At 34.1% G+C, this 56471-nt stretch carries 62 protein-coding genes, 1 tRNA gene and 1 other RNA gene (2 of these 64 only partly in view); 32 read left to right on the top strand and 32 right to left on the bottom strand.

Features of this window, described 5'->3' with window-relative positions:
* The 5 genes in view from hypE to CAV_RS05220 are tightly spaced (at most 13 nt apart) and all read left to right on the top strand, a layout consistent with a single transcriptional unit that may run on beyond the window.
* Positions 1–428, top strand: the 3' end of a protein-coding gene (gene hypE, locus CAV_RS05235; RefSeq protein ID WP_094325445.1) for a hydrogenase expression/formation protein HypE. It extends 547 nt beyond the left edge of the window; the window shows 428 of its 975 coding nt (coding positions 548–975); its start codon lies off the left edge, out of view; it ends in the stop codon at positions 426–428.
* Positions 428–769 carry a hydrogenase maturation nickel metallochaperone HypA/HybF gene (locus CAV_RS05230; RefSeq protein WP_094325444.1) on the top strand — a complete coding sequence of 114 codons (342 nt, stop codon included), beginning with the start codon at positions 428–430 and terminating at the stop codon, positions 767–769. Before hypE ends, CAV_RS05230 begins: the two co-directional genes overlap by 1 nt.
* A gap of 13 nt (positions 770–782) precedes the next feature.
* Positions 783–1799, top strand: coding sequence for a peptide MFS transporter (locus CAV_RS05225; protein WP_245807385.1), 1017 nt, complete (start codon positions 783–785; stop codon positions 1797–1799).
* A complete protein-coding gene (locus tag CAV_RS09085; protein ID WP_245807384.1) occupies positions 1682–2308 on the top strand; it encodes an oligopeptide:H+ symporter in 627 nt (208 codons plus the stop codon). Before CAV_RS05225 ends, CAV_RS09085 begins: the two co-directional genes overlap by 118 nt.
* Positions 2309–2318: 10 nt before the next feature.
* Positions 2319–4103, top strand: coding sequence for an aminopeptidase P family protein (locus tag CAV_RS05220; protein WP_094325442.1), 1785 nt, complete (start codon positions 2319–2321; stop codon positions 4101–4103).
* Between the two features lie 89 nt (positions 4104–4192).
* Here the strand turns inward: CAV_RS05220 and CAV_RS05215 are convergent, their stop codons facing one another.
* Positions 4193–4414 (bottom strand): hypothetical protein, encoded by a 222-nt coding sequence (locus tag CAV_RS05215; protein ID WP_094325441.1) that lies wholly within the window; start codon positions 4412–4414, stop codon positions 4193–4195.
* A gap of 191 nt (positions 4415–4605) precedes the next feature.
* Between CAV_RS05215 and CAV_RS05210 the strand changes: the two genes are divergently transcribed.
* From CAV_RS05210 to CAV_RS05200, 3 genes are all read left to right on the top strand, one after another.
* On the top strand, positions 4606–5205 hold the full coding sequence (locus CAV_RS05210) for a DUF4879 domain-containing protein (RefSeq protein WP_094325440.1): 600 nt from the start codon (positions 4606–4608) through the stop codon (positions 5203–5205).
* A gap of 4 nt (positions 5206–5209) precedes the next feature.
* Complete coding sequence (locus CAV_RS05205) at positions 5210–5626, top strand: hypothetical protein (RefSeq protein WP_094325439.1); 417 nt, start codon at positions 5210–5212, stop codon at positions 5624–5626.
* Positions 5627–5736: 110 nt separating this feature from the next.
* Positions 5737–6447, top strand: a complete 711-nt coding sequence (locus CAV_RS05200) for a M24 family metallopeptidase (protein WP_245807383.1) — start codon at positions 5737–5739, stop codon at positions 6445–6447.
* A gap of 125 nt (positions 6448–6572) precedes the next feature.
* On the opposite strand, the gene CAV_RS05195 is transcribed toward CAV_RS05200, so the two are convergent.
* Together CAV_RS05195 and CAV_RS05190 are read right to left on the bottom strand one after the other, a co-directional pair.
* Positions 6573–8210 (bottom strand): lipoprotein N-acyltransferase Lnb domain-containing protein, encoded by a 1638-nt coding sequence (locus CAV_RS05195; RefSeq protein ID WP_169711636.1) that lies wholly within the window; start codon positions 8208–8210, stop codon positions 6573–6575.
* Between the two features lie 7 nt (positions 8211–8217).
* Positions 8218–8613, bottom strand: coding sequence for a hypothetical protein (locus CAV_RS05190; protein WP_094325436.1), 396 nt, complete (start codon positions 8611–8613; stop codon positions 8218–8220).
* A 214-nt stretch (positions 8614–8827) separates the two neighbouring features.
* Between CAV_RS05190 and CAV_RS05185 the strand changes: the two genes are divergently transcribed.
* Positions 8828–9700, top strand: a complete 873-nt coding sequence (locus CAV_RS05185; protein ID WP_094325435.1) for a helix-turn-helix domain-containing protein — start codon at positions 8828–8830, stop codon at positions 9698–9700.
* A gap of 64 nt (positions 9701–9764) precedes the next feature.
* Positions 9765–10616, top strand: a complete 852-nt coding sequence (locus CAV_RS05180; protein WP_094325434.1) for an SMP-30/gluconolactonase/LRE family protein — start codon at positions 9765–9767, stop codon at positions 10614–10616.
* Positions 10617–10801: 185 nt separating this feature from the next.
* Here CAV_RS05180 and metK read toward each other — a convergent pair whose 3' ends face one another.
* The gene (gene metK, locus CAV_RS05175) at positions 10802–11998 is read right to left on the bottom strand and encodes a methionine adenosyltransferase (RefSeq protein ID WP_094325433.1); all 1197 of its coding nucleotides are present in this window, start codon (positions 11996–11998) and stop codon (positions 10802–10804) included.
* A gap of 117 nt (positions 11999–12115) precedes the next feature.
* Between metK and CAV_RS05170 the strand changes: the two genes are divergently transcribed.
* Complete coding sequence (locus tag CAV_RS05170; RefSeq protein WP_094325432.1) at positions 12116–12454, top strand: DUF2147 domain-containing protein; 339 nt, start codon at positions 12116–12118, stop codon at positions 12452–12454.
* Between the two features lie 127 nt (positions 12455–12581).
* Here the strand turns inward: CAV_RS05170 and CAV_RS05165 are convergent, their stop codons facing one another.
* The 10 genes from CAV_RS05165 to efp are packed head-to-tail and all read right to left on the bottom strand — an operon-like array spanning position 12582 to position 20475.
* Positions 12582–13019, bottom strand: coding sequence for a hypothetical protein (locus CAV_RS05165; protein WP_094325431.1), 438 nt, complete (start codon positions 13017–13019; stop codon positions 12582–12584).
* Positions 13019–13330, bottom strand: a complete 312-nt coding sequence (locus tag CAV_RS05160) for a rhodanese-like domain-containing protein (protein ID WP_094325430.1) — start codon at positions 13328–13330, stop codon at positions 13019–13021. The genes CAV_RS05165 and CAV_RS05160 overlap by 1 nt, the downstream gene beginning before the upstream one ends.
* Positions 13330–15153, bottom strand: coding sequence for a molecular chaperone HtpG (gene htpG / locus CAV_RS05155; protein WP_094325429.1), 1824 nt, complete (start codon positions 15151–15153; stop codon positions 13330–13332). The genes CAV_RS05160 and htpG overlap by 1 nt, the downstream gene beginning before the upstream one ends.
* Positions 15143–15844, bottom strand: coding sequence for a lysophospholipid acyltransferase family protein (locus tag CAV_RS05150; protein WP_094325428.1), 702 nt, complete (start codon positions 15842–15844; stop codon positions 15143–15145). Before CAV_RS05150 ends, htpG begins: the two co-directional genes overlap by 11 nt.
* The gene (locus tag CAV_RS05145) at positions 15819–16982 is read right to left on the bottom strand and encodes a hypothetical protein (RefSeq protein ID WP_094325427.1); all 1164 of its coding nucleotides are present in this window, start codon (positions 16980–16982) and stop codon (positions 15819–15821) included. The genes CAV_RS05150 and CAV_RS05145 overlap by 26 nt, the downstream gene beginning before the upstream one ends.
* Positions 16979–17623, bottom strand: coding sequence for a phosphoribosylformylglycinamidine synthase subunit PurQ (gene purQ / locus CAV_RS05140; RefSeq protein WP_094325426.1), 645 nt, complete (start codon positions 17621–17623; stop codon positions 16979–16981). Before purQ ends, CAV_RS05145 begins: the two co-directional genes overlap by 4 nt.
* A complete protein-coding gene (purS, locus tag CAV_RS05135) occupies positions 17620–17856 on the bottom strand; it encodes a phosphoribosylformylglycinamidine synthase subunit PurS (protein WP_094325425.1) in 237 nt (78 codons plus the stop codon). The genes purQ and purS overlap by 4 nt, the downstream gene beginning before the upstream one ends.
* Positions 17853–18572 carry a phosphoribosylaminoimidazolesuccinocarboxamide synthase gene (purC, locus tag CAV_RS05130; protein ID WP_094325553.1) on the bottom strand — a complete coding sequence of 240 codons (720 nt, stop codon included), beginning with the start codon at positions 18570–18572 and terminating at the stop codon, positions 17853–17855. The genes purS and purC overlap by 4 nt, the downstream gene beginning before the upstream one ends.
* On the bottom strand, positions 18572–19888 hold the full coding sequence (locus CAV_RS05125) for a S41 family peptidase (protein ID WP_390088771.1): 1317 nt from the start codon (positions 19886–19888) through the stop codon (positions 18572–18574). The genes purC and CAV_RS05125 overlap by 1 nt, the downstream gene beginning before the upstream one ends.
* Before the next feature lie 17 nt (positions 19889–19905).
* Positions 19906–20475 (bottom strand): elongation factor P, encoded by a 570-nt coding sequence (gene efp, locus CAV_RS05120; RefSeq protein ID WP_094325423.1) that lies wholly within the window; start codon positions 20473–20475, stop codon positions 19906–19908.
* A gap of 181 nt (positions 20476–20656) precedes the next feature.
* Between efp and rnpB the strand changes: the two genes are divergently transcribed.
* An RNA gene (rnpB, locus tag CAV_RS05115) (RNase P RNA component class A) lies at positions 20657–20977 on the top strand.
* Here rnpB and murG read toward each other — a convergent pair.
* Together murG and ftsW are read right to left on the bottom strand one after the other, a co-directional pair.
* The gene (murG, locus tag CAV_RS05110; protein ID WP_094752828.1) at positions 20965–21984 is read right to left on the bottom strand and encodes an undecaprenyldiphospho-muramoylpentapeptide beta-N-acetylglucosaminyltransferase; all 1020 of its coding nucleotides are present in this window, start codon (positions 21982–21984) and stop codon (positions 20965–20967) included. The genes rnpB and murG overlap by 13 nt on opposite strands.
* A complete protein-coding gene (gene ftsW / locus CAV_RS05105) occupies positions 21981–23144 on the bottom strand; it encodes a putative lipid II flippase FtsW (RefSeq protein ID WP_094752827.1) in 1164 nt (387 codons plus the stop codon). The genes murG and ftsW overlap by 4 nt, the downstream gene beginning before the upstream one ends.
* Before the next feature lie 142 nt (positions 23145–23286).
* Here ftsW and CAV_RS05100 point away from each other — a divergent pair, with 142 nt between their 5' ends.
* The 6 genes from CAV_RS05100 to CAV_RS05080 all read left to right on the top strand — a co-directional run bounded on the left by CAV_RS05100 (position 23287) and on the right by CAV_RS05080 (position 28205).
* On the top strand, positions 23287–24726 hold the full coding sequence (locus CAV_RS05100; protein ID WP_094325420.1) for an acetyl-CoA carboxylase subunit A: 1440 nt from the start codon (positions 23287–23289) through the stop codon (positions 24724–24726).
* Entirely contained in the window at positions 24726–24875 is a 150-nt protein-coding gene (locus CAV_RS08880; protein WP_157676326.1) for a hypothetical protein, read from the top strand. Before CAV_RS05100 ends, CAV_RS08880 begins: the two co-directional genes overlap by 1 nt.
* Position 24876: 1 nt before the next feature.
* The gene (locus CAV_RS05095) at positions 24877–25635 is read left to right on the top strand and encodes an arginyltransferase (RefSeq protein ID WP_094325419.1); all 759 of its coding nucleotides are present in this window, start codon (positions 24877–24879) and stop codon (positions 25633–25635) included.
* On the top strand, positions 25598–26404 hold the full coding sequence (locus tag CAV_RS05090) for an adenylosuccinate lyase (protein WP_094325552.1): 807 nt from the start codon (positions 25598–25600) through the stop codon (positions 26402–26404). The genes CAV_RS05095 and CAV_RS05090 overlap by 38 nt, the downstream gene beginning before the upstream one ends.
* A gap of 181 nt (positions 26405–26585) precedes the next feature.
* Entirely contained in the window at positions 26586–27140 is a 555-nt protein-coding gene (locus CAV_RS05085) for an outer membrane beta-barrel protein (RefSeq protein WP_094325418.1), read from the top strand.
* 15 nt (positions 27141–27155) lie between these two features.
* Positions 27156–28205 carry a CapA family protein gene (locus CAV_RS05080; protein WP_094325417.1) on the top strand — a complete coding sequence of 350 codons (1050 nt, stop codon included), beginning with the start codon at positions 27156–27158 and terminating at the stop codon, positions 28203–28205.
* 138 nt (positions 28206–28343) lie between these two features.
* Here the strand turns inward: CAV_RS05080 and CAV_RS05075 are convergent, their stop codons facing one another.
* The 6 genes from CAV_RS05075 to aspS form a co-directional block, all read right to left on the bottom strand.
* Positions 28344–29351, bottom strand: a complete 1008-nt coding sequence (locus tag CAV_RS05075) for a sugar phosphate isomerase/epimerase family protein (RefSeq protein ID WP_094325416.1) — start codon at positions 29349–29351, stop codon at positions 28344–28346.
* A gap of 9 nt (positions 29352–29360) precedes the next feature.
* Complete coding sequence (locus CAV_RS05070; RefSeq protein ID WP_094325415.1) at positions 29361–30626, bottom strand: MFS transporter; 1266 nt, start codon at positions 30624–30626, stop codon at positions 29361–29363.
* A gap of 194 nt (positions 30627–30820) precedes the next feature.
* Positions 30821–31813: a glycosyltransferase family 9 protein gene (locus CAV_RS05065; protein ID WP_094325414.1), complete on the bottom strand. Its 993-nt coding sequence runs from the start codon at positions 31811–31813 to the stop codon at positions 30821–30823.
* A gap of 46 nt (positions 31814–31859) precedes the next feature.
* Positions 31860–32381, bottom strand: a complete 522-nt coding sequence (ppa, locus tag CAV_RS05060) for an inorganic diphosphatase (RefSeq protein WP_094325413.1) — start codon at positions 32379–32381, stop codon at positions 31860–31862.
* Positions 32382–32390: 9 nt separating this feature from the next.
* Positions 32391–32972, bottom strand: coding sequence for an adenylate kinase (locus CAV_RS05055; RefSeq protein ID WP_094325412.1), 582 nt, complete (start codon positions 32970–32972; stop codon positions 32391–32393).
* Positions 32969–34720 (bottom strand): aspartate--tRNA ligase, encoded by a 1752-nt coding sequence (aspS, locus tag CAV_RS05050; protein ID WP_094325411.1) that lies wholly within the window; start codon positions 34718–34720, stop codon positions 32969–32971. The genes CAV_RS05055 and aspS overlap by 4 nt, the downstream gene beginning before the upstream one ends.
* A gap of 83 nt (positions 34721–34803) precedes the next feature.
* Here aspS and CAV_RS05045 point away from each other — a divergent pair, with 83 nt between their 5' ends.
* From CAV_RS05045 to CAV_RS05000, 10 genes are all read left to right on the top strand, one after another.
* On the top strand, positions 34804–35646 hold the full coding sequence (locus tag CAV_RS05045; RefSeq protein WP_094325410.1) for an NAD(+) kinase: 843 nt from the start codon (positions 34804–34806) through the stop codon (positions 35644–35646).
* Positions 35646–37166, top strand: coding sequence for an AAA family ATPase (locus CAV_RS05040; RefSeq protein WP_094325409.1), 1521 nt, complete (start codon positions 35646–35648; stop codon positions 37164–37166). The genes CAV_RS05045 and CAV_RS05040 overlap by 1 nt, the downstream gene beginning before the upstream one ends.
* Positions 37167–37233: 67 nt before the next feature.
* The gene (gene cbrR, locus CAV_RS05035; RefSeq protein ID WP_094325408.1) at positions 37234–38475 is read left to right on the top strand and encodes a bile resistance response regulator CbrR; all 1242 of its coding nucleotides are present in this window, start codon (positions 37234–37236) and stop codon (positions 38473–38475) included.
* Positions 38466–39269 carry a TatD family hydrolase gene (locus CAV_RS05030; RefSeq protein ID WP_094325407.1) on the top strand — a complete coding sequence of 268 codons (804 nt, stop codon included), beginning with the start codon at positions 38466–38468 and terminating at the stop codon, positions 39267–39269. Before cbrR ends, CAV_RS05030 begins: the two co-directional genes overlap by 10 nt.
* Positions 39266–40393, top strand: coding sequence for a lytic transglycosylase domain-containing protein (locus CAV_RS05025; RefSeq protein WP_094325406.1), 1128 nt, complete (start codon positions 39266–39268; stop codon positions 40391–40393). The genes CAV_RS05030 and CAV_RS05025 overlap by 4 nt, the downstream gene beginning before the upstream one ends.
* On the top strand, positions 40347–41165 hold the full coding sequence (locus tag CAV_RS05020; RefSeq protein WP_094325405.1) for a septal ring lytic transglycosylase RlpA family protein: 819 nt from the start codon (positions 40347–40349) through the stop codon (positions 41163–41165). The genes CAV_RS05025 and CAV_RS05020 overlap by 47 nt, the downstream gene beginning before the upstream one ends.
* A 1-nt stretch (position 41166) precedes the next feature.
* The gene (locus CAV_RS05015) at positions 41167–41655 is read left to right on the top strand and encodes an HAD-IIIA family hydrolase (RefSeq protein ID WP_094325404.1); all 489 of its coding nucleotides are present in this window, start codon (positions 41167–41169) and stop codon (positions 41653–41655) included.
* Positions 41646–42146, top strand: a complete 501-nt coding sequence (lptC, locus tag CAV_RS05010) for an LPS export ABC transporter periplasmic protein LptC (protein ID WP_094325403.1) — start codon at positions 41646–41648, stop codon at positions 42144–42146. The genes CAV_RS05015 and lptC overlap by 10 nt, the downstream gene beginning before the upstream one ends.
* Entirely contained in the window at positions 42134–42604 is a 471-nt protein-coding gene (gene lptA / locus CAV_RS05005; RefSeq protein WP_094325402.1) for a lipopolysaccharide transport periplasmic protein LptA, read from the top strand. The genes lptC and lptA overlap by 13 nt, the downstream gene beginning before the upstream one ends.
* Positions 42604–43512: a glycosyltransferase family 2 protein gene (locus CAV_RS05000; RefSeq protein ID WP_094325401.1), complete on the top strand. Its 909-nt coding sequence runs from the start codon at positions 42604–42606 to the stop codon at positions 43510–43512. The genes lptA and CAV_RS05000 overlap by 1 nt, the downstream gene beginning before the upstream one ends.
* Positions 43513–43637: 125 nt before the next feature.
* Here the strand turns inward: CAV_RS05000 and CAV_RS04995 are convergent.
* The 5 genes from CAV_RS04995 to nrfH form a co-directional block, all read right to left on the bottom strand.
* Positions 43638–43727: transfer RNA gene (locus CAV_RS04995), tRNA-Ser, on the bottom strand.
* 72 nt (positions 43728–43799) lie between these two features.
* Positions 43800–44585, bottom strand: coding sequence for an outer membrane protein (locus CAV_RS04990; RefSeq protein ID WP_094325400.1), 786 nt, complete (start codon positions 44583–44585; stop codon positions 43800–43802).
* A 192-nt stretch (positions 44586–44777) separates the two neighbouring features.
* The gene (locus CAV_RS04985) at positions 44778–45326 is read right to left on the bottom strand and encodes a hypothetical protein (protein WP_094325399.1); all 549 of its coding nucleotides are present in this window, start codon (positions 45324–45326) and stop codon (positions 44778–44780) included.
* A 268-nt stretch (positions 45327–45594) separates the two neighbouring features.
* Entirely contained in the window at positions 45595–47415 is a 1821-nt protein-coding gene (locus CAV_RS04980) for an ammonia-forming cytochrome c nitrite reductase subunit c552 (RefSeq protein ID WP_094325398.1), read from the bottom strand.
* Between the two features lie 18 nt (positions 47416–47433).
* Positions 47434–47937, bottom strand: a complete 504-nt coding sequence (gene nrfH, locus CAV_RS04975; protein ID WP_094325397.1) for a cytochrome c nitrite reductase small subunit — start codon at positions 47935–47937, stop codon at positions 47434–47436.
* A gap of 295 nt (positions 47938–48232) precedes the next feature.
* On the opposite strand from nrfH, the gene CAV_RS04970 reads away from it, so the two are divergent.
* The gene (locus CAV_RS04970) at positions 48233–48829 is read left to right on the top strand and encodes a peroxiredoxin (RefSeq protein WP_094325396.1); all 597 of its coding nucleotides are present in this window, start codon (positions 48233–48235) and stop codon (positions 48827–48829) included.
* Positions 48830–48891: 62 nt separating this feature from the next.
* Here CAV_RS04970 and CAV_RS04965 read toward each other — a convergent pair whose 3' ends face one another.
* Both CAV_RS04965 and CAV_RS04960 read right to left on the bottom strand, forming a co-directional pair.
* Entirely contained in the window at positions 48892–50760 is a 1869-nt protein-coding gene (locus CAV_RS04965; protein WP_094325395.1) for a flagellar assembly protein A, read from the bottom strand.
* Complete coding sequence (locus CAV_RS04960; protein ID WP_094325394.1) at positions 50757–51458, bottom strand: hemerythrin domain-containing protein; 702 nt, start codon at positions 51456–51458, stop codon at positions 50757–50759. Before CAV_RS04960 ends, CAV_RS04965 begins: the two co-directional genes overlap by 4 nt.
* A gap of 223 nt (positions 51459–51681) precedes the next feature.
* On the opposite strand from CAV_RS04960, the gene panB reads away from it, so the two are divergent.
* Genes panB through panD form a run of 3 tightly spaced genes read left to right on the top strand, consistent with a single transcriptional unit; the run spans position 51682 to position 53737 of the window.
* Positions 51682–52503, top strand: a complete 822-nt coding sequence (panB, locus tag CAV_RS04955) for a 3-methyl-2-oxobutanoate hydroxymethyltransferase (protein ID WP_094325393.1) — start codon at positions 51682–51684, stop codon at positions 52501–52503.
* 8 nt (positions 52504–52511) lie between these two features.
* Positions 52512–53360, top strand: coding sequence for a pantoate--beta-alanine ligase (gene panC, locus CAV_RS04950; RefSeq protein ID WP_094325392.1), 849 nt, complete (start codon positions 52512–52514; stop codon positions 53358–53360).
* The gene (gene panD / locus CAV_RS04945; RefSeq protein WP_094325391.1) at positions 53357–53737 is read left to right on the top strand and encodes an aspartate 1-decarboxylase; all 381 of its coding nucleotides are present in this window, start codon (positions 53357–53359) and stop codon (positions 53735–53737) included. The genes panC and panD overlap by 4 nt, the downstream gene beginning before the upstream one ends.
* A gap of 57 nt (positions 53738–53794) precedes the next feature.
* Here panD and motB read toward each other — a convergent pair whose 3' ends face one another.
* The 3 genes in view from motB to polA are tightly spaced (at most 18 nt apart) and all read right to left on the bottom strand, a layout consistent with a single transcriptional unit that may run on beyond the window.
* Positions 53795–54529 carry a flagellar motor protein MotB gene (gene motB / locus CAV_RS04940; RefSeq protein ID WP_094325390.1) on the bottom strand — a complete coding sequence of 245 codons (735 nt, stop codon included), beginning with the start codon at positions 54527–54529 and terminating at the stop codon, positions 53795–53797.
* Positions 54530–54537: 8 nt separating this feature from the next.
* The gene (gene motA, locus CAV_RS04935) at positions 54538–55311 is read right to left on the bottom strand and encodes a flagellar motor stator protein MotA (RefSeq protein ID WP_094752826.1); all 774 of its coding nucleotides are present in this window, start codon (positions 55309–55311) and stop codon (positions 54538–54540) included.
* An 18-nt stretch (positions 55312–55329) separates the two neighbouring features.
* Positions 55330–56471 carry the end of a DNA polymerase I gene (polA, locus tag CAV_RS04930; protein WP_094325388.1) on the bottom strand. 1492 nt of this gene lie beyond the right edge of the window, so only the last 1142 of its 2634 coding nucleotides appear in the window; its start codon lies beyond the right edge, outside the window; its stop codon occupies positions 55330–55332.

Genomic DNA, 56471 nt, shown 5'->3' with positions numbered 1-56471 from the left:
TTAAGAGTGATTGTAAGTGTTTAAAAGATGAGGTTTTTGCACTTTTAGAAGCAAATTTAGGCATTGTTTGTATGAGGGATGCCACAAGAGGAGGGCTTAGTGCTGTGCTTAATGAATGGAGCTTACAAAGTGGCTTTGATATACTAATAAAAGAAGAAAATATAGCCATAAAAGATGAGGTAGCAGGACTTTGTGAGCTTTTTGGCTATGAGCCTTATGAACTTGCAAACGAGGGTAGATTTTTGCTTTGTATAGAAAAAAAAGATGAGCAAAAGGCCTTAGAGATACTTAAAAAATTTAATGAAAATGCAAATATTATAGGAGAAATTTTGCCAAGCAAGGAAGCTAGGGTAATAGTGCAAAATGCTTACGGGGCAAAAAGATACCTAGAGGTTCCAAAGGGCGAGCTTTTGCCAAGGATTTGCTAATGCACGAGTTATCCATAGTTGAGGCTTTGCTAAATCAATGCGAACAAGAGGCTAGAAAAAATAAGGCTAAAAAAGTTGATGAGCTTTATGTAAAGATAGGTCGCTTAAGCGGGGTTGAGGTGGATTTGTTTGTAAATACTTTTGAAACCTTTAAGAAAACTTCCTCCTTTTGCGAAAATGCTAAGCTTTTCGTTGAGATAGCCGAGTTAAGTATCTCTTGTGAGTGCGGTTTTGAAGGCATTTTAGAAAAAAATGTATTTTTCTGCCCTCTTTGCAAGGGCAAAAATTTAAAGGTAATAGACGGAGAGGAACTTTACTTAATGAGACTTTGTATGAGCTAAAGAAAGGATGATAATGAAAAATTCAAATTTAGACAGGGCATTTTTAGGGCATCCAAAGCCCTTAAGCTCACTTTTTAGCTTAGAAATTTGGGAAAGATTTTCTTACTATGGCATTAGAGCCTTGTTAGTTTTTTTTATGACTGCTTCCGTGCTTGATGGAGGGCTTGGACTTAGCAGAGAGTATGCAAGTGCTGTTGTTGGAGTGTTTGCGGGTGCTTTATATCTTGCTACCTTGCCCGGAGGCTACATAGCTGATAATTATCTAGGTCAAAAAAGAGCAGTTTTTATGGGAGCTGTTGTTGTGGCTTTGGGGCATTTAAGCATAGCATTTTCTTATTTTTACAGCTTTATGTTTTATATAGGGCTTGTGCTTATAGTGATTGGCACTGGCTTTTTTAAGCCTTGTTCTTCTGTTATGGTTGGTATGCTTTATAAAAAAGAGGATACTAGAAGGGACGCTGGTTTTACTCTTTTTTATATGGGTATAAACATAGGTGCTTTGATAGCTCCTATAATTTGTGGCTTTTTTTCTGATAAATATGGCTATCACATAGGACTTGGCATAGGCGGACTTGGTATGTTAATAGCCTTAGCGGTGTTTTATTTTAAAACCATACCTGCCTTTGAGGACTTTGAAAAAGAGGTCGGCTTAAATGGCTCTTGGAAAGAACCTGTGCAAAAAAAAGGCTTTGTAAAATACTTATTTATAGGCTTTATCCTCATAGTAGCCATTGTTACAGCTCTTTGTGCTATAGGTATTATAAGTCTTAATCCAGTCTTAATAGCTACTTATATGACCATCATCATAGCCCTTGCTTCTTTAGCTTATTTCATCTTTTTGCTTTTTTTACCAAGCATAAGCTTAGATGAGAAAAAAAGCTTAATTCCTTTTGTCGTGCTTTTTGTGGCTTCTTGCTTTTTTGGTCTGTTTTTGAGCAACAACCAACAACTTATAATCTTTTCGCAAAAGACTTTATGGATAGAAGTGTTTTTGGTTTTGAAATTCCAGCGGCTTGGTTTCAGTCTTTAAATTCACTTTTTATACTTATCATAGCACCTCTTTTAAGCTTTTTGTGGCTTTTTTTAGCAAACAAGAAAAAAGATCCTGATTCTATGTCTAAATTTATACTAGGTCTTGTTTTTGCGGGACTTTCCTTTTTGATAATGTATTTTGCAGCCTCTTATGTAACAGCAAGTGAGGATTCAAGCGGAAATTTTGCTAAGGTTTCTTCCTTGTGGATGGTTGCTTCTTTTTTTTGCCTAACTGTAGGAGAGCTTTGCTTAAGCCCTGTTGGTATGTCTGTGATGACAAAGATAGCTCCTAAAATTTTGCAAAATCAAGTTATGGGATTATTTTTCGTAAGCATATCCTTAGGAAATTTAGTAGCTGGGCTAATAGGCGGTGGTGTTAATTTAGAAAATATCAAAAATCTTCCGGATATATTTATGGACTGCGTTATAATGCTTTTTATAGTAGCCCTTGTTGTTTTGCTTATCAAAAAGCCAATTTATATGCTTTTAAAAACAGATAAAATTTAAAGGATAAAAGATGAGTATTTACGCCCAAAGAGTTAAGAAAATACAAGATCTTATGAAAAAAAACTCCATTGACCTTTTTATAGTTCCCTCCTTTGATATACACTTAAGCGAGTATCCGGCTAAGTGCTTTTTAGAAAGAGAATTTATAAGCGGCTTTAAAGGCTCGGCTGGAACGCTTTTAATCTTTGCAAAAGAAGCCTTTTTAGTAAGCGATGGTCGCTATGAGCTTCAAATGAAAAAAGAGCTTGAGGGAAGCTTTATACAGCCTGTAGTAAGTTCTGATTTTACGCAAGTTTTAAGAGAAAAGATAAAAAATTCTATGCTAGTTGGAGTAGATTATAAAAAGCTTTCTGTGTCCTTAGCTAAGTTACTTAAAGGAATTTTAAAAAAGAAAAAGGCTAGGTTAAAAGATGTAAATTTAGTAACTGAGCTTTGGCTTGATAAGCCTAGCTTACCAAGTGAGAAAATTTTTGAGCAAAGGGCTTCATTTGTGGGCGAAAGCAGAGAAGAAAAGCTAAAAAAGATAAGGGGAATTTTAAAAGAAAAAAAGGCAAATGCACACTTTATCTCAAGTCTTGATGATATAGCTTATATAACGAATTTAAGAGGGCTTGATGTGAATTATAATCCCGTGTTTTTATCCTTTTTATACATAGATGAAAATGAAGCCTTTTTGTTTGTGGATAGCAAAAAGCTTGATATTAAGACAAGGCAAAGGCTGCAAAGGGATAAAATTTTCATAAAAGAGTATGAGGAGTGCTTTTCATTTATAGCTTCTAAAAAGGGTTTAAAAGTCCTAATTGACCCTAACAAAAGCACTTTTTTCATAGCAAGACTTTTTAAAAAGGCAAAAAACAAGCTTATACAAGATGCAAATCCTAGCACGAGATTAAAAGCTTGTAAAAACTCAAAAGAACTTTCAAATTTAAAAAATGCTATGTTAAATGACGGCGTGGCACTTTGTAAGTTTTTTATATGGTTTGAAAAGGAGCTAAAAAAGAAGAGTGTCTTAAGTGAGCTTGATATAGATGAGAAACTAAAAGAATTTAGGGCTAAAAACGAGCTTTATCTTTGCGATAGCTTTGCTACCATAGCAGGTTTTAACGAAAACGCAGCCCTGCCTCACTACCGCGCAAAAAAAGATAGCTTTTCATATATCAAAGCAGACGGACTTTTACTAATTGATTCAGGAGCACAGTATCAAAATGGCACCACAGATATAACAAGGGTTTTAGCACTAGGCAAGATAAGCAAAGAGCATAAAAAAGACTATACAACGGTTTTAAAATCTTTAATAGCAATGAGCGAGGCAGTTTTTCCAAAGGATGTAAATTTAGCACTAATAGATAGCATAGCAAGGGCTAAGATGTGGGAAGAAGGCTTTGAGTATAAGCACGGCACAGGACACGGAGTAGGGTATTTTTTAAATGTGCATGAAGCTCCTATAGTGCTTTCATACTATACAAAGATCAATGAGGATAATAAGGCTAAAATCGGTGTTTTAAACTCCATAGAACCGGGAATTTACAGAGAGGGAAAATGGGGCATTAGGCTTGAAAATTTAGTTTATATAGATGAGAAGCCTTCCTTAAAAGATAGCGAATTTGGAGAATTTTATCATTTTAAAACCTTAACTCTTTGTCCCTTTGAAAAAAAGCTCATAGATAAAAGCCTTTTAGATGAAAAGGAGCTTAAGTGGCTTAATGCTTATCATAATCTAGTCTTTAAAAAGATAGCTCCCTATCTTAATACAAGAGAAAAAAAGTGGCTTGAGGCTAAAACCTCTGCTTTGTAAGCTTGATACTAACTTTGTCTTTGAAAAGAAAGCTTGTTTTTTGAGTAAGCTTTCTTTTTAAGGCTGGAATTTGACTAAGAGCCAAATTCTTAAGCCCAGTCTAAAAAGATATTTTTCGCCCCTGCTTTTTCTAGCTTTTCTTTTAGAGTATTTATCTTTTGCTTAGGATTATCAAAGAATCTTTCGTGAGTTTCAGCAAAGATAAAATCAATCTTTTTAAAAAGCTTTTCATCTAAAAGCTTATCTGAAATTTCAAATCTAGCTCCCTCTATATCAAGTTTTAAGACAGCTTTATTTGTATCATAAAACATAGGTTTTTGATTTTTTATTACACAGTGTCTTTTGAAAAATATGAAATTTTCATTATTCTCATATTTTTCTTTATTTTAAAGTTGAATTTTATTGTTTTTTAGATATAATAATTTGGTATCAGTTTGTTGGATATAAACACAGCTTTTGTGATATACTATGCGTTATGAAAGAAAAAAATTAAGGAGAAAAAATGACGATCAAATATTTAGTTAATGTTGTTGCCGTTGTTGGCTTTTTAAATTGTAGTGTTGTTTTTGCTTATGATAATGCCTCAATGGAGGGAAAAGAGAAAATTACTCGTAACGGTATTAATATTTTTTTAGAGCCAAATTCTCCAAACAAACAAGATTATCTTAATGGAAAATTTGATAAATCCTTAGAAGCTATGAAAAGAGCTTATAAAGCTAACAAAAACAATAAAGCAACAAGAGCTTCAGCTCCTCCGGTAACAGAAGTCCAAATATTAGAAGTTGTTTCTACTAAAGGAGGATATGAGTATGTTTTTGGAAAATCAATAACTGACAAGGATCATGGAGGCGAACTTTTTCAAGTTTCAACTGGTGTAACAGGTTATGGTGGTCTTCAATATGATAGAGCTAAGTTTGCAGGTAATGAAGCGGTGCAATTAAGCTCAGTTGGAGTAGATTTAACTGGTGATAGTGTTGTTGATGGTTGGCTAGATATTTGGGATATTTCTAAACCTGCTAATAAAAGTGGACAGTTTGAATTTACTTCTCAATCTATTAATCCTCCTGGCAATTCAATGAGCACAAGTATCCAGATTAGGTAGTTATATGAAAATTACAAATAACACCTATTTTAATCTGCATAAGATTAATTCTGCCAATAAGCTAAGTATAAGTGATTATGAGGATTTTAGAAATAAAATTAACTCAGATATGGAGGCTAAGAATTATACTGAAGAACAAAGATTAGCAGTTAATACTTTTCTTTCAGCCTCCATGATAGTAGCTAATGCTAGAGAAAATCATAGTAAAAATATAAGTTATTGGGATACAAGAAAAAGACAAGAATATTTTGAAAATGCTCCAAAATACTTAAAGGCACAAATGCTAGAAGAACAAATTTCTATAATCAAAGAGCCTTTTACCATTCAAGAAGGATACCATATAGGAAAATTGAGCTTTCGAGATAGAAAACAACAAACGATTGATTACTTAAAAGATTTGTTGCAAGAAATAAAGGTTTAATCTATTTATCTCTTATGTTTGTGTGTGATGAGTGTAGTAGATCCTTTGCTTAATTGTTTTATTAAACACAAAAACAAAAAAGGGAAAAGAATTATAGCATATTATATACTTTGTCCCCAGCAAGCTGTAACGAAAACGCAGCCCTGCCTCACTACCGCGCAAAAAAAGATAGCTTTTCATATATCAAAGCAGACGGACTTTTACTAATTGATTCAGGAGCACAGTATCAAAACGGCACCACAGATATAACAAGGGTTTTAGCACTAGGCAAGATAAGCAAAGAGCATAAAAAAGACTATACAACGGTTTTAAAATCTTTAATAGCAATGAGTGAGGCTTCTTTTCCAAAGGATGTGAATTTAGCACTAATAGATAGCATAGCAAGGGCTAAGATGTGGGAAGAAGGCTTTGAGTATAAGCACGGCACAGGACACGGAGTAGGGTATTTTTTAAATGTGCATGAAGCTCCTATAGTGCTTTCATACTATACAAAGATCAATGAGGATAATAAGGCTAAAATCGGTGTTTTAAACTCCATAGAACCGGGAATTTACAGAGAGGGAAAATGGGGCATTAGGCTTGAAAATTTAGTTTATATAGATGAGAAGCCTTCCTTAAAAGATAGCGAATTTGGAGAATTTTATCATTTTAAAACCTTAACTCTTTGTCCCTTTGAAAAAAAGCTCATAGATAAAAGCCTTTTAGATGAAAAGGAGCTTAAGTGGCTTAATGCTTATCATAATCTAGTCTTTAAAAAGATAGCTCCCTATCTTAATACAAGAGAAAAAAAGTGGCTTGAGGCTAAAACCTCTGCTTTGTAAGCTTGATACTAACTTTGTCTTTGAAAAGAAAGCTTGTTTTTTGAGTAAGCTTTCTTTTTAAGGCTGGAATTTGACTAAGAGCCAAATTCTTAAGCCCAGTCTAAAAAGATATTTTTCGCCATATATTAAAATTTAAAGTCAAAACCAAAAGATAGCTCATTTAAACTTTTTCTTTTGTAGATGCTTGTATTTTCATTGCTATAAAGATTATATCTTAGAAAAAAATCTGTGTTTTTTAAAATATTAAAAGATAAGGAATTTTCAACTCCAAAATCATAACCTCTGTTATTTACCTTTAAATCAAAGTATTTGTTTAATTCACTTTGAATTCTAGCCTTAGCAAAGCTAAGCACAAAACCAGCCTTTAGACCAAAGGAAGCATTGTTTATATTATCATATCTATATGAGAGCATAGGAAAGAGATAAAGTCCCAAATTTTTATAGTATTTCCCAAGTCCATAACCAAATTCTACTTGAGGATTAAATCTTGTATCGTTGTTTAGGTAATTGGTATATTCATTTTTAACTCTTTTATACAAATTCTCTTTTAAAGAAATGTCTAAAAATTTTGAAAAAGACTGTGTATCTTTTATATCATTTATGGAAAATAAATGCACTAGTTCAAGATTTTTGATAAATATATTTTTTTCATCAAAACCCAACTTCAAAGACATAAGTCTTGATTCACTTAGTTCTTTATAAGCGTAATTACTGTTTTTTATATCAGAATATATAGGTGAAAAATACACATAAACTTGCTTTTGGCTCGAAAAAGCAGTCGCAAAAGTTGAGCTAGGAGCTGTTTTAAATATATCATTATAGCCTTGTTGTTGATAAAATTCTATCTTTTCTTCAGGACTTACAATTTGCAAATTTTCTATTAAATTTTTACTATTTAATTCTTTTATGTATTCATTTGGTGTGATAAAAGGCTTGTTTTTACTGGCTTCATACTTTTCATCAAGCACAGATAAAATTCTAGAAATTCCGTCTGTGCAGTTATTTGTAACGAAAGAATAATGCACATTTATATCTTTTAATTCAAACAAATGCAATCTAAAAAGTTGTTTTTGCTCTTCATTTATATTTAGTTTAAGTTTATATATATTTCTTTTTTCTTGTTTGAGATATAAAAATTCGCTTTCTTCGTATAAATTTAAGGCATAATACCCGCTTAAATTTCCACTTAAAGCCTTTAAATATCCAAGCGGATCTATATCTCCTACTATCGCGTGATAAGAAAGTGCATAAGAGCGAATATCTCCTTTTTTAAATTCTACTTTTTGCCCCAAGGATGTTTTGTTGAAATCCTCTTTTGCTTTGCCTTTTATATGTAGATAAAGATGTCCCATAGTAGAGGCTATATAATTAGTGCTTTCAGCTGCAAAATCAAGATATAATTCATCTAAGACAACTATTTTTAGATAATCTTGCAGTTCTTCGCATTTGCTCAATGCTTGTATTAAAAAATCACTATTTATCTTTTTTGCTATGAAAAAAGTTCGTGCTGGATATTTGCAAAGCACGGTTTTATCATCTATATTTGTGTAGGATAAAAGACCTTGTATTGTCGCTTTAAATTCATTTTTGGGATTTTTGTATCCATCTTTTGCTAGAAAAAATGAGGATTTGCCTTGTATGACAGATTTTTTACCCTCAAAATGAAGTAAATTTAACCAGATTTTATCCTCATAAAATTTCAAGTCTTTTTGTGTGGCATGTAATAAATTAAACAGCAAAAGAAACAAAAAGACTTTTTTCAAACTAAGCTTATTTTCTAATAGGCACTGTATAGCTTTGCTGAGAATAAGACCACATAGACCCAGTTACTCCATCAGTTGTAGAACCTAGAGTTCCGCCTGTTATGATATTTCCTAAAAACCACGGATTAAAAGTTTCTCTACCAGGTATCACAAGTTCACTGTTTTGAATGCCCGGGTTATCACTTGATAAAACAGTGATGGTTGCACCGCTATTTCTATTTATCCTTACCTTGCCTGGTAAAGTTACCTTTGAAGCACCTATGATTGCAATAACTCTTTCACCTGTTGAAGTGTTTATTTGCACCTCTTGTTCGGTAACTTGCCCCTTACTTGCATTTGTTACGGTTGCACAAGCACTAAAAGCTAAGGCTAGCAAAGTAGCCATACACAGATGTTTAAACATTAAAAACTCCTTAAATTAAAATAGGCTTTTGATTTTACAAAAAAAAACTAAATGTAAATTAAGAAATTTTATCTTTAAAAACTGTGAGTTCAAAGCCAAGCATTAGGATATATCTTAGTATTTTCATCAGAGTAAAATTTATCTTTTCAAATAGTTTTATTTTAATTAATCAAAAAACTTGTATAATTCATAAATTTTTTTTAAGGAACTTTATATGACCTTGCTTTTTCCAGATGATTTGAAAAATGTAAAAAATATAGAGCTTTTTAAGGGTTCGCACTTTGTTTTTGCTAATTATATACAAAATAGTTCGAGTTTTAATCAAGCAGTAGCTGTTAATATGAACTGCTTAGTCTTGGTAAAAAAGGGTTTTAAGATAGTTCATACAAAGTATAAGGATTACCGTTTAGAAGAAGGGGAGGCGTTGTTTTTAAAGGCCGATAATCATATATTTTCCAACATAAAGGTAGAAAATGAAGCTTATGAAGCCGTGCTGCTATTTTTTGACAATGAAATTTTACTAGATTTTGCTAATAAGCATAAAGAAAAGCTTTATTTGAACGAAAATTTTGAGAATTTTGAAATCTTTGCACTCAAAAACTCATCTTTTTTAAGCTCGATTTTAAATAGCTTTGAGGAGTATTTAAGGCATTTTAATAAAGATAGCTTGTTAAAGCACAAACTAGAGGAGTTATTTTTATATATCTTGCTTGAAAACAAAGTCGTATTTACTGCGTTTTTAAGGGCTTTGATGCAGGAATTTGAGCTTGATTTATCCACTATCTTTTCATACTATGATAAGACTTATTTAACTGTTGCTGATATGGCAAATTCTGTCAATATGGACAATGCTTCTTTTACTAGGAAATTTAAAACTGTTTTTAAAAAGGCGCCAAAGCAGTATTTGGACGATAAAAGGTTTGAAAGAGCTGTATTTTTACTTGAATACTCTTCCAAAAATATAAGTGAAATTTGCTTAGAATGCGGATTTTCCTCGCTTTCTTGGTTTATTGAGAGATTTAAAAAGAAATTTAATCTCACTCCAAAACAGTATCAAAAATCAAAAAACTTGTATTTTTCTGCATAAAAATTATAGAAAAATATCCAAGAAAAGACTAAAATACCTCATAAAATTTTATGAAAGGTACAAAATGAGTAAGAAAATTTTACTAAGCGCTGTTTTGACAGCTTCGTTGTTCTCTTTTGCAAATGCAAAAGACATAAGCGGTTTTTCACACCCTGAAGGCTCTCTTATAACAAAAGACGCCGTTTATATAAGCAATCTTGGAGCAAAGCTAGACCCTATGGCTAAGGATAAGGACGGCTTCATATCCAAGCTTGATAAAAACGGAAAGCTTGTAGAGGCTAAATTCATAAGCTCAAATTTAAACGCCCCAAAAGGCATGGCAAATGTTGGTGATACCTTGATAGTGCTTGATATAGATAGGATACTTGCCTTTGATTTAAAAAGCAAAAAAGAGCTTTTTGTGGTGGATGTAAAGGGCGGAATTTTTCTAAACGATATAGCCCTGCTTGATGATAATACTGCTTTTATAAGCGACACAGGCACAGGCATAGTGCATAAATTCGACATCAAGTCTAAAAAGCTTGAAAATTTCGTAAGCTTAAACAAAGAATTCATGGGACCAAACGGACTTTTGCTAAGCAAGGATAAAAAAACACTTTACACAGTTACTTACGATGCGGCAGGGAAAGAAAAGGGAAGATTAGTAAGCATAAATTTGGCTGATAAATCTCAAAAATCCTTAACAGAGCCCATAGGTGCACTTGATGGCATAGTTTATGCGAAAAACGGCGATATACTTTTTTCATCTTGGGAGGACGGCAAAAATGGCACTCTTTATAGATATGATAGCAAGGGCAAGATTAGCAAGGAAAAGCCTTCAAATATGGGCGGTCCAGCTGATATGAGCACAGACGGAAAAACCCTTTACATACCTAAGATGATAGAATCAAAGGTTCTTAAGATAAAACTACCTTAAATCAAACTATCCCTAAGGGATAGTTTTAATCACAAAGTTAAGCAAAAAATTTATATCACCTAAAGCAGCACCGACTTTTTTACAACACAACTAAATAATAGAAAATTTTATAACAAAGAGAAAGATATTAAATTTAATTTTGCTATACATTTTAAAAGCCTTAAGTTATTAGCTTAAGGCTTATTTTATTTCAAACTTTCAAAATCCTTTACAGCATCAAGCCTTTCCCAAGGATAGTCCTTTTGTCCCACTTGCCCTCTTGCAGCCACATCAGCGTATAAGAAGCTATCTTTGCTAGGCTTATCAAGGGCAAATTTGTTTTTAATCCAATTTGGAGTTAAAGGGTAGTTTTTCATAACAAAATCACTTAAAACATTATCATCCACGCCCTCATTTGTCCCCATACAATCCACACTCACAGAGGTAGGCTCTGCAACGCCTATGGCGTAGCTTAGTTGAACTACACATTTTTTTGCTAGTTTTGCTGCTACTATATTTTTAGCAAGCCATCTAGCCGCATAAAGTCCGCTTCTATCAACTTTTGTATAGTCTTTGCTAGATTGTGCACCTCCTCCGATAGGAGAATAACCACCAAAACTATCGACTATAAGCTTTCTACCCGTTAAGCCACTATCGTGTAGGGAGCTGTGATTTACATATTTTCCTGTAGGATTTATTAAAATTCTAGTTTTTTCTGGGTGAAAAAGCTCTTTTGGCAAGTCACTTTCTAGTATAAGCTTCATAACAAGTTCTCTAAGCTCTTTTATATCCATACTTTCTACGCAAGGTGCGGATACTACTATGGTGTGTATGCTTTGAGGTTTGCATTCTTCAAAATTCTTTTTATTTGTGTAATCAATCGTAACTTGAGTTTTTATATCAACGCCTAATTTATCAGGATTTTTCCTTGCATATTCATAAACCTTATCACAAAGCTTTCTAGCGTAAGAAATAGCCGCTGGCATATACTCATCAGCCTCGCAGCTTGCAAAACCAAACATTATACCTTGATCTCCTGCTCCTATTTCTCCACTTTCTTGATCTACTCCTTGATTTATATCAGGGCTTTGCTCATTTAAAAAGACAAGCACTTCTACATCATCAGGGTGCAAGCATTGCTTATGCGTAAAGGCTGATTTTCCATCATATCCTATCTTTGCAAGTGCATTTTTAACAAGCTCATCATAATCTTTTTTGCTAAGTTTGTGCTTAGACTTTACTTCGCCTCCAATGACAACTTTATTTCCTGCGACAAAGACTTCACTCGCCACCCTTGAGTCTTTGTCATTGCTCAAGAGTATATCCACTATTGTATCAGCGATAATGTCAGCACACTTATCAGGGTGTCCCGGACTAACAACTTCAGAAGTGAATAGATACATATTTTTCCTTTCAAATAAATTGAACAAACATTGTAGTGTATAAGTCTTGCGAAATAGTAAAAAATTATTAATATGCTTAGTTATAATTGCTATCTATTTTTTTTGTAAGGGTAGGCTATGTTTAGGCTTTTTGTAATATTTATTTTTTGTATATCTTTTATGAATGCGAATTTTGAGGGCGTTTATGTGGCTGAGGATAAGGGCAAGAAAAATTTAGTAGAAATTTACAAGGTGGATGGTGTTTTTTACGGAGTTGGTTTTGCTAGTCTTGATGGGACTGTAAGCAAGGAGCTAGATAGCAAAAATCCTAATAAAGAGCTTAGAACTCGCACCATGACAGGAAGCGCCTTTTTATCAATAAGGTGCGTAGATGAAAAGACTTGCAAGGGTAGAATTTATAATTTTTATAGTGGGAAAAGCTATCCTATAAAGCAAGGCTTAACAGTGATGTCTTAGAACTTAAGGTTGATATAATCTTTGCTCCTACCTTGCGTTGGGAAAAATTAAGCGGTGCTAAGCTTGAGCAAATCAAGCAGCTAAGAATTGATATAAAGGATGTGGATTTGCGTATGAGCGAATGAATTTAAGCGCTTTGCAATCTTTGAAATTCATTCATTAAAAACTCTCTAAGTTCTTCGCTTTCTTTTTGCCCCTCTTCTAAAAAGTTGAGTAAGAGCTCATCTAATTTACTTAGAAAGTCAAATAATTCCTTTTGCCAAAGGCCATCGTCTTTTTTGCTTAAATTCATTGTCTGTATAAAGGTAAGTTCTCTGCTTAAATCACTTAGCTTTTCTAAAAACTCATCTTTTTTATCCTCATCTTTTACTTTCAATTTATCATCTTTAAGCAAGCTTTTAAATTCTCTTATTTTCTCATCTATAATGTCACAAAATTTAGGATAAACATCCGCCTTTATAGGCTCTAAAAGTGCGTTTTCATCTGCTTTTATAGTGAATTTTTGTATGGCAAAATAAAGCGCTAAAAAGGCTAGTGCGGCGATTAAAAGATAAAAACCAAGCATTAAAACTCGCCTTTGTATGAGGACATCCCGCCGTCTAAATTTACGCTATCAAGCCCAAGTGCTTCTTCTATCATATTTGCAGCCATAAAGCTTCTTTGTCCGGCTTTGCAAACAAAGGCTAGTTCTTTTCCGTCTTTGATTTTTGCCTTTACTTCATCTACAAAATTTGAATTTAAAAAGCCTCTATTATCATAAAGAGCCACTTTTTCAGCACCTGCTAACACGCCTTCTTCCCACTCAAAAGGACAGCGTACATCAAAAATTTGATACTTACTTAAATCAGCTTCGTTTATATGGATGTTTTTTATCATCACAAAGCCTTCGTTATGAATTTATTTAGTATCTCATTAAATTCTTTGGCATTTTTTACGCCAAGTCCTTCATTTAACTTCGCCATGTTTAAAAGAAGTATGGCCACATCGTGCGTATAGCTTTCATTTTCTTTTAGTTTTTGCAAAATTTCGTGCTTTAAATTTAGCTCTAAGATAGGCTTTATATCGCTATCTTGTCCCATTTGTTTTAAAAGTTGCTGCATGGCAAAATCAGGCTTGTCCTTGTCATAAACTATACAACAAGGGCTATCGTAAAGCCTTGAGCTAGCAAGCACATCGCTTACTTCATCTTTTAGAATTTCTTTAAATTTGGCTATAAGGCTTGCAAAGTCTTTTTGCTCCTCCTCACTTATTTTATTTTCCTCGTTTGCTTTATTAATGGCGCTAAATTTCAAGCCCTCAAATTCAGGTAGCATAGGCGCTATGATAGAATCTATCTCATCATCAAGGATTAAAACATCGATATTTTTGTGTTTGTAGCTTTCAAGCAGCGGCGAGTTCTTAAGTAAAGCCTCGTTTGTGCCCGTTATGTAAAAAATCTCTTTTTGCTCCTCTTTAATCTTTTCTTTATACTCTTTTAAGGAGATAAGTTTATTTTCATTTAAGCTTTTAAAAAGCATTAAATTTAAAAGTTTATCCCTTTCGGCAGAAAAGCCGTAAAGCCCTTCTTTTAATACCTTGCCAAAGATTACAAAAAAGTTTTCGTATTTTTCTTTATCTTTATTCATCAGTTTTTCAAGTTCATTTAATATCTTTTTTACGCTGGCTTCTTCTACGCTTTTTAAGATGATATTTTCTTGTAAAATTTCCCTGCTAACATTTAGTGGCAAATCCTCAACATCAACTATGCCTCTTACAAAGCGAAGATAAGTAGGAAGTAAATTTTTATCATCATCGCTTATAAAAACTCTTTTTACATAAAGCTTTAAATGGCTTTGATAATCTGTTCTATAAAGATCAAACGGAGCTACGCTTGGTATGTAAAAAAGTGTGTTATACTCTATCTTACCCTCTGATTTCGTGTGTATGCTAAGTAGGGGTTTGTTTGAATCGTGGAAATTTTGCTCATAAAATTTATCATAATCATCTTGTTTTAAAGAGGCTTTGTTTTGTCTCCAAAGGGCCTTTGCAGTGTTGATTTGCACTATCTTAAGTTCACTTTTGCTTTCTTTGCCGTCCTCGGCTGGCAGGTATTCTTCTTTTTCCATAAAGATAGGAAACTGTATGTGGTTAGAATACTTCGTAACTATGCTTTCTATGCGGTATGGATTTAAAAACTCCTCATCTTTTAAATGCAAAGTGATAGTCGTGCCAAAATCATCTTTTTGTGCTTCTTTTATATCATAACTTGAAGCGTCAGAACTCCATAAAAAAGCCTTTTCATCAAGCACTTTTTTGCTTAGAACCTCTACCTTATCAGCCACCATAAAAGCGGAGTAAAAGCCTACGCCAAACTGGCCTATGAGCTGAGAATCTTTTTTCATATCCCCGCTTAAACTTTGCAAAAAGCTTTTTGTGCCCGATTTTGCTATGGTGCCAAGATTATTGTTTAAATCCTCCTCATTCATGCCTATGCCATTGTCGCTAATGCTTAAAATTTTATTTTTAGCGTCAAATTTTATTTCTATGCGAGGCTCAAATTTTATCTTTTTATACGCATCATCACTAACTGTGAGTAAATTTAGCTTATCTAGCGCATCACTAGCATTTGATATAAGCTCTCTTAAAAAAATCTCTTTGTTTGAGTATAAAGAGTGTATCATAAGTTGTAAGAGTTGATTTACCTCTGTTTTAAATTCCATTATTCATCCTTTCTTTATCAAGTATTTCTTGCATTTTTTTTCTTGTGTTTTCTAGCCATTGTTCATCGCTAGTATCTATCAAATCAAGGCAGATGATTTTTAATGTGCCAGAGCCAAGCTCAAAAGATTTGCTATCTAAAATTTTAGAAGAATCAACTATAAGCAAGGCTTGAACCTTTAAATTTAGTTTATCAGCTATAATCTTAGCTCCGCTTTGAAATTTTAAAAGCTTAGAGCCTCTAGCCCTCGTTCCTTCTGGAAATATCGCTAAAACCCTGCCTTCATCTAGCCTTTCTTTGGCTTCTTTTAAAATCCTTACTATGTCTCTTGGGTTTTTTCTATCTACACAGATAAGTTTTGGCTTTGTCGTGCAAATCTTAAAGATAGGAATTTGGGATAATTCCTTTTTTGCTACCCAAACTATGTTTTTTGGGTAAATTTTTTCAAGGGCTATGATATCAAGCATGCTTTGATGGTTCATAACAATCATTTGTGCTTCTTGATTTATCTCACCCACAAGCTCTACTTCAAATGGTATTATCTTACTTTGAAGCTTCGCCCAAGCCTTTCTAATACGCCAAATTCTATCCTGAGAATTTGTAAAAGAAAAAAGTATAAAGATAGCAAAGGCATTAAAAATTATAAAGATAAAATAAAATAAAGCCTTAATTTTTCTGCAAATCTTTCTCATCAACCCAACCTATCTTGCCGTTTTTAAACAAGACTTTTTTGTAATTTTGCCTGCTAGTTAAGACATCTACCTCTTCTTCTTGCGAGCTTGTGTAAAAATAAGTAGAATTTTCGGTAGGAAGCAGCTTGGCACTTGTATTGGCCTTTATGGTGGCTTTGTAAGATGAGCTCACAACGAAAAAGCTTAGTATAAAAACTATAAGTGCTATAGCTAAAAATACATAGCTTCTTTTGAAAATATAAACGAAAGCACACACAGCAGCGATAATCCACAGGGCAAGTTGCTTGTAAAAGTCCATGGCATTTACTGTTGGATTTAAATCACTTTGTGTATTTACCGTTTCGTTAGAGCTTAGCTCAACGGCTAAATTTATCTCTTCAAGCTTGTTGCTTTGGGTGTTAAAATAGCTAAAAGAAAGCTCGTTTTTGCTCGGCGCAAAGATAGCAGAGTAAAAGGCTGAGGATGAGTTAAAGTCCCCATTTACATTGTCTATTCTTTGTTTGACTAAGGTTGTGTCGTTTGCTATGTTAAAATTATTTAAATTTGCATTTTTTGCGCTAAGTTCTACAATCATAACCAAATTTTTATCATCAAAACGGTTCGTTCTAAATTTCTTTACCTTTAGTTCGCTGGCTACTAAATTTGCGTAGTTTTTATCGGCATTTACTCTTTTAAATCTTATATTCTCTATGTTTAAAGTAGTATCTTGAAATGGAACCTTATTTCTAGTTAAGGAAATTGTGATGTTATTTAGCTTTGCGTTTGTGCTTTTTGCTTCAAACCACAAAGAGGCCTTGTATTCGCCTTGCACTTTTTCCCATTTTACATCCTTGTTTAAGAATGCCAAATCATTATTTTTATCCAAATCAACCCTAAAGCCAAATTCGGAACTTTCATCTGTCTTTGCGTAAATTGTGATAGGGAAAACCTCGCCTACATAATAATCTTTTTTATAATCAAGCACCCGTAAGGCTAAGGATGAAAGTCCTCGTATGTTATTTACAGTGCCTTCTATATTAACTTCTTTTTCTTCGCTTTGTGATATATTTTTATAAATTTGAATTTCGGTTTCATTTAACTTTATCTCAGCATTTAAAAAAGAAAGTCCTAGTAAAAATACCGCAAGTAAAATTCTCATAAAAATCCCTTTAACATCTTAAGTCCTATATCGCTGCCAAGCACCTTATCGCAGGCTCTTTCAGGATGAGGCATGAGAGCAAAAATTTTTTTATTTTCATCGCAAATTCCTGCTATATCATCTTTTGAGCCGTTTGGATTGTCTATGTATTTTAAAAGGATCATATCCTTATCGTAAAGCATTTTTAGGGTTTCATCATCAACGTAGTAATTACCCTCGCCGTGCGCTATAGGAATGCTTATTTCATCGTTTTTATTAAAATGTCTTAAAAAAACATTATCATTTGACACAACCCTTAGTTTTTGAGGCTTTGAGATAAAATTTAAACTTTCATTGTGCTTCATCGCGCCTTTTAACAGCTTCAGTTCTAAAAGAATTTGAAAGCCATTGCAAATTCCAAGTATGTAGCCTCCATTTTTTGCGTGTTCTAAAACTGTTTTCATGGCAGGAGAAAATTTAGCAATAGCCCCGCACCTTAGGTAATCTCCGTAAGAAAAACCGCCGGGCAAGATGATTAAATCAGCCTTAAAATCCTCTCTTTCATGCCAGATTAGCTCTGCTTTTACTCCAAGCTTTTCAAAGGCGTAAATGGTGTCATACTCGCAGTTTGTGCCAAGAAATTGTATTACAGCTACTTTCATATAAGTATCTCGTAATCTTCTATAACAGTATTTACCAAAATTTCCTCGCACATATTTTGCACCAAAATTTTGGCCTTTTCTTTGTCTGTTTCATCCAAGTCTATTTTTATTTGCTTTGCTACTTTTACATCTTTTACTGTATTGAAATTTAAAGAATGCAAAGCATTTTGTATAGTCTTACCTTGAGGGTCTAACACGCCTTGTTTTAAAAAAATATTTACCGTAACTATCATTTCTCATCTTTCAAAATTCGTCTTAAAACTTCTTCATAAGCCACTTTAACAGAGCCTAAATTTTGTCTAAACCTGTCTTTATCCAGCTTTTCGTTTGTATCTTTGTCCCAAAAGCGACAACTATCAGGGCTTATCTCATCAGCTAGGATTATTTCGCCGTTTTTATCCTTACCAAATTCTATCTTAAAGTCAATCAGTCTTAGTTTTCTTTCAGCAAAAAAGATAAGCAAAATTTCATTTATCTTTCTTGCTTTTTGTTTTATAAGCTCTATTTCATCTTTATTAGATACTAAATTTAAGAGTAAACAATGCTCATCATTTATAAAAGGGTCGCCCAAAGCGTCATCTTTTAGGCAGAATTCCACCAAGGCAAAGGGTAAAATTTCGCCGTCTTTTATGCCAAGTCTTTTGCTAAGCGAGCCTGTGGCAACATTTCTTACTATGACTTCTATCTTGATTATCTCGCATTTTTTTACAAGTTGCTCATTTTTGCTGATTTTTTCCACAAGATGAGTTTTAATACCATTTTTTTCAAGCAATTCAAAAAGCTTGGTGCTAATCTCGCAGTTTAATGCACCTTTTCCACTTTCGCTGCCTTTTTTTTCGGCATTAAAAGCGGTTAAGTCATCTTTAAATTCGCTAAGCAAGACATTTTCGTCATTTGTTTTAAAAAGCTTCTTTGCCTTGCCCTCGTATAGTAAATCTTTTTTTTCTATCATTTATAAGTCCTAGTTAAATTTAGAATTTTAACGGTATCAACAGCTGATTTAAGCTGTGCGTCGTTATTTATCTCTTCTTTTGTGATTATATCCTTAGACTTTTTATCACTTTTTACATCCTCTTTTTTCTCACTTGGTGCTTCGCCTTGTAAGTGTTGTTTTAGGTTGGTTTCTTTTATGCTAAAGCTTTCGTCTTGAGTTATTTTGCCAGCACCTATTTCTATGTCAGGCTTAACGCCCACTGCTTGTATGGTTCTGCCGCTTGGCAAATAATATCTTGCTATGGTTAGCTTTAATGCCTCGTTTTCGCTTATAGGCATTATGCTTTGCACGCTACCTTTTCCAAAGGTGTTTTCTCCAACTACCACTGCTCTTTTTAAATCTTGCAAGGCCCCGCTTACTATCTCGCTAGCACTAGCACTTCCGGCATTAACAAGCACAACTAAGGATACATCTGTAATTTTTTTGCTAGCTAATGCTTTGTGTTCTTTGTTTTCGCCTTCTATGCGACCCTTTTGAGATACTATCACGCCCTCATCGACAAATAAATTTGTAAGCTCTATGGCTTGGTCTAGCAGGCCTCCTGGGTTGTTTCTTAAATCAAGCACTATGCCTTTTACATCAGGGTATTTTTTGATTTGCTTGCTTGCCTGGTTTGCTACATTTTGGTCAAAGCTAGTAACCCTAAGATAAAGTATGTTTTCATCCTCTATAAGCTTTGCATACACGCTTTCTATCTTTATGATGTCTCTTATGAGCTTGATTTCTATCGGTTTTGTGACATTTTTTCTTAGTATTGTTATATTAATTGGTGTTCTTGGCTTTCCTCTCATTTTACTTACTGCTTCATCAAGCTTCATATCTATGGTTGCTTCATCATCTATCTTTATGATTATATCTCCAGCCTTTATACCGGCTTTATCAGCAGGAGTTCCTTCAATCGGAGCTATAACAGTTAAAGCATTATCTTTCATGCCAACAGTTATGCCAAGTCCGCCAAATTCGCCCTTTGTCTGAATTTTCATATCAGCAAAAGCCTTTTCATCCAAAAAAGCAGAATGAGCGTCTAAATTTGAAAGCAGCCCAGATATTGATTTATCCACCAAATCACTTAAATTTTCATCATCAACATAATACTGTTCTATTATGGATAATGTCTTTGAGTATTTATTAAAGGCATCAAGCCTTTTTTGCATATCTTGCTTGTCTGTTATTTCTTTATTTGCAGCGTATGTATTTTGAGTTAAGATAAAACAAAATAAAGTAGCAGCAAAAAAGCCAAAAACGCTCGCAATTCTTCTATTTGTTTTCAAAATATCTCCAATCTAAATTATTTACTTACTCTTTCTATATATTCACCCTTTGTGGTATCTACTCTTATGGTTTCGCCCTCTAAGACATGAAAAGGAATTTGTACCACAGCTCCTGTTTCAAGTGTGGCTGGTTTTTTATTTGAACCCTGGGTATCGCCTTTGAAATTTGGTGCGGTTTCTATGATTTTTAGTTCCACAACCTGTGGCACTTCTATATCTATAGCCTTGCCGTTGTGAAAAAGCACAGAAACATTCATCCCGTCTAAAATCCATTTTTTAGCCTCGCCCACATCGCTTGAAGCTATGCCTACTTGCTCATATGTTTCATTGTCCATAAACTGACAAAACTCGCCCTCATCGTAGAGGTATTGCATTTTCTTTTCTTCTAAATTTGGAGCCTCACATTTATCTCCTGCGTGAAAGGTTTTTTCTAAAACCTTGCCATCTATGAAAGATTTTATTTTTATTCTTACAAAGGCTGGTCCTTTGCCAGGTTTTACGTGTTGATACTCAACTATCTTAAATGGAATTCCATCAATTTCTATCTTTAAGCCTTTTTTTAAATCACCCATGGAGTAAGTAGCCATATTTGTCCTTTTCAAAAAATAAAAGCCTTATTCTAACAAAAAAATATTACAAATTAGTGTTTATTTTTGTTTTTTAAATTTGTAAGATTTCAAGAGTTGGCAAATAAAGATTAGATATAAAACTTTCAAGTAGGATAAAAAAGAAAATAAATTTATTAAGGCTTTTTTGTTAGACTTTCATAAAGCATAGCAGACGTTTGCTTCCTTTTGGAAGAGGAAAGTCCGAGCTGCAAAAGACAAGCATTGCATCTAACGGATGCCTAGAGTAATCTAAGGGAAAGTGCAACAGAAAGCAAACTACCGCTTAGGCGGAAAAGGTGAAACGGTGAGGTAAGAGCTTACCAGCAAATTTGGTAACAAATTTGGCTATGTAAACCCAATGTGCAGCAAGAAGGTATGGTTTTTGTCTTTATTTTAACCCTTCGCTTGAGCTTATTTGTGAAAATAAGCCTAGATAAATAAACGTTTAATACAGAACTCGGCTTATAGCTATGCTTTTATATTCAAAGCTTTTTTGATGATGAAATCAGCGCCATTTTTTTCTAAAATTTCTTTTAAGCCACTTGATATTATTTCTAAATTCATGGAAAAAATAGAGTTTAAAATCAATTTTTCATCTTTTAACTCATCTTGGGTAAAAATTTGACACAAAGCCTTATCTTGTAAGAATTTGGCATTAAAATACTGATGATTTTTAGCAGCAAAAGGATAGGGTATAAAGATACTTGGTAAATTATTTGCACATAGTTCAAAAAGAGTGCTAGCACCAGATCTTGCTATAGCTAAATCAGCCTTTGCCACCCTTTCATATAAGTTTTTATCAAAGTCAAAAAGTTCTACTTTTACACCTAAGCTTTCATATTCTTTTTTACATCTTTCATACTCATTTTTTCCGCATTGATGCACTATCTTAACACCTTTTTCATCTAGGCTTTTTGCTAGTTTTAAGGCTAAATCATTTATAAATTTAGCCCCTTGAGAGCCACCTAAAAAGATGATACTTTCAAGCTTTTTGCGAGTTCTTGCTGTATCAAAAAAAACTTCATTTACAGGATAAGAGCAAAATGTCTTTTCAAAGGATGAGAAAAATTCCTTGCAAAAGGGCTTTAAAAGAGAGTTTAAAAAGCCTTTTTTTGAATTTTGCTCGTGTATGAATAAGTTTTTATTTGAAAAAAAAGTAGCAAAAGAAGCTGGGGCTGAGGAGTAGCCGCCTACGCTAAAAACGTCTTTTACCTTGTGTTTGTTTAGGATTTTTCTAGCTTTTAAACTTGCTTTTAAGATTTGCAAAAAGGATAGAATTTTTTTAAAGCCTTTTTGATTTACCACGCCCTTGCTTTCTAAAAAGTATTTATGAGAAAAGAGTTTTGAGTTTTCAAACCAAGCCCTATCTTGCCCAAAGTTTGAACCTATGTAAATGCACTCTATGTCAGATTTAGCAGCACTTAAAGCTAAAGCCTTTGCTATACTTAAGTGTCCGCCGGTGCCTCCTCCTGTTATAGCTATTATCATAATTTAACCTTTTTTGAAATCATTAAAACACAGCCCAAGGCTATACAAATAGACCACATAGAACTTCCCCCATAGCTTAAAAGCGGCACAGCAACGCCTTTTAAAGGAGTTAGCGAGATGATACCAAAGGCATTCATAAAGAAAGAAAAGAGTAAAAGCAATGCCACACCGGAACAGAATATAAAATGCACCTTGTTCTCGCAGCGACCAGCTATCTTAAATATCCTTAAAATCATTAGCAAATACAAGATACAAATCACCGCAAGCCCCACAAGTCCTATTTCTTCAGTTATGCCTGCTAAGACAAAGTCAGTATGCACCTCACTTAAAAATCCTAGCTTAAAAATTCCAAGCCCAAGCCCTTCGCCAAAAAAGCCTCCGTGTGCTATGGCGTTTAGTGAGTGCGAAATTTGATAAGGCTCTGAATTTGAGCTAACCTTTACGATTTGCACTAGCCAATCTGGAAAAAAAGGTAAAAAGGCGTCTTGGATATTGCCCCACCAATTTGAAATTCTTTCTATGCGTCTTTGCGAGCTAAAGATAACTAAAAAGCCTATCATAGTGGCTATCACAAGCCCAAAGGCAAAGAGTTTTTTACTAGCTCCAGCAAAAAATGCCAAAGCAAGTATAATGAAAAAGGAAATCACGCTTTGTCCTAAATCATTTTGCGTGATGTAAATGTAGCCTATGACTATGATAGCTACTATCATATAAGGAAGCAGTATTAAAATTTCACTTTTTATGGCCTTTTTACTGTCATCAATGCGTCTTGTATAAGACCAAGCAAGAAAATAAATAAGACCTATTTTAAAAAACTCAACCGGTGAAATTGAAATAGGACCAAGTCTTATCCACCTTTTTGCACCTCCGCTTGCTGTGGCTAAATTTGCAGGCAAAAAGGGCAAGATGATGATAGCTATAAAAGATATGAGTAGCAAGGCTATCATAAGCTTGTGAAATAAAGCTGTGTCGGGATTTATTTGAGATATAAAAAACATTATAAGAATTCCGCTTATGCCAAAGGCTAGCTGTCTTATAAAAAAATGAAAATCATCATAACCTAAATAAAGCACAGTAAAGGCACTTAAAGAGTATGAAAAAACTATGCCTATGGTTATTAAAATGGAGCTTAAGTAAAATAATTTCTTATCCGCAAACAAATATAAGTCCTAAAAATTCAAAAATAAGGCTAATTTTATAAAACTTTGCCTTAAAGCTTAGTTACTTAAAAATATAAATTTATATTAAAAATTAGCTCTTTATTAGTATAATACTTAGATAAATTTTTCGCAGGATAAGCTTATGATTCATAAAATTTTAATTGCCAACCGTGGGGAAATTGCCGTTAGGGTGATTAGAGCTTGTAGGGATTTACATATAAAAAATGTAGCGGTTTTTACAGAACCTGACAGAGAGTGTTTGCATGTAAAAATAGCTGATGAAGCCTATAGGATAGGAACTGATGCTATTAGAGGTTATTTGGATGCTAAAAGGATAGTAGAGATTGCAAAGGCTTGTAAGGCTGATGCCATCCACCCAGGATATGGCTTTTTAAGTGAAAATTATGAATTTGCTAAAGAATGTGAGGACGCCGGCATTATTTTCATAGGGCCAAAATCAGACATCATAAGAAAAATGGGCAATAAAAACATAGCAAGATATTTAATGCATAAAAACGGAATTCCAATAGTTCCAGGCACTGATAAACTAAACAATCACAGCATGGACGAGATTAAATTATTTGCTGAAAAAATAGGTTATCCGGTTATCTTAAAGGCAAGCGGAGGTGGCGGTGGTAGGGGAATTCGCGTAGTGCATAAAGAAGAAGAGCTTGAAAGTGCTTTTGATTCTTGCAAAAGAGAGGCTCTTAGCTTTTTTAATAATGATGAAGTTTTTATGGAAAAATACATAGAAAATCCGCGTCACATAGAATTTCAAATTCTAGGCGATAATTACGGCAACATCATCCATCTTTGCGAAAGGGACTGTTCTATACAAAGAAGACATCAAAAGCTTATAGAAATAGCACCTTGTCCTAGCATATCTGCAAATTTAAGAAAAACCATAGGTGTTACAGCAGTGGCCGCTGCTAAGGCTGTTGGTTATACTAATGCTGGAACTATCGAGTTTTTGCTTGATGATTACAACAATTTTTATTTTATGGAGATGAATACAAGAATTCAAGTTGAGCACCCTGTTACCGAGGAGATTACGGGCGTAGATTTGATTGTGCGTCAAATTCGTATAGCAGCCGGGGCTATTCTTGATTTGCAACAAAGCGATATAGTTCCTAGAGGTTACGCTATTGAGGCAAGGATTACGGCTGAAAATGTATGGAAAAATTTTATCCCAAATCCAGGAACCATAGGTGAGTATTACCCAGCTTTAGGACCTGGCGTAAGGGTCGATACTCATATATATAAGGGTTATACTGTGCCGCCTTTTTATGATTCTTTGCTAGCAAAACTCATAGTAAAGGCTGGTAGCTTTGAACTTGTTGTAAATAAACTACAAAGAGCCTTGAAAGAATTCACCATAGATGATATAAGAAGCACTATACCATTTTTGATAGCAATTACTAAGATAAAAGAATTTAGAAGAGGGTATTTTGACACTTCTTTTATAGAAACGCATATGCAAGAATTGTTAGAAAAAACAGAGGACAGACACCAAGAAAACAAAGAAGAGGTTATAGCAGCCATAGCAGCAACCTTGAAAAAGATTAGAGAAAGTAGAGAATAATGGACTTTGTAGATAGTTTAAAAAACATAAAAGAAGAGATGATAAAAGAAGCTTCGGTTCAAAAAGAAGAGGAGAATGAAGCAAAAGAACAAAGACTTAGAAATGAATTTTTCGAGCTTGTAAAGGATAGCAATATCAAAAGAAAATAACATGCAAATACTAAGTTTATGTTCCTTAGAACACGACTGTCCTTATCTTGAAAATAAATTTTTACGCAATGAGTACAACATAGTTTTTAATTGCTCTAAAAAGCTTAATCAAGAGCTAATTAGCAGGGGTTGGCGTCGTTTTGGCAAATTCTTTTCAAGGCCTATTTGCAGGGACTGCAATGAGTGCGTGAGTTATAGGATTAAGGTTGATGATTTTAAGCTTTCAAGGCAGTTCAAAAGAGTTCTTAAGAAAAATCAAAATACAAAACTTTTGATAGACAAGCCCGGCGTTAGCAACGAAAGGCTTTATATTTACAACAAATACCACAAATACATGCAAGAAAAAAGAGCCTGGGAAGAAAATACCATGCGTTTTTCGCAGTATTATTCTTTATATGTGGATGGAGACGAGAATTTTGGTTATGAGCTTAGATTTTATGTTGATAATAAGCTTGTTTGCGTTGATTTGATTGATATCTTAGAGGATGGAATTTCTAGTATTTATTGCTATTATGACCCTGATTTTTCTTATTTAAATTTGGGCAAATTTTCTTTATTAAAAGAGATTGAAATAGCGAAAAATAGAGGGCTTAAATATATTTATCTAGGATATTTTGTAAAAGGGTGTCAATCTTTATCGTATAAAGCCGATTATACCCCAAATGAAATTTTAAAAATGACAAGTTCATTATATGAAGTTGCAAATTTGTGGGAGAGTAATGATGCAAATAGTGCAAAGCTTAGAGTCTATAAGTGTTAATACAGACGACATAGACATTTTTCACTATCTAAAAGAGCTTATTACAAAGAATTTTTCTAGGGTTTTGGGTAGAAAAGATAAGATTTTTTCATTTTTTGAGGAAAATGAGATACCTCAAAGAAAGTATTTTCTAAAATTACTTGAGAAAAAATACCACGACAAAAATTCAAAAGACATACAAAATTTAAGCGAGGCCTACCATAAGACCTTTAGGTTAAATTTTAAGCAAGAAAACACCCTAAGAGCCATAATAGAAATAGAGGTTAAATTTGTTGGAACTTCCTTAGTTTTTGTCTTTAAAAACAAGGAAAAACTTTTCGTATCTTACATAAAGCAGTATTTTAAAGAGCATAATACTAGATACGATGATGATAAAAAAATGCTTTTTATAGATTATAAGGATGAGAATACCTTTAATCTTTTTGAAAGCTTTGCCTGCGTGAGCGAGCATTTAAAATATTGCGTTGATTTTATAATAAATAGCGATGAGTATCAAAATTTCAAGCAAACAGCTCACAAAAAAGAGGCTAATAAATGGAAATTTAACGCTTTGGCTAAGTTATTTAGCACCTATTTTCAAGTGCTTGATTGCAAACCAAGTGATGATTTAAGCAAGATTAGACAGCAGTATCTCATAATGGTAAAGATGTATCACCCTGATTTTCACCAAGATGCGAGCGTGGAGCAAAGGATGTATTGCAGAGAGCAGTTTGAAAAAATTCAAATCGCTTATGATAATTTAAAATCCTTGTATAAAAACAACGGCTAAACCACCATAAAAATGCGTGACTAAAGCATAGGCATTTTATAGTCTTTGTTGAATTCTTTTATGGCGTCTTTTAGGCGTCAAAATTCTTTATCGCAACACAAGTGAGAGTTTTTTACTGCGTTTTACCTATAAATTAACCAGAACTTGCTAGAATAAGCCTCTAAAAATTAAAAGGAATATTATGAAAAAGATTTTTTCGGTGTTTTTATTTGTATTTATCATATTAAGCTCTGCTAAGGCTGAGGTGGATGGCTTGTTCATAGGCGGTGGTTTGGGTTATGCTTCTACCACTATAAAGCCTCAAAATGTCAACGCAGATAATTTAAATTTACATTTAATTATGGGGCATAAGCTCTTTTTTGACGACAATATAGGCTTAAGAGTGTATGGAAATTTTTTGTATGATTGGATGAATGGAATTTCAAGGACTATAAATGCGGGAAGCTACTATCACTTGGGTGCAAATGTTGATTTTTTGTATAATTTTATAAACCGCGGCTACACCTCTTACGGTGCCTTTGTTGGCTTAAATTTAGGCTTTACTTTTTGGAACACCACAAGCCTTGATACTTACTTAAATTTTGGCTTAAGAGCTGCCTTTAATGAAGCGCATTCCGCAGAGCTTGCTTTTAGGGTTCCTTTTGCTTATCACACGTTAAATTCAAGCACGGGACAAAGAGGCAGACAAGTTTTTAACCCTATGCTAAGATATGTTTATACCCTGCCTAGCTACTAAAAATTCTCAAAACTTATGAGAATTTTTTGCCTTTTTTTCTCACTTTTTCTTTACCTAAAAGCAAATGATAATGTTTCTTTGATAATGGCAGGAGATGCCTTGCTTCATAGCAGGGTTTATAAGGACGCTATGTTTAAGGATAAAAACTCAAGCAAGATAAGTTTTGATTTTACAAAAATCTTAAGTCCGCTTCAAAAACTCATTTCAAGCTATGATTTAGCCTTTTATAATCAAGAAAGTTTGCTTGGCGGCACAGAACTTGGGCTTAGCTCTTATCCAAATTTCAATTCTCCAAAAGAATTTGGCGATGCTATGCTAAAACTTGGTTTTAATTTAGTTTCTTTGGCAAATAATCACAGCTTAGATAAAGGAGAAAAGGGAGTTTTATCCTCTCTTAAGTATTGGAATAAACAAAATTTCTTGCTTCATGCTGGAACTTATCTCTCAAATGAAGATAAAAACTCACTTAGTTTTTTTAATATAAATGGCATTAAATTTGGCTTACTAGCTTATACTTACGGGCTTAATGGGCATTCTTTGACAAAGCCTTTTTTAGTCTCTTTGATAGATAAAAAGCAGATGAAAAAAGATATACAAAGGCTTAGAAAAGATGTTGATGTGCTTTTAGTTTCCTTGCACTGGGGCGATGAGTATGTTTTTAAGCCAAGCAAAGAGCAAAAAGAACTTGCCAAATTTCTAGCTTCTTTGGATGTAGATGTTATCATCGGCACGCACTCGCATGTTATAGCACCCATTGAATTTATAGATGATACCTTGGTGATTTACTCTTTAGGAAATTTCTTATCCGCACAAAATGAGCTTGAAAAGCGGGTAGGACTTTTGGTAGGACTTATTTTTGAAAAAGATGAAAAAAGGGCTAGAATTTCAAAGTTAGGCTTTGAGTTTATTTACACTTATAGAGATAGTAAGGATAGAAATTTTAGGGTCTATCCCTTTAGAGATTTAAACGAAAGTATTTTGCCAAACCACAAAGACATACAAAAGCAATATGAAAAAATAGTGCTTGATTTAAATAAAAGCATTCAAACAAGTTTGCCTAGATGAGTTTTAATTATAAGGCTATTAAGATGAAATTTAAAAAAATCCAAGCCAAATTTACAAAAAACAAGAATGCTGGAGTGCTTTAATTAAATAAATTTCTAACGCTAAAAAATTCGCGTTAGAAATGGAGCTACTTTCTTATTAAAGCTCTTTGATTAGGCTTTTTATGTGCTTTATGCTTTTTTTCACACCTTCTTTTTGTAAAAGTAAAAGTCTTTCTAAGGCTTCTTTGCTCACTTCTTGAGGGTAGTAATACTGCATTGCCTTAAGCTCATCAAACAAAGGTTTTTCAAGCTTAAAAGCTCCTTTAAACTCACTCACACCCCCGCAGCCTAACTCTCTTTTAAAAGTGGCACAGTAAGGATAGCACTGCTCTATGTTTATCCTTTCTAAGCCTTGTTTTTTAAGGATTTGAAGGAGGGCTTTTATATTGATATTTCCCTCTCCTAAAGGCACACCGCAAACATAATTTTGCCCATCTTCAGCAAAAACTATATGATCCTTTGCGTGTGTGCTTATGATAAACTTAGCCATATTTTCACACGCTTTCACAGGCTCTTCAAAAGCCATCATAGAATTTCCAAAGTCAAACAAAAGCCTAACTCTAGGGTGCTTGATAAGATTTAGCAAATCAAGCAAATCCTGTGAGCTTTGATACTCGTGATTTTCTATAGCTAGATACAAATCATTTTCCTCTAAAAGAGGAATTAGCGCCTTTATTTCTTTAGCACTTGCTAAAAACTCCTCCTTATCAAAGGCAGCGTGAATTTTAGAATCATCATACGCTCCCTCACTAGCACTTTTTACTTTTTTGTTTTTATCCGTTAGAGGCACATAGCTTCTTATAATTTTTGCATTTAGTGCCTTACAAACCCTAGCTATCTTTTGAAATTTAGCAAGCTCAAAGCCCTTTGCGTCTATCTCGCAGTAAAAAGCATACTCATCAAGCTTTTGTCTAAGTTTTTTTAAATGCTCCTCCTCATCACTTCCTAAACAGCCCCAGTTCTCATCAAGCCCGTAATCTTTTATGATGTTTATAATCACTCCATCAAGTCCTAGCTCTTTAGCAAAATCACAAAAGGAAAAGATGTCCATTTTATGGTTTTGAAACCAAAGATGCATACTTTCTGTTTCTAAGCCTAGTTTCATTGTTTCTCCTTAAGCTAGCTGTGCTTGTTTGCTTTTAATTCTTTTTAAAAGATAAGTGCTTACTAAAATTCCACACAGAGCAAAAAAGCCCATTATGCTAAAGACTATCTTATAGCCTAGAATCCCTTCATAAGTATCTATGATAAAGCCGTAAAGTGCAAAGCAAAAAAGCTGTGGCGAGTAACCAAAGATGCAGGCTATACTCATAGCCGCACCGCTGATTTCTCTAGGCATTTGTATCTCATCAACAGGAGCAAAAAAGGTCGCTCTCATCGTAAAGACTATGGCGGCAAAGCCTAGGGTTAAGCACATACCAAGATAGATATTTAGGCTTTCGTGCGGCATAAAAACAAAGATAAGCATAGCAAGAGCAGCCAAAATAAGAGCAAATCTTAAGTATCTAGTTGAGGAGTGAAAGACCTTATCCGCACAATACCCTCCAATTGGTCCTCCAACAAGCTTTAGGGTGTATTGATTGATAATGCCATACGCTCCTGCTAAAGCCACAGGCATACCATAAATATCCTTTAAGAAAGGCACAAAATAAATAAGTCCGCAGTAAATGGAGTAGATAGTAAAGATAGTCAAAGAAACTATCCAAATTTCAGGCGTTTTAATCGCTTTCATCACGCCTTGCCAAGCGGCTTTGTTTTTGCTGATTTCATTACCTTTTTCATCTTTGGTATTAATCTTATCATCTTCTAGTAAGAAATATGCCAAAACCCCTGCCACGATAACACAAAGACTATAAAAGATTATCGCAGCCTTTAATCCTCCAGCACCAGAGCCTAAAAGCACGAAAATTCCTAAAGCAGAAAAAGCAACTATGGTATCAACTACGCCACGACCAGCTTCTAAAAAGCCAAAGAGCCTGCCTTGTTGGGTGGAATCTCCAAGCAAACGAATAGCCTTAAGTAAAACAGGCCAATACACCACCTCGCCAAATAAAGACAAAAGCCCCCAAGCGATTAATATCCCATAAAAGCTAGGAAAAGAAGCGATATAAAAGCCTATAAGTCCAACGCAAATCAAAGAAAAGGGTATCAAAATCTTTTTTGAAAACCTATCGGCGATGTAGATGGAGGCGAAATTTCCCACCGTTTGCACTATGCCATAGACCGAGAGGGCTAGGCCTATTTGGGTATTGCTTAAATTCATAAATTCTTGCATAGGCACATAAAAGGCATCTTTAAGTGAGGAGAGCTTAAAAACCGTGCCTCCACCGATAACCAAAACTATGAAGGTAAACCACCTAATAGGCTTTGCGGAACTCATTTTTTCTCCTTTTGATAATATTTTATTATCAATCTTTGCATAGTTTTTAATAAGTTTTTATTAAATTTTTAGCAAAAATCAAAAAAAAAAAAAACAGGTTACGCAAAGTAGCAAATTCTTAAATAAGAGCGTAAAAGCTGTATTTTGATGAACTTTTTTGCATTTTTTATTTTAGGTTTATAAATTAGACAAAATCACAGTTTGTCTATCGCAGCAAAGGCTTTTTTGCAAAAGTTTGCATATGTTTTTCTATACTCTTTTTGCCAACAGTCTTGAAGTACGAATTTATCATATAGCAAAGCCCCCCCCCCATCGCTTGCATAAGAGCCGTTAGCATATCTATTGGCAACCACCTTGCGTATTAGCACTAAAGATGGCACTTGCAATATATCGCATACATGAACTTGCCCTGTATCAATTGATATGAGATAATCAAGCTTGGAAGAAAAATGAAACAAAGAAGCGATACTTTCATCATTCACAAAGCTTTTTAAATTTTTGCTTTCATCTATGTTTATTCGCAAGGTATTGTGTTTAAAATTCAAAAGAACGAATAAATATTTAGGATAAGTTAAAGCTAGATTTTGTGCTAAATTTATCCACTGTCTTGGAAAGAAGTTATGGCCAAGACTTTCTGAGTAATTTGCGAAAGGATTTAAGGCTATGATTTTTTCGTATTTATTGTCTAGTTTATTAAAAAACATATCGCTTAATTCGCTTTTGTATGGAAGACAGCTTTTTAAATTTGAAAAATTTACCTTATTTATATTTTCCTCGTAGTGTTTTTCATCTATGGCTTTTACCAATTTTAAATTTACTTCACTCATATGTAGTTTAGATCTAAAAAATAATCTTGGAGTGTGAAAATAAGAAGACATTATACTTACAAAATGTGGAAAAACTATAACTTTTTTTAAATTTAGCCTTTTTAGTTCTTTAAAAAAAGTAGAGGATCTCCTAACTGATATAAAAATATCCGGATTTAGTTTTTTTAAATCTGTGCAAAAATCATTAAAAAAGAAAACTTCATCTAAAAAGCTTATATTTTTTAGAAAATTTTTATCTTGAAATCCATCTATAAAAAGAATAAGTTTATAGTCAGGATATAAACACTTTGTGGCGTAAAGTGCTTTAAAACATACAAAAAGATCGCCAAAACCACCGGCGTGAAATACTATGTTTTTCATATAAACTCCTCATACATAAAAAGCACAAAAAATTGTGCTTTGATTGTTATTTCTTAGCCTTTTCTATAAAAGAATTTAAAAGCTTGCTAGCCTCATCAAGTCCTTTAAAATCCTGCACTTTTACCCATTTTCCAGCTTCTAATGTCTTATAAGTTTCAAAGAAATTTTTTATCTTTGCTAAAGTGCTTTGTGGAAGGTCTTTTATATCTTTTACATTATCAAACCTAGGATCTATCTTTGAGGTAGGCACGGCTATAAGTTTTTCATCCATTCCAGCCTCATCTTCCATTATCAAAACGCCTACAAGTCTGCAAGGCACCACCGCTCCTGCTTGTATAGGTTTTTCATAAAGCACTAATATATCGGCAGGGTCGCCATCATCAGCCAAGGTATTTGCTATAAAGCCGTAGTTTGCAGGGTAATACATAGCTCCTGCCAAAACTCTATCCACAAAAACCGCACCACTTTCCTTGTCTATCTCATACTTTATGCTAGAACCATAAGGTATTTCTATGACCGCATTTATTTTGTTTGGGATTTCTCCAACACTTATTTTTTCTATATTCATTGTTTCTCCTTACTCATCTAGTTTTAAAATTTCTTCTATAAGTTTGCTTATGTCCTTTACGATTTCATCTATGCTTCTTTCTCCATCTATTTTAAAATGCAGGTTTTTTTTAGCATAAAAGTCTTGAATTTCTTGCAAAGGCTCTATATAAACTTTCATTCTATTGTTGAAAACTTCCTCATTATCATCCTCTCCTCTTGAGCGGCCTAAAACCCTTTGTCTTGCCACCTCCTCACTTACTACAACCTCAATTACAGCTTCTAGTCTTACTTCCTCTTGGGCCTTTAAAACCTTGTCAAATTCAAGCATTTGTTCTACGCTCCTTGGATAGCCATCTATGATAACTACTTGCGTAGGGGCTTCTTTTAAGGCTGATACTATGGTATTTACGACCACATCTAAAGGCACTAAATTTCCTTTGGATATAAAGCTATCTATAAGCTGTCCAAGCTCACTTTTTTTGGCAACTTCCTCTCTTAGCAAGTCTCCGGTTGAGTAATGAGTGATGTTTTTGTCATTTTTAGCTATTATACTTGCATCAGTTGTTTTACCGCTTCCGGGCGCACCTATGATTAAAAATAATTTTTTCATTTTGTATTCTCCTTAAGTTTTAAGCCTAATTCTTTTAAAGAATTTGCATCTACAAGCGACGGTGCAGAAGTCATCAAGCACTGTGCGCGTTGAGTTTTTGGAAAAGCTATAACCTCTCTTATGCTTTTTGCCTTGCTTACAAGCATTATAAGCCTATCAAGCCCTATGGCTATACCAGCGTGAGGCGGGGCACCAAATTTCAAAGCATCAAGTAAGAAGCCAAATTTTTCTTTTTGCTCATTTTCATCTATATTTAAAAGCTTAAAGACTTTTTGCTGAATTTCATTTTTATGAATTCTTACACTTCCGCCACCTAGCTCAACTCCGTTTAAGACTATGTCATAAGCTACTGATTGTATCTTTTCTAGGTCTGGTTCGTCTATGTTTTTTGGCATAGTAAAGGGGTGGTGCATTGCTGAATACGAGCCATCATCGTTTCTTTCAAACATTGGAAAATCCACTATCCAAACGAAATTTAATTCATCTTCGTCTATGAGTTTTAGCTCATTTGCTAAAAACACTCTAAATCTTCCCATGTAATCAAGCACTATTTTTTTGGCTCCAACTCCAAAAAAGACTACATCTCCAAGTTCTAAGTCACATCTTTTCATAAGCTCATCTAAGTCTTTTTGCTCAAAAAACTTGCACAAAGGCCCCTTAAGTCCATCCTCTTTAACCTGCATAAAGGCTAGCCCTTTAGCTCCAAATTTACGCACATATTCTTCAAATCTTTGCATTTGCCTTTTTGAAAAAATCGTATCACCCTTTGGCACTCTTAAAGCCTTCGCTACATTTTGTTTGACATCTGTTGCTGGTTTTGAAAAAATTTCATTATTAGACCTGGCGAAAATATCTGCTACATCGATAAGCTCAAGATTAAACCTCAAATCAGGCTTATCGCTACCATACTTTTGCATGGCCTCATCATAAGACATTCTTTTAAAAGGGGTTTGAATTTCCTTGTCGCAAGCCTTAAAAATTTCTTTTAAGAAGTTTTCAGCTACATTTATAACATCTTCTTGAGTGCAAAAGCTCATTTCAACATCTATTTGCGTGAATTCAGGTTGTCTATCCGCCCTTAAATCCTCGTCCCTAAAGCATTTTGCTATCTGAAAATACTTATCAAAGCCAGAGCACATCAAAAGCTGTTTGAAAAGCTGTGGGCTTTGTGGCAGGGCGTAAAATTCTCCTTGATGAACGCGAGAAGGAACCAAATAATCCCTCGCTCCCTCAGGAGTAGCTCTAGTGAGTATAGGCGTTTCAACCTCTAAAAAACCCATAGAGGATAAGGAAGTTCTAGCTGCTATACAAGCTTTCGAACGAAGGGCGAAGTTGTTGTATAGCCTTGGATTTCTAAGCTCTAAAAAGCGGTATTTTAGCCTTAGCTCCTCATTGACGCTTTCATCTTCGCTATCAAAAGGCACGGTTTCACTTTCATTTTCTATGATGAGTTCATCTACTAAAACCTCTATACTGCCGGTTTTTAACTTTAAATTTTCTAGATTTTCTCCTCTTTTTCTAACCTTTCCCTTTGCTATTAAAACAAATTCATTTCTAACATTTGAGGCGATTTCATGAGCATTTTTGCTGTCATTTGGGTCGCACACAAGCTGTATCAGGCCGCTTCTATCTCTTAAATCTATAAAGATAACGCCGCCATGGTCTCTGTATGAATTTACCCAACCGCAGAGCCTCACTTCCTCCCCTACATTAGCTAAATTTAAATCAGTGTTGTAATGAGTTCTCAAGTTTTATCCTTAAAAAATAAAAATAAAGTGAAATTGTATAATCTTTATTCTTTTACTTTGCTAAGATTTGATATAATTTTTCTATGATGATTGATTATAAAAATATAAAAAAAGTAGGACTTGTATCAAGACCAAATACAGACTTAAGCAAGGAAATTTCACATATAAAATCCTTACTTGACAAAAGGGACATAGAGCTTTTGCTGGCTAAAACTAAGCTTGGCGATGATAAGGAGCTTGATGGGCTTTTTACCCAGAGTGATTTAATCATATCCTTAGGAGGAGATGGAACTCTTATATCCTTGTGTAGAAAGGCTTGTGAGTACGATAAGGCTATATTGGGTGTAAATGCTGGGAATTTAGGCTTTTTAACAGACTGTTCTGTGGCTGAGCTAGAGGATTTTTTCGATGAATTTTTTGCCGGAAATTTTAGGGTGGATAGACCTTATCTTTTAGACATTTTTTTAGAGGATAAAAACGGCAAAAAGATAGTTAAAAACGCCTTTAACGACATAGTTTTTACAAGCTCTTTTCATCAGTCAATGGCACATATAGAGGTTTTAAGAAATGATAAGATTTTTAATGAATACTACGGAGACGGCCTCATCATCTCAAGCCCAGCTGGCTCAACCGCTTATAATCTAAGTGCAAATGGTCCTATCATATACACCTTAGCAGAAGTATTTGTTTTAACACCCATTTGCTCACACTCACTCACTCAAAGGCCTATAGTTTTACCAAGAGGTTTTGAAATTTTTTTAAGAGCTAGAGAGTGCGTTTTTTGCATAGACGGACAGGAGCATTATAATGCTAATGATTACGATAAAATCAGCATAAATTTAAGTAAAAAAACAGTTTCTATCATACATCCAAAGAAAAGGGATTATTTTCAAATTTTAAAAGAGAAGTTAAATTGGGGACATTGATGATAAAAAAAGTATTTATGAGAGAAAATTTAAGTTTTAAAATAGCAGAACTCGAGATAGAAAAAGGACTTACAGTTTTTACAGGACTTAGCGGGGCTGGAAAATCAATACTTTTTAAGGGCATTATCTCGGCCTTTGCGCTGTGCGATAGTGAGGCTAAATTTGTAGAAATAGAGCTTGATGATGAGATAGAGGCTGATAAATTTGGGATTTTTAGTGATGATGACAATGTTTTTAAGATGATTAAAGAAAAGAACACAAAGTATTTTTTAAACAATCAAAGCATAAACAAAAAAAGTCTAAATGCCCTAAGCAAGACTTTTATCAAATATCTTTCTGTAAAGGATAGTAACGAATTTAGCAATGAAAGGCTTTTAGGCTTGCTAGATGTTTTGCAAGAGCAAAAAGATGGCACTTTTAAGGAATTTTTATCCTCTTTTAAAGAGCTTTATAAAAACTATAAGGATAAAAGCGAGGAGCTTGAGAAAATAAAAGAGGAGGAAAAGAGGATAGAGGATTTAAAAGAATTAGCCTCTATGCAGATAGAAAAGATAGAAAAAATAAAGCCAAAATTAGGCGAGTACGAAGAGCTTTTAAGTCTAAAAAAAAGACTTTCAAAAAAAGATAAGATAATAGAAGCTTGGGCTAGGGCAAATGCTATTTTTGAGCTTGAATCAGCAGTTATAGAAGCTTTAAATTTAAGCGAAAAAGATAGTGCCTTTTTTACGGACTGCTTGAATGAGCTGAGGTTTGTGAGCGAAAGTCAAAATTTTGATGATTTGGACTTTGACATAGAGGAGCTTTTAGACCGCATAGAGCAGCTGTCTTTTTTGATTAAAAAATACGGTAGCATAGAAGAAAGCCTAAAAGTGCTTGAGGAAAAGAAAAAAGAGCTTTTGCATTATGAAAATTTAAGCTTTGAGAAAAAAGAACTTGAGCTTGAGCTAGAAAATTTGTCCAAAGAAGTAAATGATAAGGCCGAAATTTTAAGCAAGTTTCGAAAGTCGAATTTAAAGGACTTGCAAACTCTTTTAAATTCATACCTAGAAAAATTATATATGAAAAATGTATCCTTAGAGCTTTTGAGCTGTGATTTGAGTGAGCTTGGCTTTGATGAGCTTAAGCTGAGCATAAATGAAGCAGAGCTTAAGAATTTAAGCTCAGGTGAGTTAAATAGGCTTAGATTAGCCTTTATAGCGGTTGAATGTAAGCTTTTAAATTTTGGAAAAGGCATTATCTTTTTAGATGAGATTGATGCAAATTTAAGTGGAAAAGAAGCAATGAGCATAGCAAATGTCTTAGATGAGCTAGCAAATTTTTATCAAATTTTTGCTATCTCGCACCTGCCACAACTCTCATCAAAGGCTAAAAATCATTTTTTAGTCGAAAAGGAAAACAATGAAAGCTTTGTAAGAAAGCTAAAAGATGATGAAAGGGTAGGGGAGTTAGCTAGAATGATAAGCGGGGAGCAAATTAGAGATGAGGCTTTGGAATTTGCTAAAACTTTGCTCAAGTCTTAGATTAAATTCATAAAAATATGCTAGTATGTAGCTTTTAATTTTCTAATATATCAAGAAAGATTTACTTATGGGCAAGATTTTAATTATTGATGATAATAAAATGCTTACAAAGCTTTTAGCAAAAAAAATAAGTTCGGTTTTTAACTTCGAAATAGACATAGCCTTTTCCTTTGCTGAGGCTAAAAGCTTGGTGGAAAGCGGAGAAAAATATTTCGTGTGCTTTGCGGATTTGTGTTTGCCAGATGCTTTAAATGGTGAAATAGTGGATTTTTTGCTAGGCCACTCCCTTTTAGTTGTGGTGCTTACGGCAAATAGCAGCAATGAGATTAAGCAGAGATTTCTTGACAAGCAGATATATTCTTACATATCAAAGGAAAGCGATACCTGCATAGATGAGATTATTTCGGCTGTAGAGCTTTTAAGTCGCTTTCAAAAATTTAGAGTAATACTTGCCATGAGCAACATAAATGAAAGAAATAATATTAAAAATATGCTTTCTTTAAGGAATTTTAATATCCTGGCAGCAGCACATGGCGAGGAGGCTTTGAGCTACTTAAACGACAATGCTGATATAAATTTGCTTATTTGCGACGCTAAAATGCCTGTTGTTGATGGTTTGGATTTGCTAGCTAAGGTAAGGCTTACTTACCCTAAAAATCAGCTTGGCTTCATAGCTTTAGGCGATAAGGATGATAGTTTAGAATCAGCCTTTTTAAGAGGCGGGGCAAATGAATTTATAGCAAAACCTTTCAGCAAGGAGCTTTTTAACGCAAGGCTTGATAGGTATTTAAAAGATATGAATGATTTGCAACTTTTAAATCACTTCAACGACTTAGAGCCGCTAACCGGCGCTAAAAAATCACTTTATCTTAAAAGCTACATAGAGGATTATCTAAGCGAGAAGCAAGAAAATGAGCCTTTTGCCCTAGCTTTGATAGATATAGATAATCTAAAATCCATAAATTCAGAATACGGATACAGCGTAGGCGATGAGGCTTTAAGACTAGCCGTTAAGGAAATTTTTAATGAAACTATGGGCAGAGATATTGTAGGGCATTTTACGAGTGAAAAAATTTGCGTTTTGCTCAAGAATGTAGACAATGAAAAGGCTATAAGAATTTTTTCATCAATTAGAACAAATATCAAAAACAAAGCCCTTTTAGTATCTTTGGATGAGCTTTATTTTACCGTTAGTATAGGGGTTACTTTCGCTACAAATTCTACCTACGAAGAACTTACTCAAAAGGCTTTGCAAGCTTTATATACAGCTAAAAACAACGGACGCGATAGGGTTGAGATATGTTTTTAGATACTTTTAAGCACAGTGCCAAAATTATAGACACTCATTGTCATTTGGATGATGAGAGCTATTATGATGACTTGCACGAGCTTTTATTAGCTTGTAAAACAAATAATATAGAAAAAATGATAATACCCGGCGCAGATATCAAAGACCTAAGCAGGGCAGTAGAGCTTTGCCAAAGGTATGATGAGCTTTATTTTGCTGTTGGAGTGCATCCTTATCACTGTAAAGATTATGATGAAAAGCTTTTGAGATTTTATATAAACCATGAAAAATGCGTAGCGGTTGGGGAATGTGGGCTTGATTATTTTCGTTTAAAAGCTGATGATGTGGATGAAAAAAAGCTACAAAAAGAAGTTTTTTTAGCGCAAATTTCCTTGGCAAAGGAGTTTAAAAAGCCTTTGATTATCCATGCTAGAGAGGCGAACGAGGATGTGTATCAAATTTTATCCTCTCATGCCTCTAGCCTTTATGGAGGTGTTTTGCACTGCTTTAATGCAAGCCCTTTGCTTTTAAATTTAAAAGACAATGGCTTTTATTTTGGAATCGGGGGCGTTTTAACCTTTAAAAATGCTAAGGCTTTGCTTGAAATTTTGCCTAAAATTCCAAGGGATAAGCTTTTGCTTGAAACAGACGCGCCTTATCTAAGCCCAGAGCCGTTTAGAGGCACGAGAAACACGCCCATTAACACTCACTTAGTAGCTGATAAAATGGCTACTTTGCTAAATTTAGATAGAAACGAGCTTATAAACATTTGCACTAAGAATGCGAATACATTGTTTTTTCAGGAAGTAGTATGAGAATTTTAAGTATTTTTTTCTTTCTTTTAAGCCTTTCTTTTGCTAATAGTTTTTCTCCAGAATATCACCAAAAGCAGCTTGAAATTTTAAGAAATTTAGATATAGATAGTGCTTATATAAGCGATTTAGTCTTTGTGGATAATAAAGAGGAATTAAAGTCCTTGCATTCTAAATCCTTAATCCACTCAGCACAAAATTATTACGAGTTTATACCTATCATAAGACAGGTTTTGCACGATGAAGAGGTGCCAGAGGAGCTTATGTATCTAGCCATAGTAGAATCGGGCTTAAAAAGTGCTAGTGTTTCAAATGCCAAGGCGGTTGGAATTTGGCAATTTATGGAAAAAACCGCCACTAGTTTGGGACTTAAGGTTGATTTATATGTTGATGAAAGACGCGACCCTTTTAAGTCCTCTTTCGCGGCCACTAAGTATTTAAAAAATTTAAAGGATGAATTTGGCAAATGGTATCTAGCCATACTTGCGTATAATTGCGGCAACGCCAAGCTAAGGTCTGCCATAAAAGAGGCACAAAGCGATGATTTAAGTGTTTTGTTAGACCCTGAGGCTAAATACTTGCCACTTGAAACTAGAATTTTTATTAAAAAAATTCTAACCCTAGCATTTTCTGCGAAAAATGAGGATTTTTTGCTAAAAAATGATTCTTATTTTGTAAATTACACAAGAGAGCATAATTTCGCCAAGGTAGATGTTCCAACTAGCGTTTCTTTGAAAGATTTAGCAAAGATTAGCAATATTTCTTTTGAGGAGCTTAAGAGGTATAATCCTCAGTTTAGATACGACTTTACGCCGCCAAATTATGATTATTACATGTACATACCTATAAATAAGCTTTTATCATACGAAAAAAATTACGACCCTAAAAAAATAGCCAAGGTTGATACCAGCATACCTAAGACTAAAATTTACATAGTTAAGCAAGGCGATTCGCTTTATTCTATAGCTAAAAAGCACAAAATAACAGTGGCTGATATAAGAAAATATAATAAAATCAAAAAAGACCATTTAAGCATAAAACAAAAACTTATAATACCGCTTAAGAAAGAGGAGATAAAATATGCAAGTGTTGAAAAGAAAAAGACTTCTAAGCTACGTTCTAGGTAGTATTGTAGTGCTAAGCCTTAGTGCTTGTACTCAGACTAGAACTTCAAGTTCTTATTATCCAAGCAATGATTTTAGAACAGACAAGCAAGGTGCTTTAGGTGCGAAAGGCACTATGAAGCCTTATACCATAAATGGCAAGACTTATTATCCAACCGTTGTTGAAGTTGGCGAAACTGCCGAGGGTATAGCTTCGTGGTATGGACCTGGCTTTCATGGCAAAAAGACTTCAAACGGAGAAACCTACAATCAATACGCTTTCACAGCAGCACACAAAACCCTACCTATGAATACAATCTTAAGCGTTGTAAATTTAAGCAATGGCAAGAGAACCCAAGTTCGAATAAATGACAGAGGTCCCTTTGTTGATAACCGTATCATAGACTTATCAAAAGCGGCCGCGGAACAAATTGACATGCTTGAAAGCGGCACAGCACCGGTAAAGCTTGAGGTTATAGGTTTTGGTTCTGTTGATGATTCTAACACTATCGTACACCAAAACACAAATTTAGGCCTTAGCGGCGATATAACAAATAGCGGACAAAGCTATGAGGGTGGAAATTTCATGGTGCAAATCGGTGCTTTTAGATTTATGGAAGGAGCACAAAAAACAGCTAATCAATACAGCTCATATCAAGGCTACAAGGCTGTTGTTAGAACCAGCTCAAAAGACGGCTTAAACAGGGTATTTTTAACAGGCTTTAGAAGTTTAGAAGAAGCTCAAGACTTCGCTAGAAGTGGTGCTTTTATGGGTGCTTTTGTAGTTAGAGAATAAGATGATAGAGATAATTTTCTTAGATGTAGATGGCTGTTTGACTGACGGCAAGATTATTTACAGTAGCGATAAAAGCGAGATAAAAGAATTTGATGTCAAAGATGGAGCTGCGATAGAAGCTTGGCTTAAGCTTGGCAAAAAAATAGCCATTATCACCGGTAGAACTTCTCCTTGTGTGGAGTTAAGGGCTAAGGATTTAAAAATAGATTTGCTTTTTCAAGGCGTAAAGGATAAATTATCTTGTGCTAAGGAAATTTTAGAAAAGTTAAATTTAAGCTTTGAGCAAAGTGCTGCTATAGGGGATTATCTAAACGATAAGGAGCTTTTAAAGGCTGTAGCGCTTAGCTTTAAGCCAAAAGACGCACATAAAAGCCTAGAGGTTGATTATACTCTTAGTAAAAAGGGCGGTAAGGCCGCCGTGTGCGAGATGATAGAGCTCATCATAGAAAAAAATTCTATGCAAAGACAGTGGAATGAACTTTGGCAATAAAAATCTTTGCTACCCTAATGGGAATTTTCTCCATAGTCTTTGTTTTTTTGGGTATGCAAGATTTTTACTCCATAGACATAAAGCCTTATTCTTTGAATTTCAAAAACATAGAAGCAAATCAAATCAAGGCCTATGAGTTAAATTCATCTTTGGTTAGGACTTATTACAGTGCCGATGATTGGGTAAGGTTTGAGGATAGGGATATCTTTCAAAATGTCTTAATGCTTGATTATGATTACAATGTAAGTGCAAACAAGCTTGTTTTCATGGATAAAAATATAAGCTTGGCAGGAAATGTGCTCTATAAAGACATAAACGATACTAGCATAAGCACTGAGAGGATTTTTTATCTAAAAGATGATAAGGTAATATTTACTGATACCAAATTTAAGGCATTTAGGGCAAATGATACTTTATTTGGCTCATCTTTAAAATATGATATGAAAAATAAAACTCTTGATATAAAGGGTGTGAATTTATGGCTAGATTAGTTTTAGCTTTTTTGTTTTGCTTGAGCATTTTGCACTGTAATAAGCTTGAAATCACGGCCGATGTTTTTCACGGCGATGAAAACAAACTTGTAAATGTTTTGAGCGGAAATGTTATTGTTAAAAAGCAAAGGGACACGCTAAGAGCAAACACTCTAACAATCTTTACAGATAAAAATAAAAATGCCATAAAATACATAGCCTCAGGCAATGTTAGCTTTGAAATTTTTTTAAAGGATAAATTTTATAAGGGTAGGGCAGCAGAGTTTATCTACGATGTAAAAAGCGATACTTATGAGCTAAATAAAAGAGCCTATATACAAGAAAATAACACAGAACGAAGACTTTATGGCGATAAGATAATGGTAAATAACAAAGCCCAAACCTACACGGTTTTTGGAGAGAGCAAAGAAAACAAGCCGGCAAGATTTATTTTTAAACTAGATAATGATTTTAAATAATGCCTAAAATTTCTATCATTATGCCTCTTTTTAATGCCGCCACGCACGTAGAAAAGAGCGTGCAAAGCTTTCTAAAGCAAAGCCTAAAAGACATAGAACTTATAATAATTAATGATTTTAGCACAGATGAAAGCCTAGAGCTTGTAAAGCCCTACCTAAAAGATAAAAGAATAAGGCTTATAAATAACGAAAAAAACTTAGGCGTCTTTGCTAGTAGAAATATAGGGGTTTTTGCTGCAAATGCAAAGTTAATTCTTTTTATGGATGCTGATGATTATTTGCATGAAAGGGCTTGCGAAATTGCCTTTAAGCTTCAAGATAAGGCCGATATACTTTGCTTTGAAGCCCTTGTAAATCGTAAAAAAGCAAAGGCTTTTTATAAATTTAAGGACGATAAGCTTTATCAAAGAGATGAGTTTTTGACATTTTTAAGCTCTAAAAAGCATTTCATAAATTCAGTTTGGGCGAAACTTTTTAAAAAAGAGCTGATTACGCAGGCCTTGACACTTATAGATTACAAGCAAAGATTAAATTACAGTGAGGATTTGCTTTTTTGTTATTTAAATTTTTTCTTTTCCAAAAGTGTTTTTTGTAGCAAAGCTCAAATTTATACTTATAATTTCAATGAAAATGGACTATATCAAAGCAATGATTTAGCCTTGCTAAAAAGTCATTTAAAAGATAATGAAATGGTTTTAAAGCTTATAAAATCTTTAAGCAAAGGATTTAAGCATAAGAAATTCAATACAACTTTAATTTTTGCCTTAAAAAATGAGAGCAAGAATTTAAAATACAGGATTAAAAAACTTCAAGGAAACTTAAAATTTTACGATATGCTGTATCTAAGGATACGCAAAAAAGCTGCTAAAATTTTCTTAAATTCACATAAAATTTCATGGAAAATGTAAATTTTTTCACACAGTGAAATTATTGTGAAAAAACTTTAAATTTTATTTACTTTTAAGCTTTTTGAAGCCCTATGTGCTAGGCAAATGCTCTGCTTGTGTTTCGTGTAGTGAAAGTGTGAAAATAGTGGCGGACAGAGAGGGATTTGAACCCTCGAGACCCGTTAAGATCTGCACCCTTAGCAGGGGTGTGGTTTCAGCCACTCACCCATCTGTCCTAAAAAGCTAGAATTCTAGCTAGTTTTACTTAAGATTTAGCTTAAATCCTCTTTTTGTAAGAGGATTTGTTTTTAGAAATTATAAGAGTAGGTAACATGAACAATGTATGGTCTTTTCATGGTTGTAACCGTGTCGTGTAGGTCTACAGTAGCAAGGCCACCAGTTGCTTGGTTCATTAAAGGTGAGTAACCATGCCCTTTGTAAATATCAGAGCTTAGCATGTAAAACTTAGCGCCTATTTCAAGTCCGTGATGTTTTTTGATTAGCATTCTAGCGCCGACATTTAGTATGGTTTGGAAATTTGAGTAGCTCTCGCCCGGTCCAGCTGAAGGCTTAAATTCCTTACCATTTGCTATCCAAGTTTCACCACCTATAGCAACACCGCCGTAAATACCAGCCGAGCTATTTCCGCTTTGCAAAATGTTTATCAAAGCATCTATGCCAAATCCATACTCTATAACGCTGTTATAGTAAGTGTGCTTTGTGCCTGTAAAAATAGATTCGTCGTTGCCAGGAATTATGGTAACCAAGCTTAAATCGCCGTTATAGCTTATGTTTTGCATGGAATTATAGCCATAGCCTAGATAAAGGTATTTTCTAAAACCAAAGCGAGAATCAGGGCCGAAAAAAACTTTGTCGCCAAATTTTAGGGTAAGATTATTCATGTTATTATTTGCGGTGATGTCGCCTTTTATTGGCACAGGGTTATTAAAAACAGTTGCCGTGGCGTCTATGCTTTGTTTAAATCTTGCATCCCCTCCGCCAAATTCTAAAGATAGATAATACCCATCCTCCTCAGCCTTAAGCAAAGAACAAGAAAAAAGCAAAGTTAAGGCTAAAAATAAAATTTTTTTCATTTTTTCCCCTTATTTTTAAAGCCTTAATTATAATCTGTTTTTTTTTTGTAATTTTTTTGCGAAATTTTTTTTAAATTTGCTTAAAAATACCTTGCTTAAGACCTAGAAAATAGCTTGGAAAAGCTTTTAAATTTGTTTATTTTGTCGTGATAATGAAGTTGAAGCTTATCTTAGAAAAGAAATTCTAAGCCCTCAAAGGCTTAGATAGGCGACTATAGATGTTACTATGAAACCTACAAGTATGGTTAAAATTTGATTTCTTCTGTCCTTTTTTATGGCTACAAGTGTTATCATAATGCCAGATAGATAAAGTACAAGCAATGTAAGCCCAAAAGCTATGCCAAGCACGGAGAAATACCAAGCAACCTTGTTTTTATGTAGCATAATCATATTTCCCAAAAACGAACGTTCCTTTGTTATGAGCATAAATTTTCCTTCATTTTGGTGCAGCTCAACGCTATAAGCAGCAGAGCCAAGTGCAAAATCTCCGTCTTTTGCCTCCATTATCTCATCTTTTGGAAGTTTTATGTTGTTTTCTTTTAAGAAATTTGTTACTAGTTCTTTTTCTTTGCCTTCTTGAATTTCAAAATTTACATTATAGGTATTTTCTTTTAATCCGCTATCTTGATCAAAGCCCAAGATATAGGCCATGCCGGTAAGTGCGTAAAGTAGGGCAAGAGGTAAGAAAAATAGCGATATATAAATGTGAATTTGTCTAAATAATTTGTTTTTGTTTATCATTTAAAATCCTTTATGTATATCATTTATCTTGGTAATTATATCAAACAATACTAAATTTTTATAACAAAAATATACTTTTTTGATAATTTTTGCCTTTCTTTAGGCTTTGAATTTTTAAATAAGCATCGCAAATAAACTTTTAAGCATTATGTAACCGTGAATTTAAACTGTTTTGAGAGCTAAAAAAGGGGTGTAAATTTAAGTATTAGTTTTGTGGATTTTAATTTTTGAATTTTAAAAGTTCAAGCCCTAAAATTAGGGCTTGATTTTATTTTTTATCAATTACTTGATGATTATAAGGTTTGATGTTTTTATCGTATTCTATCAAAGCAGCTGGAGGGTTGCCATTTACATTTTCATGCTCGTAGTATCTATCTCCTGCCTTTTTGCCATTCACATCAACCTTGTAGCGAATTTCGCCCGGATTTAGCTTTTGCATATCCTCAAAACCTAAATTTGAAGTTTTGAAATTTGTAATACCATTTGCAGAAGCTATCTCAACAAGCTTTGTTTGTCCTTGTCTTGCCATATCAACAGCTTGTAAAAGCATTCTTGAAGCTTCTCTTGGGTTGTGGAAACCGGTAGAGTTTTCAGCGCCGACAAAGTCAGCTCTCATTTGAGACTTTCTGTGTAGTTCTAAAACATCTTTTAAAACAGCGTTGATTTTCTTAACATCAGCCTTGCCATCACTTTGGTATTCAGGCATTTTTCCTAGCTCATCTCTTAGGTTTTTTATATCAGTTATAAGGCTTACTATGCTGTATTCTGCTGTTCTTAAATCATGAGCAACAGAATTTTGAATATCTTTAATTTGATTTTTTAGATAATCCTCACTTTGCACATGGCAAGTTTTACAAGCTGAATTTATGTCGGCTAGTGGGCTTGTAACATTGTGTTGGCTTAGCTTTTTAGCACCCTTTCTTATGTAAGGCATATGACAATCCGCGCAACTTACGCCATTTGCAGCATGTACACCACCGCTGTAAAGCTCTGTTTCTGGGTGCTGAATTTTAAGCATAGGCGCACCACTTATCTTGTGTGTCCAATCAGCAGGGAAAACATCTCTTGATTTTTCATAATACTCATCAAACATTTCTATCCTAAATGGCTGTCCTTTTTTCCAATCAGCCCAAGGAAATACTAGCGTTATGCCGTCTGCTTGAACTTCTATTGGCGAGTTGCCGTCTCTCCAAGAATCATACTCATCGTAAGTTTTTTGAGTGCCGTTGTACCATTTTTTAGTAGGGTCATTTTGTATGCTTTCACCCATCACTGTAACTTTTTCGCCGGTAGGTCTAAAGTAGTACTCCACATGGCACTGTGCGCAAACTAGGCTTCTCATTTCCTCTCTGCTGGCTTTCACGCCTTGAACAGGGTCTTTTTCATAGCCTCTTGCTACTAGCGAATTTATGGCCGCTTGTCTGCTAAGTCTTAAGCTCATATCGTCAGGGTTATGGCAGTCTGCACAGGTAACACCCATTCTTTTTCCGCCGTGAGGGCCGCTGTGCTCAGGTGAATTTTCAACTATACCATTTACAGCAGGAACATTTTTTATCATAGTCCAATACTTAGTGGAGTTAAATGCCACCCAATCACCCTTAGCCACATTTTCCAAAAGCCAAGGAGACCAACCGCTATGGCAGTTCATACAGGCTGTTGGCTGTCCGGCAAAAGCTGCAAAGCCGTGAGAATTTAAGAAATCTTTGTTATTTCTTGCGGTATCCATTTGGTCAACTTGTATCCAAAAATGCCCTCTTTCTTCATTTGCGTCTATTGAGAAAGGATAGCCAGCCCAAAGCACTGTAAGCTGTGGATACCTGATAAGTTTAGAATAAGCTAAATTTCCACCAAATTCTGTGGTAAATTCAGGTGCTTTTTCAACCGTGGTATACATATCAAGATAATCTGGAAAATTTTGACCCCAATGATCAAAGGTAGGATTATCATCACTTAGCGTAACTAAATTCTTTGATATTGTTCCACCTATACCTTCATTTTGCTTTTTTGTTATGTCATTATTTAGCCATAAAACGCCTACGATTAGGACAATAACAACAACAATTGCAACACCTAAAGACCTTTTGCTCATAATTTTCCTCCTAAAAAATTAAAAACCGCGAGAATGCCCCACGCCAGCATGACAGGACACGCAGCTTAAAGAATTGTTTTTTGCATGGATGTTTGTAGTTGGATTAACTACATTTGAAACCATTTCAGCATGGCAGTTTATACAATTTTCTTGCACTATAGCCTTACTTTTCGCATTTGCACTTAAATTTGTAGGCAAGTCATTTAGCTTAAAAGTAAAAGCATAAGCATGCGCTACGCCGCTTTGCGCCTTAGCTATCCATTTACCCACAAAGTCATGCGGCAAATGACAATCACCACAAGTAGCTACCGCTTCTCCTTTTATCTTCTTAGAATGCGAAGACTTTGTGTAAGCTGCATAAACATCATTCATTATGTGACAGTTGTTACAGGCTTCGCTAGAATTTGATAAATAAGAGATACCTTTAGCATTTATAAAGGTGTAAAATGCAAGTGCAATAAGCACGAAAAGTAAAATCGCAAATACTGCAAAAACACTACTTATTTTTTTAGTTTTCTCCAAGCTACCTCCTTATTTTGATAAGCAATTTTGCAATTTTAATATAAGGAAAATTAATTTTTGTTTAATAACTGTTAATTTAATGCTTATTTTTGCTTTAGTAAAATTTTTGTGTTTTTTGCATTATATTTAAGGATAAAATTAGTATTTTTATTTACTAAATATTTATATTTTCTAGTTTTTTATTTACAAGTATCTTGCTTAAATTTATAAATATTTTTACTTATTATTTACTTTATTTTAAACTTAAGTTGATATGCTTTTGCTACAAATAAATTTTATTATTTAGGAGAATTTCATGATAGTTACTAAGAAAGCACCGGATTTTACAGCTCCGGCAGTTTTGGGAAACAATCAAATAGTTGAGGATTTCAATCTTTACAAAAACATAGGCGAAAAAGGTGCGGTTGTGTTTTTCTACCCTAAAGATTTCACTTTCGTTTGTCCTTCAGAAATCATAGCTTTTGATAAAAGATATGATGAATTCAAGGCTCGTGGCATAGAGGTTATCGGTATATCAGGCGATAATGAATTTTCACATTTTGCTTGGAAAAACACCCCTGTAAATCAAGGTGGTATAGGTCAGGTAAGATACCCATTAGTAGCTGATTTGACAAAGTCTATCGCTAGAGGCTTTGATGTGCTTTTCAATGAAGCTGTGGCGCTTAGAGGTTCGTTTTTGCTAGATAAAGACGGCACAGTAAGACACGCTGTGATAAATGACTTACCACTTGGCAGAAATATAGACGAGATGATAAGAATGGTAGATACTATGCTTTTCACAAATGAACACGGAGAAGTTTGCCCAGCTGGCTGGAACAAAGGCGATAGCGGTATGAAAGCTGACCCTAAGGGCGTGGCTGATTATCTAAGCAAGAACGAAGGCAAGCTTTAATTTAAAATCACAAAACGGAGGCCAGCCTCCGTTAATCTAAATCTTTTTACTTTCTATCTTTCTTAAATTTCGTAAAAATCATCTCTACCTGCTAGCTTTTCTAGGTAAGCTTTTAAATTTTCTAGCTCGATTTCGTTAAAATTTTTCTTGGATTTTATGTAAGTTTCGTTATTGTCATCTTTTACTAGCATGAATTTTTTGTTGGTATCCACAAAGCCAAGCATTTTTTTAAATTCTAAATACCTGCTTCCTTGCGGATAAAAGGCCAAGATATTTGCCTCGCCTATGTTAAGAGCTTTGATATAGACATTTACTTTAAAACACATAGTGTCAAAAAAATCTATCTTTTTATGTATTTTGTGTTTCATGTATATTATATTTTCATACTGCTTTACATAGGAATTGTATTTGTCTATATTGTTTTCATAAAGTTTTAGCAATCTTTCTTGCAAATCACTTAAATTTCCATTTTCATCGTCTTTTTTATACTGCAAAACCCGAACTTGATTAGAAACTAGGTAGCGGTATAAATTTTGCATTTTAGTTGTTATTAGCTCAAGTTCCTTAGCCACCTTTATGCTTAAATCTTTTATGTTTTTATACTCATCATTGGTATTATCAGCTGCTAGGACATTTACGGGGCTTATGTGTATCAAATTTAAGTTTTTAATGCTATTTTCTATTACTAAGGTTTTCTTTGGGTATAGCTTGTTGTTGTTTAAAAGATTTTCTATGTAGATATTTTGTGCTTCTATCTTTGCTGATAAGCAGTTTTTCACATAAACATTTTTTGCCCTTACTATGCCGTCTTCTAAATTTTCGATATATACATTTTCAGCTTCTAAAAAGCCTTTGTGGGTTTTTATGTAAGCATTTTTGCTTGTTATGTCTGATTTTTTATGCGTTACGCCCTTAATTTCTAAATTCTTTGCATTTAGCTTTGTGGCGCCTACGCTTCCTCTTATTTTTACATCGCTTGACTGTATATTTACGATACCTGATTTTACCGCATCCTCTATAACATCGTTATACAAAACCTCCACCACGGTATTTTCATCTACATTTGTTTTTATAGAACCTGTGTTTTTTAAATCAACTTGTGAAACTTGTATGGTATTTGAGATAAAAAAACCTCTGTCATCTTTTCTTAAAAAGCCGTAATCATTTGCGTAGTATTTAGCCCTATCTGCAAATTCGACCTTATATATGCTTTCATCCTTTAAAACAAAAGGATTATCCACAAATTTTAAAGGCTCTAAAGCTAAAATTTCTCCCCTTAAATTCCTGCCCTCTCTGCCCATTTTTCTGTATATATACTCAAAAAGCAAGCAATCTTTTGGAACCGGATTTGCATAAACGCCCTCATCATAAATTTGCTTTACCTGAGCTTGTTTGTAAAATATAGCCTCATCGTTTTGGTGCTCTATAGGATAGCTTCCTAAGGCAAGCAAGAACTCAAATTCTTGTATGGCTTCGCCGTTTTTGTATACTTGAATATAGTTTTCCAAGTTGTTATCTAAATTTTTATCTAGCCTTAGCGTTAAAAGATTATTTTTAGCCAAAGTCTTGTAAATACACTGATACAAATCTCTTTTTAAATTCTCATAGTATGAAAAAGGACGGTTGCTTGTTATTTTAGCTTCTATCTTTACTAAATTTGAATCAGCTTTTAGCTTTAATTCAAAAGGCAAATCTTTTTTTGGAAGAATGTTTATGAAAAATTTTTGCGTTATTTTGTCAAAATTCTTTACGAAAAAATCATCAGAGTAAAACATTTCTAGATTGTCTTTGCCATAAACCTTGTATCTTTTGTTTTTCTCGCATATAAATTCAAAATCAACTATCTCAAAGTCAAGCTCCACCTTTCTAGAGCTTTGTTCTTGTTTTAAGAGTTCATAAGGCTTAAAAGTAGCAACTAATTCCTTACTCATATGCTCAACTCTTCTAACTCTTTTTTCAAAGACGCGAAATTTCCACTATCTTCATCTATCTCATCTTGCAAAAATACTAAAATTTGGCCGCAATCATCGCATTTTAAAACAGTTTCTTTTTGCAGAAGTTCATCATGAATGCTTTGTGCTATGTGAGTTAGCTTTAATTTGCAAGCACAGATATAAGTAAAATGTTTTTGCGAATTTAAGTCTTGTTTCATGTTGTGAAGCTTTTTGTAGCTTTCTAAGGAGCAGTGAATTTCGCTTACATGAAAGGCTTTGTATTTGTAGTTTGTTATCCAAGCATCGCCGTTTACGAAATGCTCTAGTATCCAGCCTGTAGTGAAATTTTTAAATTCGGTTGCAAAATTTTTTAAATCAGCACCAAGATATAGAAGCTCCTTTGTCTTGCTAATCAATTCCCTGTGCTGTTTTATGTGCTGCTCAAGTAAGGGAAATTCTAATTCTTTCATGTATTTTTCCTCATCCTTAAAATGCACCTTCATATACTCAAAAATTCTATAAATTAAGCCTTTTAGCCCCTCTTTTATCTGTGCTTCATCTTCTTTGCTTAAATTTTCTTCATTTGCCCTTTTGGCTAGCTCATAAGCTTCGTGTGTTATATCAAATATAATTTGGTGTTGTTCATCAAGCTCCAAATTCTTTATAGAAAAGTCTTTAGACCATACTATAGACATTTTAATAACCTTTATTAGTTGATAAAAATTTGGAAAATATTATAACTGTTTTTTTTTTTTTTATCTTTAAAGATTGATTAAAATGAAATTTTTTATAGCTTTTTAAGTTTGTGTTGCAAATTAGTAGCACAAGGGCTATAAATTTATGAAAATACAAATTTTGTATTAAATTTTCATTTTAAAAAAAAGCTTAAAATTTTTAAAATTTTTTCGTGAGGTTTGGATGAGAAAGAGTATGTTAAGCCTTTTAGAAAAAAAGGGCAAAAATGAAAAAATCACTATGCTAACCGCTTATGATTACCTAAGTGCAAAGGCTGTGGATGAGGCCGGTATAGATGTGATTTTGGTTGGTGATTCCTTAGCTATGGTTGTTTTAGGGCTTGAAGATACCTTAAGCGTAAGCCTTGATGAAATGCTAGTTTTCACAAAGGCTGTTTCAAGAGCTGCTAAAAACGCCCTTGTTTTAAGCGATATGCCCTTTGGTTCTTATGAGGGCTGTGAGTATGAAGCCTTAAAAAACGCTACAAGATTTATAAAAGAGGGTAGGGCAAATGCCGTAAAACTTGAGGGTGGAGAAGAAATTTGTAAAAGCATAGAAATGATAAGCAAGGCAAAAATTCCTGTAGTTGCACACCTAGGACTGACCCCACAAGCTATAAACGCACTTGGAGGATACAAGGTGCAGGGTAAAAATTACGAGGCAGCTCAAAAATTATTAAAGGACTCAAGAGCGGTTGAGAGTGCTGGGGCTTCTATGCTTGTTTTAGAATGTGTGCCTACAAAATTAGCGCAAAAAATCACACAAGAGCTTAAAATTCCAACTATAGGCATAGGTGCTGGAAAATACTGCGATGGACAGGTCTTAGTTTATCACGATTTGCTGGGCATAAATGAGGACTTTAAGCCAAAATTTGTAAAAAGATACGCAAATTTTAATCCAAAAGAAGCGGTAAAAGAGTATATAAAAGAGGTTAAAGGCGGTATTTTTCCTAGTGCTGACTTTTCTTTTGACTTAGATGATGAATGGCTTGATAAGCTTTATTAGGACTAAGAATGAAAATTATAAAAAGCATAAAAGAGCTTAAAAAAGAGCTTTTAGAGTATAAAAAAGCAAATTTAAGTATAGGCTTTGTGCCAACTATGGGTTATTTGCACGAGGGGCATTTAAGCCTTATGAGAGCTGCTAAGAAAGAAAATGAGAGGCTCATAGTAAGCATTTTTGTAAATCCTATGCAGTTTGGAGCAAATGAGGACTTGGATAAATACCCAAGGGATTTAGAAAGAGATTCTAAGCTGTGCGAGGATGAGGGTGTGGATATACTTTTTTGCCCTAGTGTAGAGGAGCTTTATCCAAAGGGCTTTTCAAGCTATGTTGATATGAACTCTTTAACAAATACTTTGTGCGGAGCAAGCAGAGCAGGGCATTTTAGAGGGGTTTGCACTGTGCTTATGAAGCTTTTTAATATCACAGGCGCAAACAGAGCATATTTTGGACAAAAAGACGCGCAGCAATGTGCTGTGGTTAAGCAGATGGTAAGGGATTTAAACTTAGATATAGAAATAAAAATTTGTCCCATAGTAAGAGAGGCTGATAACTTAGCAAAAAGCTCAAGAAATGTTTATTTAAACGAAGATGAAAGAAAGTCAGCCCTTTGTCTTAGCAGGGCTTTAGCCTTAGCTAAAAAAATGCTAGATGAGGGCGAAAAAGAGGCTTTTAAAATAAAAGAGGCTATGCAAAAAGAAATAGAAAAAGAAAATTTAGCAAGGATTGATTATATATCCTTGGTAAATCCAAAAACTATGCAAGAATTAGAGCAGATAAAGGATGAAGTTTTAGTAGCCTTAGCCGTTTTTGTTGGAAAAACAAGGCTTATAGATAATTATTTAAGGGGCGAGATATGATGCTTACTATGTTAAAGGCTAAAATTCACAGAGCCAAGGTAACTGAGGCTAGGCTTGATTATGTTGGAAGCATAAGCATAGATGAAAATTTGCTTAAAGAAAGTGGAATTTTAGAGTATGAAAAGGTGCAAGTTGTAAATGTAAATAACGGGGCTAGATTTGAAACCTATACCATAGCTTCTAAGGAAAAGGGCGTGATTTGTTTAAACGGAGCGGCGGCTCGTTTGGTGCAAAAAAATGACAAGGTTATAATAATGGCTTATGCGAATTTGGACGAAAAGGAGGCTCTAAATTTTAAACCCAAGGTTGTTTTTGTAGATGAAGATAATCAAATTTCAAAGATAAGCAGCTATGAAAAACACGGAGAATTAGCCTAGTTTTATTTTGTGATTTAGTTTAAGCAAATTTACTTAACTAAATCACAAAGAATTTCCTTAAGGATTAAAAGTATCCAGCCTTTCTATGACGGATTTTTGAGTTTGTTCATCCGTTACATCCATCTTGTAATAAATTTCAACTCTATTATTTTTTGTAAGCGAAGCGTCGTTGTCAAGCGGTTGATTTAGACCAAAGCTCTTTATGCTTATGCTTTTGGTATTTACCCCATTTTCTATAAAATAATTTGCAACGTTTTCAGCCCTTTTATAAGCTAAATCAAAGCTTCTTAACGCTGTGTCGCTATTATCAGTGTAGCCTCTAATCTCAACTTGAATTTTAGACGGCAAACCCTTGGTGAAATCTACCATGTATTTTAAAAAATCTCTTACATCTTGAGATACTATATCAGCACTCCCTCTTTCAAATTCAATCCTCGCTGGAAGCTGTAAGGCTACTTGGTTTTCTTGCTGATCTAGTGCAGCTTTTAGCTTTTTGATTGTTTCTTGTTGGGTTAGTGTTAGTTCTTTGAGTGCTTCTAGCTCATCTTGTGGAGTCTTTGAAGCACCCTTATATTGTTGTTGATTGGAGGTTTCACTCTCAACAACATTTGAGGGAGAAAAATCAAAGATTTTTATAAATTCAGTTTTCAATGCCTCTGTTTTGGCTGGGTTTGACTCAGAAATAGCCCATAAAGCGATAAATAGGGCAAGCAATAAAGACAAAAAGTCAGCGTAAGGAACAGCCCACTTTTCGCCAGCAGGACATTCTGGACATTTATGTTTTTTAGCCATTTTTTATCCTACTTTTCAAATTGTGAAATTCTAGCATCATCGTGTGAGAGGTAATTAAATAGCTTTGCTTCTAAATCTCTTGGATTAGCACCCTCAGCTATGCCTTTTATACCTTCTGCTATAACGATTTGTTCTTTTACGTAGTCCTTGCCATTTGCTATCATTTTGCGACCCCAAGGAGTAAAAAGAGCGTAAGAGGCAAAAATTCCAGTAACCGTTGCTGTAAAAGCTCCAGATATACCCATAGCCATTTCCTGAGGATTATCAAGCTTTTGAAGGGCAAGCATAAGACACATAACCGCTCCAACTAGTCCCATTGTAGGACAAGTTTCACCAGCTAGTATCCAATACTCCCCAGCCTCCTTGTAGTGTTCTTCAAGCTCTTCTGTTTGAATTTCCATAGTCTCTCTTATCTCATCAAAGCTTTTTCCATCAACTAGCATCATAAGAGCACTTCTTAAAAAATCATTATCTATTTCATTTGTTCTTGACTCTAAAGCTAATAAACCGTCTCTTCTTGCAACTATTGAAAAATCAACTATTTGAGCTATACGCTCACCTAAATTTACCTTAGCACCTGTAAAAGCTATCTTTAATTCTTTAAAGGCATTTTTAAGTGATTTTTTATGCACCGAAGTAATCGCACAGCACATAGCGGTTGGAATAACTATAAGAACGGAGCTTAAGTGGATAACATGTAGAGGATTTCCACCTTCTAATATATCTCCTACCGAGATACTAGTTGTTGCAAATATCATACCAAGTATAGTGGTTAAATCCATACAGTCTCCTTAAAACTATCATTTCAAATCACCCCATTTTTTAGCTACGCTTGATGAAGTTTTCAAATCAACTTTTAATTTTACAATATTTTTCATAACATTTTCAGCAAATTTGGCAAATTTTTCTACTATTTCATCTCTTATCTCAAAAATCAATTCATCATGAATTTGTAAAATCAGCCTTTTATCATCATCTAAATCCTTATCAAGCTCTAACATAGCTAGTTTTATAATATCAGCAGCCGAGCCTTGAAGTATAGAATTTACGCTTTCTCTTTCGTAACTTGCTAGAATTTTCGCATTTATTTCTTGAAAATTAAAATACCTCTTTCTGCCCAGCAAGGTCTTTATATAGCCGTTTTCCCTAGCTTCTTGCTTTACTCTTTCAAAGTATTTTTTTATGCTTGTGAAATTTTCGAAGTATTTTTCTATGTAAAGCTTGGCCTGTGTTGCTGGAATTTGTAAATTTTTGCTTAAGGTTTTATAGCCCATGCCATAGATAAGCCCGAAATTTATGCTTTTTGCTATGCTTCTTGTTTCGTAATTTACTTCATTAAAAATCATCATAGCAGTTTTTGCGTGTATATCCTCGTCGTTTTTAAAAGCACTTAGCAGTTTTTCATCCTCACTAAAATGAGCTAGCATTCTTAGTTCTATTTGCGAATAATCAATGCTTAAAAACGAAAAGCCATCTTGTGCCACAAAGCAGGATTTGTATTTTTTGGCATATTGGCCGTGTGCTGGTATGTTTTGTAAATTTGGCTCTTTTGATGATAGCCTGCCCGTAGCCGTTCCGTGCTGTAAAAAGTTAGAATAAATCCGCGAATTTTCATCCTTTTGTGCAAATTTCAGTATAGGCTCGCAGTAGGTTGAGTAAAGCTTGGAAAGCTCTCTATAGGCTAAAATTTCAGGCACTATCTCATGTTCGTTTATAAGTTCTTTTAAAACCTTTTCATCTGTTGATAAAAAGCCGCTTTTGCCCTTTTTTTTGCCCTCTAGAGCTAGTTTTTCAAATAAGATTTGCGCCACTTGTTGCGGTGAGTTTATGTTGAAATTTTCGCCAGCTAAGCTGTAAATTTTATCTTTGATTTTGTTAATTTCTTGCTCAAAGTCGCACATTATGGCTTTTAAGGCCTCTTTATCTAGCTTTATGCCTTTTT

It is taken from the genome of Campylobacter avium LMG 24591 (assembly GCF_002238335.1).
GTDB lineage: Bacteria > Campylobacterota > Campylobacteria > Campylobacterales > Campylobacteraceae > Campylobacter_D > Campylobacter_D avium.
The sequence above is the reverse complement of the archived record's forward strand: the minus strand, read 5'-3'. Positions and strand labels throughout refer to the sequence as shown.

What these genes read in the sequence shown, in the direction of transcription:
- CAV_RS04990 (WP_094325400.1), bottom strand. Translation starts at nt 44,585, where the DNA reads ATGAAAAAAATTTTATTTTTAGCCTTAACTTTGCTTTTTTCTTGTTCT.
- purS (WP_094325425.1), bottom strand. Translation starts at nt 17,856, where the DNA reads ATGATAGTTACGGTAAATATTTTTTTAAAACAAGGCGTGTTAGACCCT.
- CAV_RS05085 (WP_094325418.1), top strand. Translation starts at nt 26,586, where the DNA reads ATGAAAAAGATTTTTTCGGTGTTTTTATTTGTATTTATCATATTAAGC.
- CAV_RS05230 (WP_094325444.1), top strand. Translation starts at nt 428, where the DNA reads ATGCACGAGTTATCCATAGTTGAGGCTTTGCTAAATCAATGCGAACAA.
- CAV_RS04980 (WP_094325398.1), bottom strand. Translation starts at nt 47,415, where the DNA reads ATGAGCAAAAGGTCTTTAGGTGTTGCAATTGTTGTTGTTATTGTCCTA.
- CAV_RS05185 (WP_094325435.1), top strand. Translation starts at nt 8,828, where the DNA reads ATGACCTTGCTTTTTCCAGATGATTTGAAAAATGTAAAAAATATAGAG.
- CAV_RS05165 (WP_094325431.1), bottom strand. Translation starts at nt 13,019, where the DNA reads ATGCTTGGTTTTTATCTTTTAATCGCCGCACTAGCCTTTTTAGCGCTT.
- CAV_RS05065 (WP_094325414.1), bottom strand. Translation starts at nt 31,813, where the DNA reads ATGAAAAACATAGTATTTCACGCCGGTGGTTTTGGCGATCTTTTTGTA.
- CAV_RS05205 (WP_094325439.1), top strand. Translation starts at nt 5,210, where the DNA reads ATGAAAATTACAAATAACACCTATTTTAATCTGCATAAGATTAATTCT.
- efp (WP_094325423.1), bottom strand. Translation starts at nt 20,475, where the DNA reads ATGGCTACTTACTCCATGGGTGATTTAAAAAAAGGCTTAAAGATAGAA.
- motB (WP_094325390.1), bottom strand. Translation starts at nt 54,529, where the DNA reads ATGGCTAAAAAACATAAATGTCCAGAATGTCCTGCTGGCGAAAAGTGG.
- CAV_RS05075 (WP_094325416.1), bottom strand. Translation starts at nt 29,351, where the DNA reads ATGAAACTAGGCTTAGAAACAGAAAGTATGCATCTTTGGTTTCAAAAC.
- CAV_RS05180 (WP_094325434.1), top strand. Translation starts at nt 9,765, where the DNA reads ATGAGTAAGAAAATTTTACTAAGCGCTGTTTTGACAGCTTCGTTGTTC.
- CAV_RS05040 (WP_094325409.1), top strand. Translation starts at nt 35,646, where the DNA reads ATGATAAAAAAAGTATTTATGAGAGAAAATTTAAGTTTTAAAATAGCA.
- htpG (WP_094325429.1), bottom strand. Translation starts at nt 15,153, where the DNA reads ATGGAATTTAAAACAGAGGTAAATCAACTCTTACAACTTATGATACAC.
- CAV_RS05030 (WP_094325407.1), top strand. Translation starts at nt 38,466, where the DNA reads ATGTTTTTAGATACTTTTAAGCACAGTGCCAAAATTATAGACACTCAT.
- lptA (WP_094325402.1), top strand. Translation starts at nt 42,134, where the DNA reads ATGGCTAGATTAGTTTTAGCTTTTTTGTTTTGCTTGAGCATTTTGCAC.
- CAV_RS05080 (WP_094325417.1), top strand. Translation starts at nt 27,156, where the DNA reads ATGAGAATTTTTTGCCTTTTTTTCTCACTTTTTCTTTACCTAAAAGCA.
- CAV_RS05225 (WP_245807385.1), top strand. Translation starts at nt 783, where the DNA reads ATGAAAAATTCAAATTTAGACAGGGCATTTTTAGGGCATCCAAAGCCC.
- CAV_RS05150 (WP_094325428.1), bottom strand. Translation starts at nt 15,844, where the DNA reads ATGAGAAAGATTTGCAGAAAAATTAAGGCTTTATTTTATTTTATCTTT.
- CAV_RS05025 (WP_094325406.1), top strand. Translation starts at nt 39,266, where the DNA reads ATGAGAATTTTAAGTATTTTTTTCTTTCTTTTAAGCCTTTCTTTTGCT.
- murG (WP_094752828.1), bottom strand. Translation starts at nt 21,984, where the DNA reads ATGATAATAGCTATAACAGGAGGAGGCACCGGCGGACACTTAAGTATA.
- CAV_RS05160 (WP_094325430.1), bottom strand. Translation starts at nt 13,330, where the DNA reads ATGATAAAAAACATCCATATAAACGAAGCTGATTTAAGTAAGTATCAA.
- CAV_RS05090 (WP_094325552.1), top strand. Translation starts at nt 25,598, where the DNA reads ATGCAAATAGTGCAAAGCTTAGAGTCTATAAGTGTTAATACAGACGAC.
- CAV_RS04960 (WP_094325394.1), bottom strand. Translation starts at nt 51,458, where the DNA reads ATGTCTATAGTATGGTCTAAAGACTTTTCTATAAAGAATTTGGAGCTT.
- CAV_RS04965 (WP_094325395.1), bottom strand. Translation starts at nt 50,760, where the DNA reads ATGAGTAAGGAATTAGTTGCTACTTTTAAGCCTTATGAACTCTTAAAA.
- CAV_RS05190 (WP_094325436.1), bottom strand. Translation starts at nt 8,613, where the DNA reads ATGTTTAAACATCTGTGTATGGCTACTTTGCTAGCCTTAGCTTTTAGT.
- CAV_RS04970 (WP_094325396.1), top strand. Translation starts at nt 48,233, where the DNA reads ATGATAGTTACTAAGAAAGCACCGGATTTTACAGCTCCGGCAGTTTTG.
- purQ (WP_094325426.1), bottom strand. Translation starts at nt 17,623, where the DNA reads ATGAAAGTAGCTGTAATACAATTTCTTGGCACAAACTGCGAGTATGAC.
- panB (WP_094325393.1), top strand. Translation starts at nt 51,682, where the DNA reads ATGAGAAAGAGTATGTTAAGCCTTTTAGAAAAAAAGGGCAAAAATGAA.
- CAV_RS05015 (WP_094325404.1), top strand. Translation starts at nt 41,167, where the DNA reads ATGATAGAGATAATTTTCTTAGATGTAGATGGCTGTTTGACTGACGGC.
- CAV_RS05000 (WP_094325401.1), top strand. Translation starts at nt 42,604, where the DNA reads ATGCCTAAAATTTCTATCATTATGCCTCTTTTTAATGCCGCCACGCAC.
- panC (WP_094325392.1), top strand. Translation starts at nt 52,512, where the DNA reads ATGAAAATTATAAAAAGCATAAAAGAGCTTAAAAAAGAGCTTTTAGAG.
- CAV_RS05045 (WP_094325410.1), top strand. Translation starts at nt 34,804, where the DNA reads ATGATGATTGATTATAAAAATATAAAAAAAGTAGGACTTGTATCAAGA.
- CAV_RS05070 (WP_094325415.1), bottom strand. Translation starts at nt 30,626, where the DNA reads ATGAGTTCCGCAAAGCCTATTAGGTGGTTTACCTTCATAGTTTTGGTT.
- CAV_RS05095 (WP_094325419.1), top strand. Translation starts at nt 24,877, where the DNA reads ATGCAAATACTAAGTTTATGTTCCTTAGAACACGACTGTCCTTATCTT.
- ppa (WP_094325413.1), bottom strand. Translation starts at nt 32,381, where the DNA reads ATGAATATAGAAAAAATAAGTGTTGGAGAAATCCCAAACAAAATAAAT.
- cbrR (WP_094325408.1), top strand. Translation starts at nt 37,234, where the DNA reads ATGGGCAAGATTTTAATTATTGATGATAATAAAATGCTTACAAAGCTT.
- panD (WP_094325391.1), top strand. Translation starts at nt 53,357, where the DNA reads ATGATGCTTACTATGTTAAAGGCTAAAATTCACAGAGCCAAGGTAACT.
- CAV_RS05145 (WP_094325427.1), bottom strand. Translation starts at nt 16,982, where the DNA reads ATGAGAATTTTACTTGCGGTATTTTTACTAGGACTTTCTTTTTTAAAT.
- metK (WP_094325433.1), bottom strand. Translation starts at nt 11,998, where the DNA reads ATGTATCTATTCACTTCTGAAGTTGTTAGTCCGGGACACCCTGATAAG.
- motA (WP_094752826.1), bottom strand. Translation starts at nt 55,311, where the DNA reads ATGGATTTAACCACTATACTTGGTATGATATTTGCAACAACTAGTATC.
- CAV_RS05170 (WP_094325432.1), top strand. Translation starts at nt 12,116, where the DNA reads ATGTTTAGGCTTTTTGTAATATTTATTTTTTGTATATCTTTTATGAAT.
- CAV_RS05055 (WP_094325412.1), bottom strand. Translation starts at nt 32,972, where the DNA reads ATGAAAAAATTATTTTTAATCATAGGTGCGCCCGGAAGCGGTAAAACA.
- CAV_RS05215 (WP_094325441.1), bottom strand. Translation starts at nt 4,414, where the DNA reads ATGTTTTATGATACAAATAAAGCTGTCTTAAAACTTGATATAGAGGGA.
- CAV_RS05210 (WP_094325440.1), top strand. Translation starts at nt 4,606, where the DNA reads ATGACGATCAAATATTTAGTTAATGTTGTTGCCGTTGTTGGCTTTTTA.
- CAV_RS08880 (WP_157676326.1), top strand. Translation starts at nt 24,726, where the DNA reads ATGGACTTTGTAGATAGTTTAAAAAACATAAAAGAAGAGATGATAAAA.
- CAV_RS05220 (WP_094325442.1), top strand. Translation starts at nt 2,319, where the DNA reads ATGAGTATTTACGCCCAAAGAGTTAAGAAAATACAAGATCTTATGAAA.
- CAV_RS04985 (WP_094325399.1), bottom strand. Translation starts at nt 45,326, where the DNA reads ATGATAAACAAAAACAAATTATTTAGACAAATTCACATTTATATATCG.
- CAV_RS05100 (WP_094325420.1), top strand. Translation starts at nt 23,287, where the DNA reads ATGATTCATAAAATTTTAATTGCCAACCGTGGGGAAATTGCCGTTAGG.
- CAV_RS05020 (WP_094325405.1), top strand. Translation starts at nt 40,347, where the DNA reads ATGCAAGTGTTGAAAAGAAAAAGACTTCTAAGCTACGTTCTAGGTAGT.